At 71.4% G+C, this 55,414-nt stretch carries 58 protein-coding genes (2 of these 58 cut by a window edge); 29 read left to right on the top strand and 29 right to left on the bottom strand.

Features of this window, described 5'->3' with window-relative positions; all coding sequences use genetic code 11:
- Positions 1-463 carry the final stretch of an ATP-binding cassette domain-containing protein gene (locus tag FA582_RS01320; protein WP_147899716.1) on the top strand. The gene continues 551 nt to the left of window position 1, outside the view, so the window shows 463 of its 1,014 coding nt (coding positions 552-1,014); its start codon lies beyond the left edge, outside the window; it ends in the stop codon at positions 461-463.
- Positions 464-473: 10 nt separating this feature from the next.
- Complete coding sequence (locus FA582_RS01315) at positions 474-812, top strand: hypothetical protein (RefSeq protein WP_147899715.1); 339 nt, start codon at positions 474-476, stop codon at positions 810-812.
- Positions 813-832: 20 nt separating this feature from the next.
- On the opposite strand, the gene FA582_RS01310 is transcribed toward FA582_RS01315, so the two are convergent.
- Together FA582_RS01310 and FA582_RS01305 are read right to left on the bottom strand one after the other, a co-directional pair.
- Complete coding sequence (locus FA582_RS01310) at positions 833-1,441, bottom strand: hypothetical protein (protein ID WP_010147392.1); 609 nt, start codon at positions 1,439-1,441, stop codon at positions 833-835.
- A complete protein-coding gene (locus FA582_RS01305; protein WP_010147393.1) occupies positions 1,438-1,728 on the bottom strand; it encodes a hypothetical protein in 291 nt (96 codons plus the stop codon). The genes FA582_RS01310 and FA582_RS01305 overlap by 4 nt, the downstream gene beginning before the upstream one ends.
- Before the next feature lie 113 nt (positions 1,729-1,841).
- Between FA582_RS01305 and purB the strand changes: the two genes are divergently transcribed.
- The 9 genes from purB to FA582_RS01260 all read left to right on the top strand — a co-directional run bounded on the left by purB (position 1,842) and on the right by FA582_RS01260 (position 10,704).
- Positions 1,842-3,320 (top strand): adenylosuccinate lyase, encoded by a 1,479-nt coding sequence (gene purB, locus FA582_RS01300; RefSeq protein WP_010147394.1) that lies wholly within the window; start codon positions 1,842-1,844, stop codon positions 3,318-3,320.
- Positions 3,317-3,697 carry a barstar family protein gene (locus FA582_RS01295; RefSeq protein ID WP_010147395.1) on the top strand — a complete coding sequence of 127 codons (381 nt, stop codon included), beginning with the start codon at positions 3,317-3,319 and terminating at the stop codon, positions 3,695-3,697. The genes purB and FA582_RS01295 overlap by 4 nt, the downstream gene beginning before the upstream one ends.
- Entirely contained in the window at positions 3,694-4,299 is a 606-nt protein-coding gene (locus tag FA582_RS01290; protein ID WP_010147396.1) for a guanyl-specific ribonuclease, read from the top strand. The genes FA582_RS01295 and FA582_RS01290 overlap by 4 nt, the downstream gene beginning before the upstream one ends.
- A 265-nt stretch (positions 4,300-4,564) precedes the next feature.
- Positions 4,565-5,188, top strand: a complete 624-nt coding sequence (locus FA582_RS01285) for a 2'-5' RNA ligase family protein (protein ID WP_010147397.1) — start codon at positions 4,565-4,567, stop codon at positions 5,186-5,188.
- Between the two features lie 80 nt (positions 5,189-5,268).
- The gene (locus FA582_RS01280) at positions 5,269-5,496 is read left to right on the top strand and encodes a FitA-like ribbon-helix-helix domain-containing protein (protein ID WP_147899714.1); all 228 of its coding nucleotides are present in this window, start codon (positions 5,269-5,271) and stop codon (positions 5,494-5,496) included.
- Positions 5,493-5,885, top strand: a complete 393-nt coding sequence (locus tag FA582_RS01275; protein WP_010147399.1) for a type II toxin-antitoxin system VapC family toxin — start codon at positions 5,493-5,495, stop codon at positions 5,883-5,885. Before FA582_RS01280 ends, FA582_RS01275 begins: the two co-directional genes overlap by 4 nt.
- 100 nt (positions 5,886-5,985) lie before the next feature.
- Positions 5,986-7,398 carry a 3' terminal RNA ribose 2'-O-methyltransferase Hen1 gene (locus tag FA582_RS01270; protein ID WP_010147400.1) on the top strand — a complete coding sequence of 471 codons (1,413 nt, stop codon included), beginning with the start codon at positions 5,986-5,988 and terminating at the stop codon, positions 7,396-7,398.
- The gene (locus FA582_RS01265) at positions 7,391-9,913 is read left to right on the top strand and encodes a polynucleotide kinase-phosphatase (protein ID WP_010147401.1); all 2,523 of its coding nucleotides are present in this window, start codon (positions 7,391-7,393) and stop codon (positions 9,911-9,913) included. The genes FA582_RS01270 and FA582_RS01265 overlap by 8 nt, the downstream gene beginning before the upstream one ends.
- A 35-nt stretch (positions 9,914-9,948) precedes the next feature.
- Positions 9,949-10,704 (top strand): DinB family protein, encoded by a 756-nt coding sequence (locus FA582_RS01260; protein WP_029540740.1) that lies wholly within the window; start codon positions 9,949-9,951, stop codon positions 10,702-10,704.
- Between the two features lie 18 nt (positions 10,705-10,722).
- Here FA582_RS01260 and FA582_RS01255 read toward each other — a convergent pair whose 3' ends face one another.
- The gene (locus tag FA582_RS01255) at positions 10,723-11,070 is read right to left on the bottom strand and encodes a type II toxin-antitoxin system PemK/MazF family toxin (RefSeq protein WP_010147404.1); all 348 of its coding nucleotides are present in this window, start codon (positions 11,068-11,070) and stop codon (positions 10,723-10,725) included.
- Complete coding sequence (locus FA582_RS01250; protein ID WP_010147405.1) at positions 11,057-11,287, bottom strand: ribbon-helix-helix domain-containing protein; 231 nt, start codon at positions 11,285-11,287, stop codon at positions 11,057-11,059. Before FA582_RS01250 ends, FA582_RS01255 begins: the two co-directional genes overlap by 14 nt.
- 133 nt (positions 11,288-11,420) lie before the next feature.
- Here FA582_RS01250 and FA582_RS17355 point away from each other — a divergent pair, with 133 nt between their 5' ends.
- Positions 11,421-12,365 carry a cold-shock protein gene (locus tag FA582_RS17355; RefSeq protein WP_010147406.1) on the top strand — a complete coding sequence of 315 codons (945 nt, stop codon included), beginning with the start codon at positions 11,421-11,423 and terminating at the stop codon, positions 12,363-12,365.
- Positions 12,366-12,410: 45 nt separating this feature from the next.
- Here FA582_RS17355 and FA582_RS01240 read toward each other — a convergent pair whose 3' ends face one another.
- Positions 12,411-12,926: a pyridoxamine 5'-phosphate oxidase family protein gene (locus FA582_RS01240; RefSeq protein ID WP_010147408.1), complete on the bottom strand. Its 516-nt coding sequence runs from the start codon at positions 12,924-12,926 to the stop codon at positions 12,411-12,413.
- Between the two features lie 154 nt (positions 12,927-13,080).
- Between FA582_RS01240 and FA582_RS01235 the strand changes: the two genes are divergently transcribed.
- From FA582_RS01235 to FA582_RS01215, 5 genes are all read left to right on the top strand, one after another.
- Positions 13,081-13,974 carry a macrolide 2'-phosphotransferase gene (locus FA582_RS01235; RefSeq protein ID WP_010147410.1) on the top strand — a complete coding sequence of 298 codons (894 nt, stop codon included), beginning with the start codon at positions 13,081-13,083 and terminating at the stop codon, positions 13,972-13,974.
- Between the two features lie 66 nt (positions 13,975-14,040).
- A complete protein-coding gene (locus FA582_RS01230; protein ID WP_010147411.1) occupies positions 14,041-14,514 on the top strand; it encodes an SRPBCC family protein in 474 nt (157 codons plus the stop codon).
- Between the two features lie 330 nt (positions 14,515-14,844).
- Positions 14,845-15,126, top strand: a complete 282-nt coding sequence (locus tag FA582_RS01225; RefSeq protein ID WP_010147412.1) for a metal-sensitive transcriptional regulator — start codon at positions 14,845-14,847, stop codon at positions 15,124-15,126.
- A gap of 79 nt (positions 15,127-15,205) precedes the next feature.
- Complete coding sequence (locus tag FA582_RS01220; protein WP_010147413.1) at positions 15,206-15,445, top strand: heavy-metal-associated domain-containing protein; 240 nt, start codon at positions 15,206-15,208, stop codon at positions 15,443-15,445.
- 28 nt (positions 15,446-15,473) lie between these two features.
- On the top strand, positions 15,474-17,678 hold the full coding sequence (locus FA582_RS01215; protein WP_010147414.1) for a heavy metal translocating P-type ATPase: 2,205 nt from the start codon (positions 15,474-15,476) through the stop codon (positions 17,676-17,678).
- Positions 17,679-17,841: 163 nt separating this feature from the next.
- On the opposite strand, the gene FA582_RS01210 is transcribed toward FA582_RS01215, so the two are convergent.
- From FA582_RS01210 to serS, 8 genes are all read right to left on the bottom strand, one after another.
- Positions 17,842-18,489 (bottom strand): VOC family protein, encoded by a 648-nt coding sequence (locus FA582_RS01210; RefSeq protein WP_010147415.1) that lies wholly within the window; start codon positions 18,487-18,489, stop codon positions 17,842-17,844.
- A 44-nt stretch (positions 18,490-18,533) separates the two neighbouring features.
- Positions 18,534-19,325 (bottom strand): TrmH family RNA methyltransferase, encoded by a 792-nt coding sequence (locus tag FA582_RS01205; protein ID WP_010147416.1) that lies wholly within the window; start codon positions 19,323-19,325, stop codon positions 18,534-18,536.
- Positions 19,326-19,327: 2 nt separating this feature from the next.
- The gene (locus tag FA582_RS01200) at positions 19,328-20,179 is read right to left on the bottom strand and encodes an HAD family hydrolase (protein ID WP_010147417.1); all 852 of its coding nucleotides are present in this window, start codon (positions 20,177-20,179) and stop codon (positions 19,328-19,330) included.
- Between the two features lie 37 nt (positions 20,180-20,216).
- Entirely contained in the window at positions 20,217-21,398 is a 1,182-nt protein-coding gene (locus FA582_RS01195; RefSeq protein WP_010147418.1) for an ABC transporter permease, read from the bottom strand.
- Positions 21,395-22,276, bottom strand: a complete 882-nt coding sequence (locus FA582_RS01190) for an ABC transporter ATP-binding protein (protein ID WP_010147419.1) — start codon at positions 22,274-22,276, stop codon at positions 21,395-21,397. Before FA582_RS01190 ends, FA582_RS01195 begins: the two co-directional genes overlap by 4 nt.
- Positions 22,277-22,385: 109 nt before the next feature.
- Positions 22,386-23,081 (bottom strand): response regulator transcription factor, encoded by a 696-nt coding sequence (locus FA582_RS01185; RefSeq protein WP_010147420.1) that lies wholly within the window; start codon positions 23,079-23,081, stop codon positions 22,386-22,388.
- Positions 23,082-23,136: 55 nt separating this feature from the next.
- Positions 23,137-24,573 carry a sensor histidine kinase gene (locus tag FA582_RS01180; RefSeq protein ID WP_010147421.1) on the bottom strand — a complete coding sequence of 479 codons (1,437 nt, stop codon included), beginning with the start codon at positions 24,571-24,573 and terminating at the stop codon, positions 23,137-23,139.
- A 167-nt stretch (positions 24,574-24,740) separates the two neighbouring features.
- A complete protein-coding gene (gene serS, locus FA582_RS01175) occupies positions 24,741-26,021 on the bottom strand; it encodes a serine--tRNA ligase (protein WP_010147422.1) in 1,281 nt (426 codons plus the stop codon).
- 36 nt (positions 26,022-26,057) lie between these two features.
- Here serS and FA582_RS01170 point away from each other — a divergent pair, with 36 nt between their 5' ends.
- Positions 26,058-27,122 (top strand): diacylglycerol/lipid kinase family protein, encoded by a 1,065-nt coding sequence (locus tag FA582_RS01170; protein ID WP_237707502.1) that lies wholly within the window; start codon positions 26,058-26,060, stop codon positions 27,120-27,122.
- Between the two features lie 74 nt (positions 27,123-27,196).
- Here FA582_RS01170 and FA582_RS01165 read toward each other — a convergent pair whose 3' ends face one another.
- The gene (locus tag FA582_RS01165) at positions 27,197-27,652 is read right to left on the bottom strand and encodes a DUF4446 family protein (RefSeq protein ID WP_010147424.1); all 456 of its coding nucleotides are present in this window, start codon (positions 27,650-27,652) and stop codon (positions 27,197-27,199) included.
- Between the two features lie 251 nt (positions 27,653-27,903).
- Here FA582_RS01165 and FA582_RS01160 point away from each other — a divergent pair, with 251 nt between their 5' ends.
- Complete coding sequence (locus FA582_RS01160) at positions 27,904-30,084, top strand: hypothetical protein (RefSeq protein WP_141567588.1); 2,181 nt, start codon at positions 27,904-27,906, stop codon at positions 30,082-30,084.
- A gap of 592 nt (positions 30,085-30,676) precedes the next feature.
- Here FA582_RS01160 and FA582_RS01155 read toward each other — a convergent pair.
- Entirely contained in the window at positions 30,677-31,606 is a 930-nt protein-coding gene (locus tag FA582_RS01155; RefSeq protein ID WP_010147426.1) for a glycosyltransferase, read from the bottom strand.
- Between the two features lie 5 nt (positions 31,607-31,611).
- Entirely contained in the window at positions 31,612-32,520 is a 909-nt protein-coding gene (locus FA582_RS01150; protein WP_010147427.1) for a DUF5926 family protein, read from the bottom strand.
- Positions 32,521-32,558: 38 nt separating this feature from the next.
- Between FA582_RS01150 and FA582_RS01145 the strand changes: the two genes are divergently transcribed.
- Together FA582_RS01145 and lgt are read left to right on the top strand one after the other, a co-directional pair.
- A complete protein-coding gene (locus FA582_RS01145; RefSeq protein WP_010147428.1) occupies positions 32,559-33,620 on the top strand; it encodes an enoyl-CoA hydratase/isomerase family protein in 1,062 nt (353 codons plus the stop codon).
- Positions 33,621-33,664: 44 nt separating this feature from the next.
- Positions 33,665-34,657, top strand: a complete 993-nt coding sequence (gene lgt / locus FA582_RS01140) for a prolipoprotein diacylglyceryl transferase (protein ID WP_010147429.1) — start codon at positions 33,665-33,667, stop codon at positions 34,655-34,657.
- Here the strand turns inward: lgt and FA582_RS01135 are convergent.
- The 6 genes from FA582_RS01135 to FA582_RS01110 all read right to left on the bottom strand — a co-directional run bounded on the left by FA582_RS01135 (position 34,654) and on the right by FA582_RS01110 (position 43,056).
- Complete coding sequence (locus FA582_RS01135; RefSeq protein ID WP_010147430.1) at positions 34,654-36,156, bottom strand: UDP-N-acetylmuramoyl-L-alanyl-D-glutamate--2,6-diaminopimelate ligase; 1,503 nt, start codon at positions 36,154-36,156, stop codon at positions 34,654-34,656. The two genes, lgt and FA582_RS01135, sit on opposite strands and share 4 nt — an antisense overlap.
- 377 nt (positions 36,157-36,533) lie before the next feature.
- On the bottom strand, positions 36,534-38,525 hold the full coding sequence (locus FA582_RS01130; protein ID WP_033228851.1) for an alpha-amylase family protein: 1,992 nt from the start codon (positions 38,523-38,525) through the stop codon (positions 36,534-36,536).
- Between the two features lie 343 nt (positions 38,526-38,868).
- The gene (locus tag FA582_RS01125; protein ID WP_010145896.1) at positions 38,869-39,777 is read right to left on the bottom strand and encodes a carbohydrate ABC transporter permease; all 909 of its coding nucleotides are present in this window, start codon (positions 39,775-39,777) and stop codon (positions 38,869-38,871) included.
- Positions 39,774-40,976, bottom strand: a complete 1,203-nt coding sequence (locus FA582_RS01120; protein WP_010145897.1) for a carbohydrate ABC transporter permease — start codon at positions 40,974-40,976, stop codon at positions 39,774-39,776. Before FA582_RS01120 ends, FA582_RS01125 begins: the two co-directional genes overlap by 4 nt.
- Complete coding sequence (locus tag FA582_RS01115) at positions 40,976-42,361, bottom strand: ABC transporter substrate-binding protein (RefSeq protein ID WP_010145898.1); 1,386 nt, start codon at positions 42,359-42,361, stop codon at positions 40,976-40,978. Before FA582_RS01115 ends, FA582_RS01120 begins: the two co-directional genes overlap by 1 nt.
- Positions 42,362-42,534: 173 nt before the next feature.
- The gene (locus FA582_RS01110) at positions 42,535-43,056 is read right to left on the bottom strand and encodes a SprT-like domain-containing protein (RefSeq protein WP_010145900.1); all 522 of its coding nucleotides are present in this window, start codon (positions 43,054-43,056) and stop codon (positions 42,535-42,537) included.
- Between the two features lie 54 nt (positions 43,057-43,110).
- Between FA582_RS01110 and FA582_RS01105 the strand changes: the two genes are divergently transcribed.
- Positions 43,111-43,497 carry a DUF6394 family protein gene (locus FA582_RS01105; protein ID WP_010145901.1) on the top strand — a complete coding sequence of 129 codons (387 nt, stop codon included), beginning with the start codon at positions 43,111-43,113 and terminating at the stop codon, positions 43,495-43,497.
- 18 nt (positions 43,498-43,515) lie between these two features.
- The gene (locus FA582_RS01100) at positions 43,516-45,309 is read left to right on the top strand and encodes a potassium channel protein (protein ID WP_010145902.1); all 1,794 of its coding nucleotides are present in this window, start codon (positions 43,516-43,518) and stop codon (positions 45,307-45,309) included.
- Positions 45,310-45,322: 13 nt separating this feature from the next.
- On the opposite strand, the gene FA582_RS01095 is transcribed toward FA582_RS01100, so the two are convergent.
- A complete protein-coding gene (locus tag FA582_RS01095; protein ID WP_010145903.1) occupies positions 45,323-45,850 on the bottom strand; it encodes a DUF3806 domain-containing protein in 528 nt (175 codons plus the stop codon).
- 66 nt (positions 45,851-45,916) lie between these two features.
- Here FA582_RS01095 and FA582_RS01090 point away from each other — a divergent pair, with 66 nt between their 5' ends.
- From FA582_RS01090 to FA582_RS01080, 3 genes are all read left to right on the top strand, one after another.
- Positions 45,917-47,923 carry an acyltransferase family protein gene (locus FA582_RS01090; RefSeq protein WP_010145904.1) on the top strand — a complete coding sequence of 669 codons (2,007 nt, stop codon included), beginning with the start codon at positions 45,917-45,919 and terminating at the stop codon, positions 47,921-47,923.
- A gap of 48 nt (positions 47,924-47,971) precedes the next feature.
- Positions 47,972-48,475 (top strand): DUF427 domain-containing protein, encoded by a 504-nt coding sequence (locus FA582_RS01085; protein ID WP_010145905.1) that lies wholly within the window; start codon positions 47,972-47,974, stop codon positions 48,473-48,475.
- 151 nt (positions 48,476-48,626) lie between these two features.
- Positions 48,627-49,118 (top strand): hypothetical protein, encoded by a 492-nt coding sequence (locus FA582_RS01080; protein WP_010145906.1) that lies wholly within the window; start codon positions 48,627-48,629, stop codon positions 49,116-49,118.
- A gap of 114 nt (positions 49,119-49,232) precedes the next feature.
- Here FA582_RS01080 and FA582_RS17350 read toward each other — a convergent pair whose 3' ends face one another.
- The 6 genes from FA582_RS17350 to FA582_RS01055 form a co-directional block, all read right to left on the bottom strand.
- On the bottom strand, positions 49,233-50,072 hold the full coding sequence (locus FA582_RS17350; protein WP_010145907.1) for a LysM peptidoglycan-binding domain-containing protein: 840 nt from the start codon (positions 50,070-50,072) through the stop codon (positions 49,233-49,235).
- Positions 50,073-50,268: 196 nt separating this feature from the next.
- Positions 50,269-51,003: a phosphotransferase gene (locus tag FA582_RS01070; RefSeq protein ID WP_010145908.1), complete on the bottom strand. Its 735-nt coding sequence runs from the start codon at positions 51,001-51,003 to the stop codon at positions 50,269-50,271.
- A 14-nt stretch (positions 51,004-51,017) separates the two neighbouring features.
- Positions 51,018-51,707, bottom strand: coding sequence for a Type 1 glutamine amidotransferase-like domain-containing protein (locus FA582_RS01065; protein ID WP_010145910.1), 690 nt, complete (start codon positions 51,705-51,707; stop codon positions 51,018-51,020).
- An 86-nt stretch (positions 51,708-51,793) separates the two neighbouring features.
- Positions 51,794-51,955 (bottom strand): hypothetical protein, encoded by a 162-nt coding sequence (locus tag FA582_RS16860; protein WP_170264306.1) that lies wholly within the window; start codon positions 51,953-51,955, stop codon positions 51,794-51,796.
- Positions 51,942-52,412, bottom strand: coding sequence for a hypothetical protein (locus FA582_RS16855; protein ID WP_238705456.1), 471 nt, complete (start codon positions 52,410-52,412; stop codon positions 51,942-51,944). The genes FA582_RS16860 and FA582_RS16855 overlap by 14 nt, the downstream gene beginning before the upstream one ends.
- A gap of 86 nt (positions 52,413-52,498) precedes the next feature.
- On the bottom strand, positions 52,499-53,431 hold the full coding sequence (locus FA582_RS01055; protein ID WP_010145912.1) for an aminoglycoside phosphotransferase family protein: 933 nt from the start codon (positions 53,429-53,431) through the stop codon (positions 52,499-52,501).
- A gap of 391 nt (positions 53,432-53,822) precedes the next feature.
- Between FA582_RS01055 and FA582_RS01050 the strand changes: the two genes are divergently transcribed.
- From FA582_RS01050 to FA582_RS16850, 3 genes are all read left to right on the top strand, one after another.
- Positions 53,823-54,200 (top strand): TIR domain-containing protein, encoded by a 378-nt coding sequence (locus FA582_RS01050; protein WP_010145913.1) that lies wholly within the window; start codon positions 53,823-53,825, stop codon positions 54,198-54,200.
- A 1-nt stretch (position 54,201) separates the two neighbouring features.
- Positions 54,202-55,182: a caspase family protein gene (locus FA582_RS01045; protein WP_010145914.1), complete on the top strand. Its 981-nt coding sequence runs from the start codon at positions 54,202-54,204 to the stop codon at positions 55,180-55,182.
- A gap of 206 nt (positions 55,183-55,388) precedes the next feature.
- Positions 55,389-55,414: the start of a hypothetical protein gene (locus tag FA582_RS16850; RefSeq protein ID WP_237707452.1), read on the top strand. The gene runs 235 nt beyond the window's last position; the window shows 26 of its 261 coding nt (coding positions 1-26); the start codon lies at positions 55,389-55,391; the stop codon falls past the right edge of the window.

Genomic DNA, 55,414 nt, shown 5'->3' with positions numbered 1-55,414 from the left:
GACCCGGCGCCTCATCGCCCTGGTCGACGACGAGCCGCACGCCTTCGCCGGGTCTGTGCGCGCCAACCTGCTGCTGGCGGCCGACGGCGAGGCGACCGATGCCGAGCTGCTCGCGGCGCTGCGGGCGGTCGACCTGGACTCGTGGTTCGCCACTCTGCCGGACGGGCTCGACACTCCCCTGACCGGGCTCTCCGGCGGCGAGCGCAGCCGCCTCTCCCTCGCGCGGGCCCTCGTGTCGCGGCGGCCGGTCGTGCTCCTCGACGAGCCGACCGCCCACCTCGACGACGCGACGGCCCAGCGGGCCCTCGGCGGCCTGCTCCGACACCTCGACGCTCGCGCCTCGCTCGTCCTCGTGAGTCACACGACCCCACCTGCGGGCCGGTGGGACGAGGTCGTTGTGGCAGCGCCGACGGGCTCCGGTCGGACGTCGTCACACCGTGCGGCCCCCCTGGCGATCGGCTAGGTTGCGGGGCATGGACCAAACCACCATCGTCTGGATCGTCGTCATCGCGGTCGTCGTCATCGCAGCGCTGACCGCGTGGGCGATGATCGCCCGCAAGAAGCGGCTCGACGCCGCCCGCCAGGAGGCGGCCGGGCTTCGGGAGAAGGCGCAGTCCGGGGAGTCGTATGCCGAGACGGCCGAGGACCGTGCCCGCGAGCTGCAGGGCAAGGCCCGGGAGGCGCAGGTCCGCGCGGACAAGCTGCACACCGAGGCCGAGGAGGCCACCCGCATCGCGCGTGAGCACCGCGACCGCGTCACCGGTGACTACGTCAACGCCGACGAGATCGACCCGGACGCCAAGAGGCGCTGACCCCGACCGCCTCCTGACCCTCAGCCGGCGTCGGCTTCCTCCACCGGTATGCCGGTGTCCCGCACGAGGTAGAGCCACGGGAACGCGCGGGCACCGATCTGCCACCCATCGGTGAGGTAGCTCGAGGTGAGCCGACTCCACACCACCCTGCAATGCTCCCAGCGGGTCGCCGTCCGGACCATCCGGTGCCGGAACATCCCGGCCTCGACGGTGTGCCAGCCCAGCTGCCCGGCCAGCTCCAGCTCGCCGAGCTCGTCGAAGGCGGTCACCGGCCCGAGCCAACGCTCCTCGGCCTCCCCGGCGCCGATCCCCGCGGCGTCGCTGGCGGTGTCGCTGGCGGTGTCCTCGTCCTTGGCCGGTCGGCCCGAGCCGCCGAAACGCTGCTGGGCGCCCTGCCTGCTCAACCCCAGCTCCTGACCGAGGGTGGCCCAGCTCTGACCGCCGGACCGGGCTGCGGTCACCGCCTGCTGCAGCAGCTCACCGCTGACCTGATGAGCCAACGCGGCGCGGCGCACCAGGCGCAGGTGGTCGTCGTCGTCCAGCGTCCGATCGTCCGGACCGGGGCCCTCGTCGAGGATGATGTGCCCGATCTGGGCGGCGAGGTCACCCTCGGGGTGCACCTGGCTCACCGCGGGTCCCGGGTCTCGGGGCCGGTCGGGTCGGCGGCACCGTCACGGCTGGGCAGCCAGTGCTGGTCGTCCTCGGTCTGGCCGCGGCTACGCCGGTGCCACAGCGCTGCGCCGAACAGGTACGCGCCGCTGATCATCAGCGCCAGGGTGGCGCCCTGGAAGAAGCCGTGGACGAAGCCTGAGTCGACGACCCGGCTGAGCCAGAAGGTGACGAAGCCGAGGACGATCGCGACCCATCCGGCGCCGAGGCGGAAGCGGGACATGGCGTCAGCGGGCGTGGAGTTCATGTGTCAACAGTATGTTGACGTCCCGCATCTGTCAATAATTCGTTGACGCAGCCCCGTCGCGTGTCATGGCACATCGTTTCGGCGTCCTCAGCACGTCCTGCCAAGATGGGCGTATGCCGCTTCCCGCTGCCCGCACGCCCCTCGCCGAGATCGACCCCGCCCCCGCGCTGGGCGCCCTGGACGGGCGGTACCGCGGCGCGGTGGCTCCCCTGGTCGACCACCTCTCCGAGGCCGCGCTCAACCGGGCCCGCCTGCACGTCGAGGTCGAGTGGCTCATCCATCTGGTCACCGAGCAGGTCGTCCAGGGCGCACCGTCGCTGAGCGAGCCCGAGCAGGAAGCGCTGCGTGACCTGGTCGTCGACTTCGACGCCGCCACCATCGAGGAGCTCAGGGCGATCGAGGCCGAGACGGTCCACGACGTCAAGGCGATCGAGTACTTCCTGCGCCGCCGGCTCGCGGAGATCCTCGGAGCCGGCGAGAGCGACGGCAGCAGCGCTGGCACCGAGGGAGTCGCACCCGCCCGCACCGAGGCCCTGGCCGAGCTGGTCCACTTCGCCTGCACCAGCGAGGACGTCAACAACACCTCCTACGCCCTCATGGTCCAGGGCGCGATCACCCAGGTCTGGCTGCCGAAGGCCCAGGCCCTGGTCGACCAGCTGGCCGGTATGGCGCGCGACCTCGCCGAGATGCCGCTGCTCGCCCACACCCACGGCCAGCCGGCGACGCCGACGACCATGGGCAAGGAGCTCGCCGTCCTGACCCACCGCCTGACGCGGCAGCTGCGCAGGGTGGAGGGTGCGGCATACCTCGGCAAGCTCAACGGCGCGACCGGCACCTACGGCGCGCACGTCGAGGCGGTGCCGGGCGCGGACTGGGAGCGGGTGAGCCGCACCTTCGTCGAGCACCTCGGGCTGGAGTGGAACCCGCTCACCACGCAGATCGAGAGCCACGACTGGCAGGCCGAGCTGTATGCCGACGTCGCGCGGTTCAACCGGATCCTGCACAACCTGGCGACCGACATGTGGACCTACATCTCGATGGGCTACTTCGCGCAGGTGCGGGGCCAGGGGACGGTCGGCTCGAGCACGATGCCGCACAAGGTCAACCCCATCCGCTTCGAGAACGCCGAGGCCAACCTGGAGGTCAGCAACGCGCTGCTCGACGTGCTCGCCTCGACGCTGGTGACGAGCCGCCTGCAGCGCGACCTCACCGACTCCTCGATGCAGCGCAACATCGGCACCGCGCTGGGGCACAGCCTGCTGGCTCTCGACAACGTCAGCCGTGGCCTCGCCGGGCTGGATGCCGTGCCCGCCGCGATGGCAGCCGACCTCGACGCCAACTGGGAGGTGCTGGCCGAGCCGATCCAGTCTGTGATGCGGGCGCTCGCGGCCCGCGGCGTGGAGGGGATGACCAACCCCTACGAGCGGCTCAAGGAGCTCACCCGGGGGCGCCGGATCGGGCAGGCCGACCTGGTCGAGTTCGTCCGCGGCCTGGGGCTGCCGGAGCAGGAGGAGGAGCGGCTGGTCGCGCTCACCCCGGCGACCTACGTCGGCCTCGCGCCGCGGCTCGTCGAGCACCTGGGCGACGCGTGATCATCCTCGCCGCGGAGCGCTTCGAGGACGCGCAGGCGCACTTCGCTCGCTCGGGGTATGCCGTCACGGAGGTGACGACGCCGCGCGGCGGTGGTCTGCGGGAGACGCAGGCGCAGCTCGCCGAGGCGTTGCGGCTGCCCGCTCCGGCGGAGCGCAACCTCGATGCGATGGCCGACGCGCTGCGCGACCTGCGCGAGCTGTGGGAGGGGCGTGACGTCGCGCTGCTGTGGCGGGAGGCCGGGGCGCTCGCCGCCAGCGACGGGCGGGCCTGGTGGATCCTGTCGGAGATCCTCGACGACGCCGAGGCGCTGGCCGTCGTGGCGCTGGGACCGGAGGACGACCGGGGCGACCGGGGCGAGCAGGGCGAGCAGGGATGAGGCTCTCCCGGCCGGTCTCGATCGGGGCGCTGGTCCTGCTGGCCGCGCTCGTCCTGTGGTTGATGCTCGGCCAGACGGGCCGGCAGACCGACCAGGGCAGCGAGGGCGGCGCCGAACCGAGCAGCACGGGCACGTTCGCGACGCTGGACGACGAGCCATCGGGTGACTCCAGTGCTGAAGAGCCGGCCGAGTCTGAGCACACGGGCGAAGCACAGCCGACCCCGTCGTCCGGGCCGGAGCCTTCGGATGCCGGACCGGCAGACGGCTCGGGTGACGGCCCGGTCGGGATCGACACCCGCGACTGGGACGCCATCGACGCCTGCACCGACGGCATCCTCCCCGTGGAGCTGGACCCGGTCGTCGACGACGTCGAGGCCGGCGGACCCTACGACTACCCAGGCAAGGACGGCTCGACCTTCCGCAACGACGAGGGCTACCTGCCGGATGAGTCCCGCGGCTACTACCAGGAGTTCACCGTCGAGACGCCCGGCCTGAACCACCGTGGCGCCAAGCGGGTCGTGACCGGCGGCGGCGAGGTGGACCCCGAGGTCTGGTACTACACCGACGACCACTACGAGAGCTTCTGCGAGTTCGCGCCCTGAGTGACCGGAGGTACCCGCTGAAGGAGACGATTCGTCGGCACGCTGGTCGTCCGCTCAGCACAGAAGTCACTGCGGAGCAGATTCGATCGTGGCACGTCCCAGGTGATCACCTGGGCGTTGACGGCGAGGTTGTCCTCGCTGGGGCTCTGAGTGTCAGCGAGATCCAGCGGCAAGTGCTCGGCCACACAGGACGCATACCGCAGCGGGCCGTGACCACGCCGAGTCACACGCTGGACCCATCCTCGAGCTGATCCATGATGGGTGGATGCAGATCGACATCGCCGAGGGTTTGACCACGATGCGTTCTCATTGGCACTGGCGTCCCGGCTGGGCAGTGGGGCGTCGCATGTACACCTTTCACCTCACCATGGAGCAAGCCCCGGCGATTCTCGATCTAGCAGAGGACACGCGCCCAGCGTTGGATGCTCTTCCGGCCCTTGACCCCGTGCCGCTGGAGGGGCTCCACCTCACCATGAATGGCGTCGGTTTCACCGACGAGGTCACGAAGGCAGAGCTCGACGAGGTGGCCGAGATCGTGTTCGAGACGTGGGTCGGGGCTGGCTCGAAGGAACTCCTCTTCGACAGGACTCTCGTCGTTGATGAGGGGTTCATGCTGACCGCAGCCACGCCGCCCTGGCTCGCTGAGCTGAACCGAACACAACGCCAAGCCGTCGATCGCACCCTGGGGCCTCGCAGATGGGGCAACTTTGCGCCTCACGTCACCCTGGCCTACTGCAACTCGGTCAGCGACCCACGCGATGTGGTGGACGCCCTCTCCCCGGTGCTGGCAGACAAAGGTGACACTCTTACTGCCACGCCCACTCTCACGCTCATGCGGCTTGGTCGCGACCGCCAGCTCTATGAATGGGACGTCATTCGCCAGTCGTGACCCAGGACAACGAGGCAACGCTGAGGAAGGGCTCGCCCACCTGCGCTCCAGCAACGCTTGCACATTGCTAGCATGGCCCCATGACGACGCTCTACGTCCGTGACGTGCCCGCTGACGTGGCAGAGACGCTGAAGGAGCGCGCTGCCGCCGAGGGCAAGTCGTTGTCCGCGTATGTCGTGGCTGAGCTCCGCCGCATCGCCTCCCGGCCCACGAACGCCGAAGTGGCCCGACGACTAGCCGATCTCGACCGCAGCGAGGGGCCCACCGGCGCAGACATCGTCCAGGCGCTCGGAGAGTCGCGTCGGTGATCGTCATCGACGCCTCGGCCATGGTCGAGGCCTTGGTGGGTCGCGATGTCGATGAGAAGCTGCTCGCCGCGTTGGCTGGCGAGGTCGCGGCGCCCCATATCTTGGACGTCGAAGTCCTCTCAGTTCTGCGCGGTCTCGTGCTGGGTCGCAAACTCGGCGAGCACGCGGCCGGCGCCGCTCTCGACGTCCACTTCGACTTCGTCATCGACAGACAGGCAGCGGCGCCGTTGGCCGAGCGGATCTGGAGCCTTCGGCATCAGTACACGAGCTACGACGCGGCCTACATCGCGACGGCCGAGGCGCTAGGGGCGCCGCTCCATACGTGCGACGCCAAGCTCGACAGCGGCGGTCATCACGCTGTCATCCACCTCCACGGTCAGACGCACTGAACGTCCGCAACCCTGGCTCGACCTCGTGGCCCAGCGGTGCCCTTCCCGCCGCCGCGTGGCCAGCCGCCCTGTGCGGCCGATTCTCGGGCAGACTGGCCACGTGCTCCTGACCGTGGCGACGACGCACCAGCCGGCAACCGATCTGGGATTCCTCCTGCACAAGCATCCTGACCGGGTGCAGCATTTCGAGCAGTCCTTCGGCACCGCCACGGTCTTCTATCCCGAGGCGAATGACCACAAGTGCACGGTCGCCCTCATGCTGGACGTCGACCCGGTCCGGTTGGCACGCTCCCGCGGCAAAGACTCTCCGGACTTCAGCCTCGCGCAGTACGTCAACGACCGCCCGTATGCGGCGTCCTCATTGCTCGCCGTCGCGTTGGCCAAGGTCTTCAGCACCGCCCGCAGCGGGCGAGGCGGCTCCCGACAGGAAGTTGCCGACCGCCCGATCCCGCTGGAGATCACCATCCCGGTGCTGCCGTGCCGCGGTGGGCCGCCCATCGCGCACCGCCTCTTCGAGCCCCTGGGGTGGACCGTGGAGGCGCTCCCCATACCGCTGGACGACGCATTCCCTGAGTGGGGAAGCTCGAGGTATGTCCGCCTGCGTCTCGTGGGCGACGTGCGTCTGGCCGACGCACTCAACCAGCTGCACGTCCTCCTTCCGGTCCTGGATGAGTCGAAGCACTACTGGCAGGGCCCGGACGAGGTCGACAAGCTCATGCACTCGGGCGAGGGCTGGCTGCCGACCCACCCCGAACGGGATCTCATCACCCGCCGCTACCTCGGCAGGGCCGGCGCCCTACGGCGGGTGGCCCTCGCCCGCCTGGCCGAGCTCGGGGACGACCTCGCCGAGGTGGTGGACCCGGTCGAGGACGAAGAGGTCCGGCAGCCGGAGGAGAAGCGCCTGCCGCTCAACGCGCAGCGGCACGCCGCCGTCCTCGAGGTCATGCTCGCCGCCGGTGCACAGTCGGTCATCGACCTGGGGTGCGGCTCCGGGCAGTTCCTGGACCGACTCATGAAGACCGGGGCCTTCACCCGGGTCGCCGGGTCGGACGTGTCGACACGGTCTCTGCACCATGCCGCCGCGCGTCTGCGACTGGAGCAGATGAGCGAGCGACAGGCCGAACGCATACAGGTGTTCCAGAGCGCCCTGACCTACGAGGACGACCGGTTCGCCGGGTTCGATGCGGCTGTCCTGATGGAGGTCGTCGAGCACGTCGACCCCTCGCGGCTGGGCGCGCTGGAACGTGTCGTGTGGGGCGCAGCACGGCCAGGCCTTGTCGTCGTGACGACCCCGAACAGCGACTACAACGTCCTCTACGAAGGGTTGGTGGGGATGCGGCACCCTGACCACCGGTTCGAGTGGAGCCGCTCGGAGTTCACCGACTGGTCCGAGCGCGTCGCCGAGACTCATGGCTACACGGTGGAGCGTCGCGGCATCGGAGAGGTCGACGAGACGCTCGGCGCCCCGACCCAGATGGCGATCTTCACCCGTCAGGAGAGTCGCGATGTCTGACCTCTCGGACGGGCACACCGTCACCGTCCCAGCCATGGGCCTCGTGGTGCTGATCGGCGTGTCAGGCAGTGGGAAGTCGACCTTCGCCCGGACCCACTTCGCGGCGACGGAGGTCCTCTCCAGCGACTTCTGCCGTGGCCTGGTCGCCAATGACGAGAACGACCAGTCGGCCACCCCCGATGCGTTCGACGTGCTGCACTACATCGTCGGCACCAGGCTGCGCCGAGGGCTGCTGACCGTGGTCGACGCCACCAACGTCCAGCGGGCCGCCCGTGCCTCGCTGGTCACGCTCGCCAAGAGCCACGACGTCCTCGTGGACGCCATCGTGCTGGACGTGCCCGAGTCGGCGGCGGTCGAACGCAACGCGGCCCGGCCGGACCGGGACTTCGGCCGACACGTCATCGCCCGTCAGCACCGGGACCTGCAGCGGTCCCTCGGCAAGCTGCGCAAGGAGGGGTTCCGGCGGGTCCACGTCCTGCGCGGCACCGAGGAGGTCGACGCGGTCCGGATCGTGCGGGAGCGTCCGTGGAACGACCGCACGGACCTGCACGGCCCCTTCGACATCGTCGGCGACGTCCACGGGTGCGCCTCGGAGCTGCGCAGCCTGCTCACCAGGCTGGGCTGGGACATCGCTGTGGACGAGGCCGGTGTCGCGGTCGGAGCCTCCCACCCGCAGGGCCGGCAGGCCATCTTCGTCGGAGACCTGGTCGACCGCGGGCCGGACACGGTCGGCGTGCTGCGACTGGTCATGGGCATGGTCGGCTCCGGCAACGCCCTGTGCGTCTCGGGCAACCACGAGGCCAAGCTGCTACGCGCCCTGCGTGGGTCGAAGGTGACCGTCTCCCACGGTCTGGCCGAGTCCCTCGCCCAGCTCGAGCAGGAGCCCGACGACTTCCGCGCCCGGACGATGAGCTTCCTGGACGGGCTGATCAGCCACTACGTCCTCGACGAGGGAAACCTCGTGGTCGCCCACGCCGGGCTGAAGGAGGCATACCACGGTCGGTCCTCGGGGCGAGTCCGCGCCTTCGCGCTCTACGGAGACACCACCGGGGAGACCGACGAGTACGGTCTGCCCGTGCGCTACCCGTGGGCGCAGGAGTACCGCGGGAAAGCCATGGTCGTCTACGGCCACACTCCCGTCCCTGAAGCGGAATGGGTCAACAACACCATCTGCCTCGACACCGGCGTCGTCTTCGGCGGCGCGCTCACCGCGCTGCGCTACCCCGAGCGGGAGATCGTCTCGGTGCCGGCCGAGCAGCAGTGGTACGAACCGGCCCGACCCCTCACATCCCCCGCCGGGGACCGCGAGCCCACGGTGCTGCGCATCGGCGACGTCGCCGGCACCCGCTGGCTGGAGACGACCCACGCCGGCAAGGTCAAGATTCCTGAGGAGAACGCCGCCGCCGCCCTGGAGGTGATGAGCCGGTTCGCCGTCGACCCCCGCTGGCTGATCTACCTACCCCCCACGATGTCGCCCGTCGCCACCTCCGCGGAGGAGGGATTCCTCGAGCACCCGGAGCAGGCGTTCGAGGAGTATGCCGGATGGGGCGTCACGCGCGTCGTGTGCGAGGAGAAGCACATGGGCTCGCGCGCCATCGCGGTCATCGCCAAGGACGGCCGGGCCGCCGAGCGGCGGTTCGGCACCAGCGACGGCACGACGGGCGCGTTGTACACCCGCACCGGGCGCCCCTTCTTCGCGGACACCACCGAGATCCTCGAACGGCTCCGCCTCTCGGCCCGACCGTTGTTCGAGTCGCTGGACACTGACTGGCTCGCTCTCGACTGCGAGCTTCTCCCCTGGTCGGCCAAGGCGCTCGACCTGATCAAGACGCAGTACGCCTCCGTCGGGGCGGCAGCCACCCACGCCCTGCCGGAGGCGCTCTCCGTCCTCGAGCAGGCCGCAGCCCGCGGCCTGGACGTCAGGGATCTCACGGATCAGGCGGAGCGCCGCCTCGCGAACGCCACGAAGTTCCGGGACGCCTACGCCGCCTACGTTCGGCCCACGCACGGCCTGGACGGCATCACGCTGGCGCCCTTCCAGATCCTGGCGGCAGAGGGACGCGCTCTGGCGCTGACCGAACCGCACGAGTGGCACCTCGCCGAGCTCGCCACGCTCGGCGGTGACCTCATCACCCCGACCCGCCACTGCTTCGTCGACCTCGCTTCCCGGGAGGAGCGCGACGCGGCCATCCAGTGGTGGCACGACCTGACTGCCGGCGGCGGAGAAGGAATGGTCGTGAAGCCGGCCCACCTCACCGACGCCTCGGTGCAACCGGGCATCAAGGTCCGCGGCCGCGAATACCTGCGCATCATCTACGGGCCCGACTACACCGACTCGCTCTCGCTCCTGCGCGAGCGGAATCTGGGAAAGAAGCGGCAGCTCGCCCGGCGCGAACACGGCCTCGGCCTCGATGCGCTCACCGCCTTCGTCGACCACGCCCCGCTGTGGAAGGTGCACCAAGCGGTCTTCGCCATCCTCGCTCTGGAATCCGAGCCGGTCGACCCACGACTCTGACCCCTCGCACGGGCGCGCTGTGGCAGGTTTGCCTCATGAGCGCCAGCGAACCGGAGAGCCTCCGGGACAGGACCTTCACCAACAGGAGCCTGCGGGGCTCGCGATTCGTGGGCTGCGTCCTGGGGGACGTCGTCGTCCGCGGCAGTGACGTCGCCGGGATGGAGATCGACTCCCCCTGGTTGCTGGAGGGCGACAGCAGCCTCCTCGTCAACGGCGTCGACGTCGTGCCGATGGTCGACGCCGAGCTCAACGCTCGCTTCCCGGGCAGGGAACTACGTACGGCCGAGGACCCCGAAGGCCTGCGCGCCGCCTGGGCCGCAGTCCAACGGACCTGGGCGGCGACCCTCGACCGCGCCACCTCGATGCCCGCCGACACCGTTGACGCCTCGGTCGACGGCGAGTGGTCGTTGGCCCAGACGCTCCGCCACCTCGTCATGGCGACCGACACCTGGCTCGGCAAGGCCGTCCTGGGGCATACCCAGCCCTATCACCCGGCCGGCCTGCCCAACGACGATCACGACAGCGACGCCTACGACACCACCGCCTTCTCCGATGAGACCCCGTCGTTCGCCGAGGTCATGGAGGCGCGCGAGAGCCGGCAGGCCATGGTGAGCGAGTTCCTCGCCACCACCACCTCCGAGATCCTCACCGAGCCTCGCAAGAATCCCCATTCCCCGGACCACGCGGAGACAGTCCTCTCCTGCATACGCACCATCCTGGAGGAGGAGTGGGAGCACCACCGGTATGCCGTGCGAGACCTGGACGTCCTCTCCACACCCGCTCGCAGCTGACCGCCGCCGCCCGCGCTGTCAGAGCTGCAGATGGAGCCGTAACGCCTCATCGAGGGCAGCCATCAGTCGAGACGGGACCCGGCCGATGGCGGGACCGATCCGTTCGACGGCGACCGAGCGGACCTGCTCAGCCTGGGCCTTGGAGTCCACGGGCAGCCCCGTCTCCTCCATCGGGAGCAGCACCTGGAAGGGGAAGATGCGCTCCACGTTGCTGGTGACGGGCACGACGGTGACCACGCCGCGACCGAGTCGCTGGGCGGTGGTGTTGGCGCGGTCGTTGCTCACGAGCACCGCCGGGCGGCGCTTGTTCGCCTCGCTTCCGCGCGCTGGCTCGAGGTCGACCAGGCAGATCTCACTGCGCAGCATCGGCGACGCCGTCTGCGGACGCAGCGGCCCACGCGTCCTCGTCCCCAGCAGCGACCCACTCCTCCCACGCGGCGGCATAGTCCGACTCCAGCAGTGGATCCTCCAACCGGCGGATGGCCTGCTGGACTGCCGCCGAACGCGACCCCAGACCAGCCTGTTCGACATACCGGTCCAGGGCAGCGAGGTCCTCTGCGGTCAGACTCACGCTCAGCTTCATGGATCGATGCTACCCGAGTAGGACCGTCACTACTACTGCGATAGCACCGCCCGCTCCCCCTGCGAGGCGCGCGCCACGCCCTCGTCAGGGACAATGGGCGGATGCCGACCGCACAAGCGACAAGGAGTCAGCCGTGACCGAGGGAACCGTTCGCTGGTTCGATGCCGACCGGGGCTTCGGCTTCATCGCCCTCGGCGAGGAGGCAGAGGACCTCTACGTGCACGCGTCAGAGATCATCAGTGACGACGCGATGAAGCTGCTCCGCGAGGGGCAGGTCGTCGAGTTCGAGATCGGCGAGGGGGACCGTGGCCCGCAGGCGCGCAGCGTCCGCGTCACGGCCGACCGGTCCGCCGACGCACCGCTGGGCGTGCTCGGCACCGTCTCCTGGTACGAGCCTGGCAAGGGGTATGGCTTCATCACGCCCGACGGTGGTGGTGACGAGATCTTCCTGCACAGCTCGGCCATCGTGGGCGACGGCGTCGTCTCGGAGGGCCAGCGGGTGGCCTTCCTCGTCGTCGACGGGGAGAAGGGACCGCAGGCCGACCACCTGCTCCCCCTGGGCGACCAGGCCGAGCAGCAGGCCGAGACGTCGGACGGGGCGGACGGCACCGTGTCGTGGTTCGACGAGGACAAGGGCTTCGGCTTCATCACGCCTGAGTCGGGCGGCCCCGACGTCTTCGTGCACGTCCGCGCGCTGGCCGACGGACTCCCCGTGCTGGATGAGGGAGACCGGGTGACGTATGACGTCGTCGAGGGCGAGAGGGGTCCGCAGGCTCGCGACGTGCGCCTGGTGCACGGCTCGGCACCCCGGGGCGGACCCGCGAGGTCGACGAGCCGAGGTCGATCGGGACCGCGGGAGTCCTCCGGCCCCCCGGCCCGCGGCGGCCAGGGCGTGGTCGTGCGCTACGACCCGGAGCGGGGCTTCGGCTTCATCACCCCGGACGCGGGCGGCGCTGACCTCTTCGTGCACGTGTCGGTGCTGCGCAACGAGGACGAGCTGTATGCCGGCGACCGCGTCCGCTACCAGGTGCGGCAGAGCGACCGAGGGCCGCAGGCCGACCGCGTCGAACGCATCTGAGCCGGGCGGACGATCCCGCCAGGAGCGGCCGCGGGCCGGCACGGGTCACTCGGGTCGCCACGTCTGCCGAGGCCGGTACCCGGTGCGCCTCAACCATTGCTCGGTGTAGAGGATGCGCGTGGGCGTGATGATGGTCAGCGGGTCCATGGGTGGCTCATCGACGGGCTTTCCCCGCTCGACATGGTCGGCCTGCCAGCGCACCGCGTCCCAGTAGGGCTCCACCTCGGGGTCGCCGCGTTCGAGTGTCCTCGCGGTGCCGAACAGCTGAGCGCCTCGGCTGCTGGCCTGCCCGACCAGCGGCGCGGCGATCCCTGCGGACACCCTCGGGTCACGACGAAGGTTGCCCGACTTCACCGAGGTGTTCCAGCTCGTGTAGAAGATCTCAAACCCCAGGCTGAAGTAGCGCACAGGCGTGGCCGCGGGGCTCCCATTCCGGTTGACGGTGGCGATGACAGCGAGGTTGTGGGTCGAGAGCAGGTTGAGGATGCGCTCCTCGAGCTGCTCGCGCGGGAGATCACGGTCGGGGCTTGGCCCCGCGAGCCACGGGTTGGTGATCGGCATACGAGAGGCTATCGCGACCGCCCGCAGGCCCTTGGTCAGACGTAGCTGTCCAGCGCCTCGCCGACGAGGGTGTGGGTGCTGAAGCGGACCGACACGAGCAGCGCCGGGCCACAAAGCGCTGGCCGGCGCCCCCGCTGAGTGAGAACGTGCCGACATGAGCATCACCGACACCGTCCTGACCCTCGCGGCGACCCACGGCCTCGAGCTGCAGGCCGAGGGCGCGACCCTGAGCGAGGCGGGCTTGGACTACCGCGTCGTGATGGCCCAGACGCCCACCGGCGAGCGCTGGGTCCTCCGCGTGCCCCGTCGCACCGATGTGTCGGAGGGCATGGCGGCCGAGAGCCGGATCCTCGGCCTCGTCGGCCCAGTCCTGGCGGCCCACCAGGTCGCCGTCCCGGACTGGCGGGTGTGTGCGGCCGACCTCATCGCCTACCCCGCTCTACCCGGAACACCCGGGCTGACGCTGACCCCGGACAAGCAACCCGTCTGGCACATGGACCCTGCCGACCGGGGGTATGCCGAGCATCTCGGTCGCCTGCTGGCGCGCCTGCACTCCATCACCGCGGAGCAGGCGGCGAGCGCCGGGGTGGAGGTGCGCACGCCGACTCAGGTCCGCGACTCCTGGGCGGCTGACATCGGGCGAGTGCGTGAGGAGTTCACCGTGGCACCCTCCCTGTCCGACACCTGGGACGCCTGGCTCGACGACGACTCCTGCTGGCCCGAGCGGACGGTGATGACGCACGGGGAGATCTACCCCGCACACGTCCTGCTCGACGACCACGGCACGATCACGGGGGTCCTGGACTGGACCACCGCCCGCGTCGACGACCCCGCGCGAGACCTGGCCGCGCAGTACGGCGCTGCCGGCGAGGAGATGGTGCAAGCCAGCATCGCCGCCTACGCGCAGGCTGGCGGGCAGGCATACCCCGGGATGGTCGCGCAGGCCAGGCACCTGTGGGACGCCTCACCGATCGGCTATGCGTTGTACGCCCTCACCACTCGGGCGGAGCCCGACCTCGCCGGGGCGGCGGCGAGGCTGAAGCCCTGACCGCCACTCCCGGCCCACGTGCGCACCGCCGACTCGGCCGTGACCCGAGCGCGTTACCGTCGTCCCATGGAGCTCACCCACCAGGAGACCGTCGCAGTCAACGCCCCCGTAGAGGCGGTATACCGGCTGGTCAGCGATGTCACCCGCACCGGAGAGTGGAGCCCGACCTGTCGGAGCTGCACGTGGGAGGACCCGCAGCAGCGCGGGGTCGGGGCGCGCTTCACCGGCGACAACGAGACGCCGGCCCGGCAGTGGAACACGACCTCGACCGTCGTCGCGGCGGAGCCCGGCGAGGAGTTCGCGTGGGAGGTCGGCCAGGGATTCGTGCGCTGGGGTTACCTGCTCGCCGAGCACGAGGTCGGCACGCGCATGACGCAGACGTGGGAGTTCACCGAGGCGGGGCAGGAGTTCTTCCAGAAGCAGTACGGCGACGACGCGCAGGCCCAGATCGCGCAGCGCACGGGCTCTGCCCGCGACGACATGCCCCGAACCCTGGCCGCCATCAAGGAGATCGCCGAGCGGGAGCACGCCGAGGGGTGAGCGACGTCGCCTCCGTCGCAGGCCCCGCAGTCCGGCTGAGCCCCCTCACCCCGGACGACCTCGTCGCCCACTCCCACCGCGGCGGTGGTGGCCGCGATGGAGCTCGCGCTGACGCAAGCCCCGGTCCTCCGGTTCCTCATCCGCTGCGACCCCGGCAACCACGCCTCAGCCGGCGTCGCCCGCCGTCTAGGGTTTCGGTATGTCGGCCGGGTCGCCGAGCCCGACGGCTGGGCTGGCGACCGCTACGTTCGAGAGGTGCCGCACCCCACCCCGACCGTTGATACGCGCACTTGCGGGAATACCCATAGGGGGTATGCTGTTGCCATGGCTGTGAACGGATACACCGGCTCCCAAGAGGACTACCTCAAGCGTCTGCGCCGCATCGAAGGTCAGGTGCGCGGGATCGCCCGGATGGTCGAGGACGACACCTACTGCATCGACGTCCTCACGCAGGTGAGCGCCGCCACCAAGGCGCTCCAGGCGGTGAGCCTCGGCCTGCTCGAGGACCACATCAGCCACTGCGTCGTCGACGCGGCCAAGGAGTCGGAGGAGGCCAAGGACGAGAAGGTCCGCGAAGCCTCCGCCGCCATCGCGCGGCTCGTCCGCAGCTGAGATCAGCCCCCACCCAGCCGCGCGTCCTAGCGTGCCTGAGCGCACGGCATACCCCATCACCCACACACAGGAGATCACCATGACCGACACCCCCCTGCAGAACCAGACCACCAAGATCGTCGTCTCCGGCATGACCTGCGGGCACTGTGTCTCCTCGGTCACCGAAGAGCTGACCGCGATCGACAACGTCCTCGAGGTGCGCGTCGACGACCTCGTCAAGGGCGGCGACACCGAGGTCTTCGTCGTCTCCGACGGTCCGCTCGAGCTCTCCGCCGCGAGCGCCGCTGTCGAAGAGGCCGGCTACACCGCCACCGTCTGACCCACCCCACCCGCTCCAGGAGGAGCCGATGAGCACCACCGAGACCAGCACGCAGCACGTCGACCTCGCCATCACCGGCATGACGTGCGCCTCGTGCTCGGCCCGCATCGAGCGCAAGCTGAGCAAGCTGGACGGCGTCGAGGCCAGCGTCAACCTCGCCACCGAGAAGGCGAGCGTCACCTTCCCCTCCGCCCTCTCCGTCGCCGACATCGTCGGCGTGGTCGAGAAGACGGGGTATGGCGCCACGCCCCTCGACGACGCCACGGGGCCCGGGCGCACCCCGGCGATGACGCACGACGTCGTCGGGCACGACTCGCTGCGCCAGCGGATGGTCGTCGCGAGCGCGCTGGCTCTCATCGTCGCGGTGCTGCACATGGTGCCGCCGGTGCGGGAGTCGCTGGGCATGGTCGGGCACTGGGCGCAGTTCCTCCTGACGCTGCCGGTCTACCTCTGGGCGGCCTGGCCGTTCCACCGCGCCGCGGCGATCAACGCCCGGCACGGCGCGTCGACGATGGACACGCTCGTGTCGGTCGGCACGACCGCCGCCATGGGCTGGTCGGTCGTGGCGCTCTTCACCGGCTTCACCCACGACCTCTACTTCGAGGTCGTGGCGGTGGTCACCGCGTTCCTGCTCATCGGCCGCTACATCGAGGCGCGGGCCAAGGCGCAGGGGCGCTCCGCGCTCACCTCGCTCATGGAGCTCGGCGCCAAGGACGTCGCGGTGCTGCGCCAGGACGGCGGCGGGGCGATGGCGACCACCGAGCACCGGGTGCCGATCGAGGAGCTCGTCGTCGGCGACCGCTTCGTCGTCCGCCCGGGTGAGAAGGTCGCGACAGACGGCCTCATCCTCTCCGGCCGCTCGACCATCGACGCCTCGACGGTCACCGGTGAGTCGATGCCCGTCGAGGTCGGCCCACAGGACAACGTCACCGGCGCCACGGTCAACGGCCACGGCAGGCTCATCGTCCAGGCCAGCCGGGTCGGGGCCGAGACGACGCTGGCCCGGATCACCGAGCTGGTCGAGCAGGCCCAGACCGGCAAGGCTCCCGTGCAGCGGCTGGCCGACCGGATCTCCGCCGTCTTCGTGCCCGCCGTGCTCGTCATCGCCGGCCTCACGCTGCTGCTGTGGCTGGTGACCGGCAACCCCTTCACCCAGGCGCTGGCCGCCGCCGTCGCGGTGCTCATCATCGCCTGCCCCTGCGCCCTCGGGCTCGCGACGCCGACCGCGCTGCTCACGGGCACCGGCCGCGGCGCCCAGCTCGGCATCCTCATCAAGGGACCGCAGATCCTGGAGTCCACCCGCCGCGTCGACACCGTCGTGCTCGACAAGACCGGCACCCTGACCACCGGGCACCCGGTGCTCACCGACATCGTCACCGCCGGGTCCCTGCCGGCCGAGGCCGCGCTCAAGGCGGCCGCCAGCGTCGAGGCGGGCAGCGAGCACCCGGTGGCCCAGGCCATCGTGGCCGGTGCCAAGGCCCGCGGGGTCCAGCTCGCGCAGGTCGAGGACTTCGTCAACCTGCCCGGCGAGGGCGTGCGCGCCGACGTCAACGGCATGGTCGTGACCGTCGGTCGCCCCAGCCTCTTCGAGGTCGTCCCGGAGGTGCTCCGCGAGGCGGTCACCCGCGCCGACGGCACGATCGTCCTCGTCGGCTGGGAGGGCACCGCCCGGGCCGCCGTCACCGTCGCCGACACCGCGCGAGAGACCAGCGCCACCGCCGTCGAGCGGCTGCGCGAGCTCGGCCTCACGCCATACCTGCTGACGGGGGACAACGAGCGCACCGCCGCTGCCATCGCCGAGCAGGTCGGGATCGACCCGGCCAACGTCACGGCCAACGTGCTGCCGCAGGACAAGTTCGACCACGTCCGGGTGCTTCAGGAGCAGGGGCGGACCGTCGCCATGGTCGGTGACGGCGTCAACGACGCGGCGGCGCTGGCTCAGGCCGACCTGGGTATGGCGATGGGCTCGGGCACCGATGTGGCCGCCGAGTCCGCCGACATCGTGCTCATGCGCCCCGACGTCGAGACCGTGGCCGATGCGATCGGGCTCTCGCGGCGCACGCTGACGATCATCAAGCAGAACCTCGTGTGGGCCTTCGGCTACAACACCCTCGCGATCCCACTGGCCGCCTTCGGCATGCTCACCCCGATGATCGCCGGCGGGGCGATGGCGATGAGCTCGGTGCTCGTCGTGCTCAACAGCCTGCGGCTACGGGGCTACGGGCGAGGCTGACTCGGGCCCTCACGCTCGTGCACGAGCTCGTGGAGGGGGAACGAGCGCGACCATCTGCGGCGCCCGGTGGGGCCGAGAGCGACCATCTGCGGCGCCCGGTGAGGCTGAGCGCGACCATCTGCGGCGCTCGGTGGGGCTGAGCGCGACCATCTGCGGCGCTCGGTCAGATGGTGACGGCGCCCTGCGGCGTCTCGAAGGTGACCTCGGTGAGGCACGGGCAGTCGTCGTCCTCGAGGAAGCCGAACTCGATGGAGCTCTCGAAGCCGCCGGTCGGCTGCTCGCTGAGGCCCAGCCACTCGCGGACGTCCGGGAAGTCGCCACCGAGGGTGAGCCCGGTCAGTCGGGTGCTCGACTCCGCCAGGCGCGAGGGGTGGTGCTCGGCCGGGGACTCCCAGCGCACGAAGAAGGGCAGGTTGCCGTGGTCGATGACGTTCTTGATGCCGATCTGCCGCCACTGCAACTGGATGCCCTCGGGCGTGTGCCGGTGACCTTCGACGGAGGGCCGACCCAGCCGCTCCTCGACGGTCGAGAGGTCCTCGACGGCGACGACCCAGGCCATCCAGCCACCGCCGTTGCCGGAGCGCGCCCGGACGGCCTGCCCGAAGGGCGCCTTGTCGGAGGCGGGGTGGTCGAGCACCTCGACCACCTCGACGTACCGCGCGTCGGCGAGCGGGAGGACGATGTTGCGGGTACCGAAGCGAGGATGCACACCGCCGTCGTGCGGCCTGACCCCGAGCTGCTCCGCCAGGCGTTGTGCCGTGGCGTGCAGACCGTCGGGACCCGCCGCATAACTCACGTGGTCGATACGCATGTCGCTCATCGTGACATACCCGTGTTTCGGGCATGTCATCGACCTCACCCCCGCTGACGAACCGCCTCGTAGACGATGATCGCCGCCGATGTCGCGACGTTGAGCGAGTTGACCCGCCCGGCCATGGGGATCCGCACGCGGTGGGCGGCCCGCTCCAGGAGCGCCTCGGTGAGCCCGGTGCTCTCCGTCCCGACCGCGATGGCGACCGGGCCGCGGTAGTCGACGTCCGTGTGCACGGTGGCCGTGTCGGGCGTCGCCGCGACGAGGGGTATGCCGTGCCCATCCAGCCACGCGAGAGTCGCCTCGGCGCTGGCGGCGGCGACCGGCACGGAGAAGACGGTGCCCTTGGAGGCGCGCACGGTGTTGGGGTTGCCCCAGTCCGTCACCGGGTCGGCGGCGACCACGGCGTCCACCCCGGCGGCGTCGGCCGTGCGCAGCATCGCCCCGAGGTTGCCCGGCTTCTCGACCCCCTCGCAGACGAGCACGAGCGCGTCGTCGGGCAGGGTGAGCTCCTCGGGCCGGCGCTGCAGGGTCGGCACGACCGCGAGCACGCCGTCCGGTCCCTCGCGGTAGGCCGCCTTCTCGAAGGCCGCCCGCGACGCGTGCACCGTCTCGACCCCCAGGGCCTCGGCGCGCGCCAGCACGTCGGCGAGGACCCCGTCAGCCATGAGGTCGGGGCAGAGCAGCAGGAGCTCGGGCACGACGCCCGCGTCGAGGGCCAGCGCCAGCTCGTCGCGACCCTCCACGACGGTGCGGCGCTCCTGCTCACGGACCCGCCGGCGCCGCAGCCCGGCGATCGCCTTGACCCGCGGGTTGGCGGGCGAGGTGATGAGCATCCTCAGGCCAGCTCGGCGAGGACCTCGTCGAGGGCGTCCGCGAGCCCGTCCTCCTCGACCGACCCCGTGGTGCGGTCGGCGATCCGGAGCACCTCCTCGGGGGCCTGGCCCATGGCATACCCCACGGCGGCCCAGTGCAGCATCTCCAGGTCGTTGCGCTGGTCACCCACGGCGACCGTCCGGTGCGGCTCGATGCCGAGCCGGCGGCGCACGATCTCCAGCGCCGACGCCTTGGAGACGCCCTCGGGGGCGAGGTCGAGCCAGGCGCTGTAGCCGACGGCGTAGGACACGCCGTGCAGACCGATCCGCTCGACGAGCGCGGTGAAGTCCTCCGAGCTGAGCGTCGGCTCGCGGAAGGTCACCCGCGTCGCCGGCCGCGCCGTGAGCTCCTCGACCGGCACCACCCGCTCCTCGCCCCACAGCTCCCCGGGCGGGAAGGGCGTGCTCACCTTGAACCCGACGCCGACCTCCTCGACGGCGACCAGTGCCGTCGGCAGGTGGGTGTGGACCAGGGCGATGGCGGGCGCCGGGTCGAAGGTGACGAGGTCGACGACCTCGTAGCCCTCGCCCTGCCCCGGCGTCGCGGCGATCGTCACCGCGCCGTTGGAGCAGACGGCGGGGCGGCCCGTCGTGTCGAGGCCGAGCGCCTCCATCACCGGTCGCGTCGAGAGCACGGACCGGCCGGTCGCGATGACGACGGTGACGTGCGGCAGGTCGTCCAGGGCCCGCACCGCCCGGGCCACCCGCGCCGCCAGGTGGCCGTCGTGGTGCACGATCGTCCCGTCGACGTCGAGGGCCACGAGCAGCGGCGACGCGGTCGGGCTGGCGGGGTCGGTCTGCTCGGGCGTGCTCACCCCGCCAGCCTAGCGATCCGCGCGACCGCGGCGCCGGTCAGTCCTTGGCCAAGGTCATGGCCTTGCGCCAGGACAGGCTGCCCGAGGTATGCAGCAGCGCCCGCTCGTAGAGCCGCGCACCGAAGGCGATGGTCAGGGCGCAGAAGCCGACGACGAGGACCAGCGCGAGGATCGGCTCCCACAGCTCGGTGTCGCCCTCGAGGATCCGCATGGGCATGACCAGGGTCGAGGCGACGGGGATGAAGGAGAAGATCTGCCGTGCGGCGCCCTCCAGGTTGAGGCCGGCGATGAAGAGGATGACGAGGAACATCGTCAACGGCATCGTCGTCTGCTGCAGGTCCTCGGTGCGCGAGGCCAGCGACCCGGCGGCGGCCCACACGCAGGCCAGCGCGAGGAAGCCGAGGAGGAAGAACGGGAGATACCACCCGATCGCCCCCGCCAGCCCGGGCAGTGCGACGTCGAGATCGAGGAAGGTCAGCCCGATGAGGCTCACCGCGGCGATGAGGGCCAGCTGACCGAAGGCCAGCACGGTGTTGCCCAGGACCTTGCCCAGCAGCAACTGCCTCGTGGGGATCTTGGCGGCGAGGATCTCGATGATCCGCGACTGCTTCTCCTCGACCACGCTGTTGGCGATCTGCATCCCGAACATGATCGCGGCGAAGTAGAAGAACATCGCGAAGGCGAAGCCCATGGCGTAGGCGACGATCGGCGGCATACCCCCCTCCTCCTCCGCGACGTCCACGGTGGTGAGCTCGGTGCCGGCCGTCAGAGCCTCGACCGTCGTGCCGGCACTGGCGGCGTTGTCGGCCAGGGCGTCGGTGCGGACCTGCTCGGCCAGCGCCGAGCCGAGCCCGCCGGTGTCGGGCCCGTCGGAGAGCAGCTCCCACGAGTCCTCCCCCGCCACGAGCGCGGCGTCGACGTCGCCCTCCAGCACGGCGGTCTCCGCCGCGGCGCGGTCGGCGACCGTCACCGGCGTCGCCGAGGACTCGGCCGACTCCTCCTGCAGGGTGGTCTCCAGCTCCTCGACGAGGGCGGTGCCCTGCGCGTCGGTGACAGCCACCTCGTAGTTGGCGCCCGAGCCGCTGAAGAAGGTCGGGACGATCATCGCGGCCAGGAGCAGCAGGATGGTCAGCCCGGTGCCGATGAGGAAGTTCTTGTCGGTGAGCTTGACCTGGATCTCACGGCCGGCGACCAGGGTCCAGGGGGCGCGGGCACTCATGCTGCCACCTCTCGGTAGATCTCGGACAGGGTCGGGCGGATGCGGCTGAACTCGCGCACCCCGCCCCGGGCGACGGCATCGGTGAGCAGGCGTTCGGCGGCACCGTCGTCGTCGGGCTGCACGAGGACGCTGGGGCCGTCGAGATCGATGACCTGCACCCCGGCGGCGCCCCGGACCCAGCCGGTGTCGCCGGCCATGGTGAGCCGGTAGCGCAGCGGGGCGTTGGCCCGCAGCTCCTCGGAGGTGCCCTGCGCCACCACCCGGCCGCCGTGGAGCACGACGATCGAGTCGCAGAGGCGGTCGACGAGGTCGAGCTGGTGGGAGGAGAAGAGCACCGGGGTGCCGGAGGCGGTGTGCTCACGCAGCAACGCGCTCATCTGGTCGACGGCCGCCGGGTCCAGCCCGCTGAACGGCTCGTCGAGCACGAGCATCTTGGGCTGCCCGAGCACCGAGGCGATGATTTGCGCCCGCTGCTGGTTGCCGAGGGAGAGCGTCTCGACCTTGCTCTTGAGCCGCTCGCCGAGACCGAAGCGCACGAGCAGCTCCTCGGAGCGCTCACGCGCCTCGTTCTGCGACATCCCGTGCAGCTGGCCGAGATAGGTCAGCTGGCCGAGCACCGGCTGCTTGGGGTAGAGCCCCCGCTCCTCGGGCATGTAGCCGAAGCGCATCCGGTCGGCCCGCGTGACCGGGACCCCGTCCCAGTGCACCTCGCCGGCGCTGGGCGCGAGCACACCCATGATCATCCGCATCGTCGTGGTCTTGCCGGCCCCGTTGCCGCCGACGAAGCCCACCATCCGCGCATCGGAGACGGTGAAGCTCACCCCGTCCACGGCGAGGTGCTCGCCAAAGCTCCGGCTCAACTCGTGCAGCTCCAGCACTGCAGTCCCCTTTCGTCGTCCGCACCGCAGGGTGCGCGGGTATGCCGACGACGCTAGTCCGCGAGCCCGCGGCGGGGCATCGGTCGCACCGCCGATCCTCGCCTCCCCCTCACGACGGAGGGAGGCACCCGGGGCGGACGAGGCCGGCCTCGTAGGCCGCGATGACGGCCTGCACCCGGTCGCGGACGAGCAGCTTGGCCAGCACGTTGGAGACGTGGGTCTTGACCGTGGCCTCGCTGACGAAGGCCTCCGCCGCGATCTCGGCGTTGGACAGGCCCCGGGCCATCATCTGCAGCACCTCGCGCTCCCGCTCGGTGAGCTGGGGCAGGGCGGCCCGCGGGTCGATCGGCGGGTCGGCGTCGGCACCGCGGCCGCCCTGGGCCATCCGGCCGATGACCCGCATGGTGACCTCGGGAGCCAGGAGCGCGTGCCCGTCGGCCGCGGCCCGGATGGCCTCGACGAGGTCGTCGGCCTCGGCATTCTTGAGCAGGAAGCCGCTGGCCCCGGCGTCGAGGGCGTCGAAGAGATAGTCGTCGCGGTCGAAGGTCGTGAGGATGACGACCTTGACCTGCGGGTGCTCGGCGACGATGCGCCGGGTCGCCTCGATGCCGTCGAGCACGGGCATCTGGACGTCCATGAGCACAACGTCAGGGGCGTGGGTGGCCACCGCGGCGAGCGCCTCGTGGCCGTTGGCGGCCTGGGCGACCACCTCCACGTCGGGCTCGGTCGACAGGATCATCGCGAAACCCTGGAGCAGCAGCGGCTGGTCGTCGACGAGCAGGACCCGCAGCGGGGTGGCGGTCATCAGGTGGCCCTCCGGTCGGCGGCGGAAATCGGGTGGCGCTGCGGTATGCCGCGGCTCACGGGGCGACCTTCATCTGCGCGTCGGCGGCCTGGTCGGCGGCGGCGCGGCCCGGGCGCCGGCTGGGCCGGTGGCCGTCGAGGGGCAACCACACGCGCACCCGCCACCCCGCGCTCCCGGAGCGGGGACCCGCCTCGACCCCGCCGCCCAGGTGGGCGGCGCGCTCGCGCATACCCTGCAGCCCCAGACCGGTGCCGGAGGTGCCCACGCGCGGCGACCCGTCGTCGACGACCTCGACCTCGACCGTCCCGGCGGCCTCGTCGACGCGCACCGTGGCGCTCGCGTGCCGGGCGGTGGAGTGGCGGCGCACGTTGGCCAGTCCTTCCTGGACGATGCGGTAGGCCGACAGCTGCAGCGGCGGCGGGACCCGGTCGGCCGCACCCGGCGCGGACTCCACGAGGTGTCCGGTGACCTCGCACAGCGGTGTGCTGGCCTGCTCGATCAGCGCGGGCAGGGCCGCGAGGGTGGGCTGCGGCGCCCGGTCGCTCGACGGCGCCTGGCCGGGATCGGCGCCTCCGACCGCCGTCTCGTCGTCGGCCCCCTCCCCGGTCGCCCGGAGGGTGCCGAGGAGGTCACGCATCTGCCCCACCCCGTCGCGCGAGGCCTGCTCGATCGCGGTCAACGCCGTCCGGGCGGCGTCCGGGTCACGCTCCATGACCCGGCGGGCGGCCGCGGCCTGCACCCCCATGACCGACACGTGGTGGGCGACGACGTCGTGCAGCTCGCGGGCGATGCGCAGGCGCTCGGCCACGACCGCCTGGTCGGTGAGCTGGGCCGTCTGCGTGCGGATCGTCGCGGCCTGCTCCTCCACCTGCGCCTGCCGCATCGCGCCCCGCCAGGCGACCTGGCCCAGGCCGATGGCGAAGCCGAAGAAGATGACATTGCCGAGGATGGAGAAGATGACGACCGCCACGACCGGGGAGAACGGGCCGGCGTCCTCGGCCTCGCTCGTGTCGAAGGACTCGAGGATCTGCTCGACCCCCGAGCCGAGGGCATACGTCCAGGCGTAGAGCAGGACGAGCATGAGGACCACGGCGGTCACGGCATACATCACGGCGCGGCGGTTCCGGGCCCACGCCATCCCCGAGAAGATCAGCAGGAAGTAGGCCATCTGCGCCGGGAGCTGCGACATCGTCATCGGCATGACCAGCGACATGAGGATCATGTGCGTGCCCGCCGCGAGCGTCACGGCGACCGGGAAGCGGCGTCGCACCACGAGGAGGGCGCACAGCGAGACGATGCCGACGTACTGCCAGACGGGGCCCCAGGTCTCGTTCTCGAGCATCCCCACGGAGCGGGTGAGCTCGTGCGACAGGACGACCGTCAGCAGCGCCACGAGGGCCCAGCGCACGTCGGTACGCAGCTCGCGCGGAGGGGGCAGGGGTCGCTCCCAGCGCTCGTCGACGCCGAACCACCGCTCGACCGCCTCGATCATGCGGCACCTCCTCCGTCGATGCTCCTCACGCGTCACACCCTAGGCAGCGCGCACCCGCGCCGCCTCCGCCGCGCGACGGAGATCGGGCCGGTGCCTGGTCGGGTCGACCGCCGGGGCCAGGGGTATGCCGTGGGCTCAGCCCCCGGGGCGCTCAGCCCGCTGGGGCGTCAGCCCCCGGGGGTGAGCACCTCGCGACCGCCGAGGAAGGGCTGCAGCGCCGCCGGCACGCGCACCGAGCCGTCGGCCTGTTGGTGGTTCTCCAGCAAGGCCACGATCGGGCGGGTGCTCGTCGCGACGGTGCCGTTGAGCGTGGCGACCGCACGGGTGGCCGAGCCGTTCGGGTCGCGCTCGCGGGTGCCGAGACGGCGCGCCTGGAAGGTCGTGCAGTTCGAGGTCGAGGTGAGCTCGCGGTACTTGCCCTGCGTCGGCACCCACGCCTCGCAGTCGAACTTGCGCGCCGCCGGGCCACCGAGGTCGCCCGCGGCGACGTCGATGATCCGGTAGGGCAGCTCGAGGGCGTCCAGCAGACGGCGCTCGATGCGCAGGAGGTTCTGGTGCTCGGCCTCGGCGTCCTCGACGCGGCAGTAGACGAACATCTCGGTCTTGGTGAACTGGTGCACCCGGAAGATGCCCTTGGTGTCCTTGCCGTAGGACCCGGCCTCGCGCCGGTAGCAGGTGGAGGTCGCGACATACCGCCGCGGCCCGTCGGCGAGGTCGAGGATCTCGTCGGCGTGCAGTCCCGCGAGCGCCACCTCGGAGGTGCCGATGAGGTAGAGGTCGTCGGCCTCGAGGCGGTAGACCTCGTCCGCGTGGGCGTCGAGGTAGCCTGCTCCGCCCATGATCTCGGGGCGCACCAGGTTGGGGACGATCGCCGGGACGAAGCCCTCCTCCTGGGCGATCTGCTGCGCCAGGCCCATGAGCGCCTGCTCGAGGCGTGCGCCGTCGCCCAGCAGGTAGTAGAACCGGGCGCCGGAGACCTTGGCCCCGCGGGCCGTATCGATGGCCCCCAGGCCCTCGCCGAGGGCCAGGTGGTCCTGCGGCTCGAAGCCCTCGGCCGCGAAGTCACGGGGCGTGCCGACCTCCTCGAGGGTGACGAAGTCGTCCTCGCCGCCCACCGGGACGCCCTCGATGATGACGTTGCCGATGCGGCGCATGGCCTCGTCGCGGGTGGTGGCGGCCTCGGCGGCCTGGGCCTCCAGGGTCTTGACCCGCGCGGAGAGGTCCTTCACCTCCGCGAGGAGGGCCTGCTTCTCCTCGCCCTGGGCCTGGGCGACCTTCTTGCCGAAAGCCTTCTGCTCCGCCCGTGCCGCCTCGAACTCGGCCAGCGACCTCCGGTGCGTCTCATCCGCGGAGAGCACCTGGTCCACCACGGAGGGGTCCTCGCCCCGGGCCTGCTGGCTGGTGCGGACGCGGTCGGGGTCGGCGCGGAGCTCACGGAGGTCGATCATGCGGCAAGCCTACTGTCGGGTCGCTAGGGTCACGGCATGGATTCTGTGCGCCGTGCCGCAGTCATCGTCAACCCCACGAAGTTCGAGGACGTCGCTGCCGTACGGCGTCAGGTCGAGGCCGCCTGCGAGACGCACGGGTGGAGCGACCTGCTCTGGCTGGAGACGACCGCGGAGGACCCTGGGGTCGGTCAGACCCGGGAGGCCATCGCGGCCGGGGTCGACCTCGTCTGCCCGCTCGGTGGGGACGGCACGGTCCGCACGGTCGGTGCCGAGCTGGTGGGGACCGGCATACCCCTCGGTCTGCTGCCCGGCGGCACCGGCAACCTGCTCGCCCGCAACCTCGACCTGCCGATCGACTCGCTCGACAAGGCGCTCGAGGTCGCCCTGACCGGGACCGACACGGCGATCGACACGTGCCTGCTGGAGCTCATCCGGCCGACCTCGGCCCAGCTCGCCGACCGGCTCGCGGACGAGGACGACCCGTCGCGCAACATCGACTTCGACGACGCCGTGGACGACCGGGACGACGAGGACGTCCGGGAGGAGCACCGCTTCCTCGTCATGGCGGGCCTGGGCTTCGACGCCGAGGTCATGGCGTCGGTGCCGGAGAAGCTCAAGGCCCGGGTCGGCTGGCTGGCCTACCTCGTCGCCGGTCTGCGGCACCTCAAGGGCCCGCAGTTCACCGTCGACCTGCGGATCGACGGCGCGGAGTCGGTGCACCGCCGGGTGCGCTCGGTCATGGTCGGCAATGTCGGTGAGCTGCAGGGCGGCATGGCGCTGCTGCCCGACGCGGTGGCCGACGACGGGTCGATCGACACCGTCCTGCTGTCGCCGGAGGGGGTCATCGGGTGGGCCGCCACGATCGCCCAGCTGACCAGCCGCAAGCGCATCGGGCACCGCCGGGTGGAGCACTTCCAGGGCGCCGAGGTGCGCGTCCTGTCGGACAAGCCGGTCGAGCTGGAGATCGACGGCGACACGATCGGGTCGGCGCTCGCGATCCGGGTCCAGGTCGACCCGGGCAGCCTCGTCGTGCGGCTACCCGACGCCTCGGAGTCCGAGCTGCGGCGCGACATCGACGCCCTGAGCTCGAGGTCTTCCTGAGGCCCTGAGGTCCTGAGGAACGTGCGTGCCGCGCGGTCGTCGCGGGCCGCGCGGTCGTGCGCTGACCAGGTGGGTCAGTCGTCGCGACCGGTGCGGGCGGCGTCGAGCGCCTGCCGCTCCTCCGGGGTGAGCACGATCTCGGAGTCCCCTCCGACGATGCCCTTGGCATAGGTGCGGCTCTCGCCACGGGCGTGGATCGAGCTGATGACCATGCCGTCCCCGGTGTCGTCGACGACGGCGGCCGAGAAGCTCATCCGCCCACCCATGTCGCCGAACGCGTCATAACGCACCACCGCCACGTGCCGCAGCGCCTGCCCCAGATCGCCACGCAGCCGCCCGAGCTCACCCTCGAGCGCCTCGATCCGCTCGCGCTCCGGCGTCGTGGGGGCGCCGGCCTCGACGAGCTGGGTCAGGCGCCGGTCGACGACCCGCAGGCGCCGCCAGGCGACGGCCGCCAGGAGCAGCGCGACCACCGCGACCGCCCCGGCGATCCACGCCACCAGCTCGGGGTCAACGCTCGCAGGGTCCACGCGCTCAGGGTATGCCGTCCCCCACTCGCCCCCGGCGCGCCACCCGCTGCACTCCCCTGGCGCCGCGGCATACCCCGGGCTGCTCCGTAGCGCGCCCGCTCACGCCGTCGCCGGGCACGCTCGTGCAGAACCCTGTGACACACGGGTGCGCCTGGACACGTGGATGTCACGAGGAACTGCACGGGCAGATGCACGAGCGTGCGCGAGCCCACGTCCGGTCGGCCGTCTGGCTCTCGTGGGACCATGCAGCCATGGTGGACGCCGGCCGGCCGCAGCAGCAGCTCACGTGGGCGCTGGTGGCGGCGGTCCTCGGGTCCTGGTGCCTGGCCGCGGTGGCCGCTCTGCTGGGCGTCGCCCCGGCGCAGGCACCGCAGGCCCGGGCGCTGCCGACGTCGCAGGGGCCGGTGGTGCTCGTGGGCATACCCGGCCTGACCTGGGACCTCATCGACGAATCCACCCCCACCCTGCAGGGCCTGGCGGACACGGGCGGGAGCGCGGCCCTGGTCGTGCGCGGGCCCGACGAGGTGACGTGCGCGGCCGACGCGTGGCTGACGATGGGCGCGGGCTCCCGGACCGACCTCGAGCCGCTCGGGTGCGACCTCGAGGCCGACGCGCCCTGGGGTGCTCGAGGCGGCCCCGAGCCCGACCTCGCCGAGCTCACCGGCCCGGTGGAGGCCGAGGGAGGGTGCGTCGCGACCTACGGCCTCACCGCCTCGGCGGATGCGGCCGGCAGGCCCGTCCTCGACACGGAGCGGACCGGCCTGCTCTCCCGGCCGACCCTCGACCCCGGCTGCGAGCTCCACCTTGTCGCGTCGATCGCCCTCCTCGAGGGTGATCGCTCCGGGCGCCTCGCGGAGACCGACGCGGCGCTGGCCGACCTGATCGCGGACGCGCCGCCGGGGACCACCCTGCTGGTGAGCGGTATGGGCCACACCGCCGGGCGGGCCGACGCCCAGGTGCTGCTCGTCTCCGGTCAGGGCGGGGCCGGTGCCGCGCCGGGTGAGGCCGGCCAGGACGCGTCCCGGGCCATCGCGCGCACCTCAGGGTCCGAGGGGCCCGACCCCGAGCAGGGCCCCGCCGGTCAGGACACGTCCGAGGCCACGCTGCTCACGTCCGGCTCCACGCGGCAGAGCGGACTGGTGCAGCTCGTCGACCTGACGCCGACGCTGCTCTCGCTGACCGGCATACCCCCTGAAGACGACCTCCCCGGGGACCCGGTCGAGGCCGTGACCGACCCGACTCCGGCCGCCCCGTCCGACTCCGCCGCCGAGCTCGCCGAGGGCATCAGCCTGGCGAAGTCGCTGGCCCCGTGGGTCCTCGGAGCGCTGGCGGTGGTGCTCCTGCCCGCGCTGGTGGTCGCCGGTCTACTGGACCGATCTGCGCGGTCACGGCAGAGGGTCTCGACCGGCCGACGACGTCGATCCCTCCTGGGGTTCGTCGCGACGACGGTCATGGCGGCGCCTGCGGCGGCCTTCCTCGCCGGCGTGCTTCCGTGGTGGCAGGCCGGGCAGCCCTGGCCGGCGCTGGTCCTGACGATTCTCGTCATGGCGGTCGCGATCGTCGGGGTAGCCCGGCTGACCGCCCGAGGCCACGCGAGCCCGCTCCTGCCGCCCGCCGTCGTGGCGACGGTGACGCTGGTCGTGCTCGGCGTCGACACCCTCTGGTCCTCCCGCCTGGGGCTGGTCAGCGTGCTGGGACTGCAGCCGGTGACGGCGGGGCGGTTCTACGGTCAGGGCAACGTCGGCTTCGGCATCGTGCTCGGCGCCCTCCTGGTGCTGCTGGCCGCGGTGCTGAGCTGGCTGCCGCGCCGGGGTGCGGCGCTGGCGGTCGCCCTGCTCGGTGGGGGCACGCTCGTGCTGGGCGCCGCCCCGGCAGCGGGGGCCGACTTCGGCAGCGTGCCGGCGACGGCGGTGGTCACGGGTCTCGTGCTGCTGGCGGCGCTCGGAGTCCGCTGGACGTGGCGGTCGTTGCTGCTGGTCGCGGGGGCGGCGGCCGCGCTGGCGGTGCTGGCGATGGTGCTCGACTGGCTGCGTGGCCCGGAGCAGCGGACCCACCTCGGTGCCTTCGTGCAGGCGGTGCTCGACGGTGAGGCCCTGGGGATCGTCACCCGCAAGCTCGACCAGAGCCTCGGGATCCTCGTGAGCTACCCCCTGTCCTGGCTCGCTGTCGTCGTGCTCGCGGGCCTCGCCTGGGTGGTGGTGCGGCGGCCGGCGTGGGCCGAGAGGCTGTGGCGCGAGCCGGGAGTCGCCCCCGTGGCCTCTGCGGGAGTGGTGGGTATGGCGGTGGCCTGGCTCCTCAACGACTCCGGCATCGCCGCGGTCGCCCTCTGCCTGACCATCCTCCTCGCAGCCGGCATCGCCCTGTGGGCGAGCACGACCACGGTCGGCCGTGGCCCTGGACGCGCTGAGGCCACCGGAGGGCCCGGCGACTGAGACCGAGCGCACCGAGCCCGCCGGGCGGGGCTGACCGTGGTGGGTATGGGTCGCCCCAGCGACCCGCAGCCACCACGCACCGGCTCCACCGCAGACGGAGCAGGGAGGGCAAGGGCCTCGGCGGACGGACCGGCTGTGGCGGCGCACTGACCGTGGCCGACGGGGATGACCGTGGTGGGCGTGGGTCGCCCCAGCGACCCGCAGCCACCACGCACCGGCTCCACCGGAGACGGAGCAGCGATGGCAAGGGCCTTCGCGGGCTGACCGTGGTGGGCGTGGGTCGCCCCAGCGACCCGCAGCCACCAGACACAGGCTCCCGACGATGGCGCAGGACGGGAAGGGCCCAGATGGACTACCTGAGCAGGCAGGACGCCATGGGCCGGGCCGGGCGTGGCGGGGCTGAGCGTGGCGAGCGGTGACCGTGGTGGGTGTGGGTCGCCCCAGCGACCCGCAGCCACCACAGATATGCCGGTCAAGGGCGGCAGCGCCCTGATGGGACTGGGCCCGCCGAGCACGCCGAGCCTGCCGAGCAGGACTGGGCCCGCCGAGCGCGGCGGGCCTGCCGGTCTCGCCGAGCGCGCCGGGCGCGCCGTCAGGCGTCGGGGTGCTGCTTGCGGGCGCGGTCCTCGTAGGCGGCGCGGGCGCGGTCGAGCAGCGGGCGGCCGTGCCGCTGCACCTGCTCGTTGACCTGGCTGGCGGTCCGGCGGGCCAGGGGCACGCCCCGCTCGCGTGCGGTCTGGGCAAGCCTCGACCCCTGCTCGCGGGCGATCCGGCTGCCCTCGATCCCGCCCTCGCGCACCTTGTCGGGCACGCCGGAGCGTTCGGCGAGGGCCAGCGAGACGTCGGCGAGCTGGCGGGCCCGGTGGGTCTGGGAGGCGAGGTCGCGGCCGGTGGCGCGGTGCCGTACCTCGCACGGGATCTCCAGCACGCGCCCACCCGAGCGGATGACGTCGACCGTCAGGCCGACCTCGACCCCCCACCCGCGAGCCAACGGCATCGCGTCGAGCAACGCCTCCCGGGTGAGGCAGCGCTGGCCGGACAAGGGCTGGGTCGGCTCCCAGCCGGTGAGCTGCCGGATGCCGGCGGTCGCGGCCCGCACGACGAGCCCCAGACCTGCAGCGCCCTGCTGCGGCGGGAGCACGGCGATCGTCATCTCGGCCATCCCGACGAGCACGGGCGTGATGATCGGCCCTAGCTCGACGGCCGTCTCCTCGAGGTCGGCGTCGACGAAGAGCACCGGCGCGCCGGGCATGATCTCCTGCGCCCGGGCCACCCCCGTGGTCATGGCGGCGGCCTTGCCGCGGTTGCGTTCGTGCCGCACGACCTCGACCTGCCCGGCCCACTCGGCGACGTGCGCGGTCTGGTCGCTCGACCCGTCGTCGACGACCACGACAGCACCGACCTGCGGCAGCAGGCGCAGCGCCGCCAGGGTCGCGCCGATGCGCGCCTCCTCGTCCTTGGCCGGGACGACGGCGACGACGAGCTCCTGAGGGACGCCCTCCACCGGCTGCGACGCGGTCATGGCGGTCAGCGCAGCGTGACCTGGCGGGAGACCAGGGCGCTCTTGGCCCGGCGCTCCGGCTCGGTGAGCGGTGCGTCCTGGGCGAGGGCGGCGGCATACCTCTCCTGCAGCGCGGTCAGCGCCTCGGCGTGGTCCGCGGCGCCACTGTCGGCGGGCACCTCGAGGACGGGCACGAGCACGCCGCAGGCGCGGAAGGCGCCGATGAGGTCGGTGCCCTCGCCGAGCGTGTGCTCGCCCGCGGCCTGCAGGCGGGCGAGCGCCTGCACCGCGGTGTCCTCGTCCTCGGAGAGGATCCAGCGGATGTAGGACCGGCCCGACATGTGGCACCAGAAGGCGCTCGGCACGCCCTCGACGCGCGCCATCGGCACGGCCGTCTCGTTCATCTGCTCCAGCGCGGCGGTCATCTCCTCGCTCGCGTTCTCGCCCAGCCAGAAGCCGAAGTCCTCGTGCACCTCGAGCTCGAGCTCCTGGCCGTCGGCCAGCACGTCCTGCAGCCTCGGCGTCTCGCTCGTCGCGGGGCGGACCGAGTTGACCGACGTGCCGGGGTCGCTGGCCAGGGCCGTGAGGGTGGCCGCGACGATGTCGCGGGAGGCGTCGCCGCTGCTCGTGCGGGACTGCAGCGCGACGAGCACCTCGCCGTTGTCGCGGTGGATCGCCGGCATCGCGGCCGGCAGGACCGTGACGAGCGTGACCTGGTGCTCACCGGCAGGCACCTCGCGCCCGGCGACGGCCGTGCCCTCCGGCACGGTCACGGTGACCGGGGCGGTGGCGGCCGGCAGGATCTCCCGCATCGCCACCCACTCGCTCTCCCTGGCCAGACCCTCGAAGGGCCGGGAGACGAAGGGCGCCGGGCGCGCCGTGCTCTGCGCGTCCTTGGCGCCGGACTGCCGCTTCTTGCGTGATGCCTTACCCATAGCGGGCGAGTCTACGTGCGTCGTGAGAGCCTCGACGCATGCGCGACGACGCCTCCCTGACCTGGCATCCGGCTGAGGGCCACGGCGAGGAGGTGGTGTATGCCGTCGACGGGCCCCTCGGGCGGGTGCGGCTCAACCGCCCCCGCGCCATCAACGCCCTCGACCGGGCCAGCGTGGACTCCCTCCTGCACCAGCTGCGGCGCTGGGCCGACGACGACCGGATCGCGGCGGTCGTGCTCGACGGCGCCGGTGAGCGCGGGCTCTGCGCCGGCGGTGACGTCCGGGCGCTGCGCGAGGCGATCCTCGCCGGCCGGTCGCAGGAGGCGGTGGACTACTGGGAGGCGGAGTATGCCGTCGACGCGCTCGTCGCGGACTACCCCAAGCCCTACGTCGCCTGGATGGACGGCATCGTCATGGGCGGGGGTGTCGGCGTCTCGGCCCACGGGTCGGTGCGCCTCGTGACCGAGCGGACCCAGCTCGCGATGCCTGAGGTCATCATCGGCTTCTTCCCCGACGTGGCGGGGCTGCACCCGCTCTCCCGGGCCCCCGGCGAGACCGGCACCCACGTCGCGCTCACCGGCGCCCCGGTCGGGGGCGCGGACGCCCTGCTCGTGGGCATGGCCGACGCCCTCGTGCCGTCGACGGTCAAGGAGCAGGTCCTCGCCGCCCTGCGCGAGGACCCGACGCAGGACGCCCGGTCACTGGCCGCCCGGGTGGGCGGGGAGGAGGCTGAGACCTCCTGGCTGGAGCATCAGCGGCCGTGGATCGATGAGTGTTACCGCGGCGACGATCCTGCCGAGATCCTGCGCCGGCTGCGCGAGCACACTGCGCCCCAGGCGCACCAGGCGGCCGAGCTCATCAGCGCCCGCTCACCCCACTCGGTGGCGGTGGCCCTCGAGGCACTGCGCCGCGCGGCGAGGATGAGCATCCCCGAGGTGCTCGCCCAGGACCTGCGGCTGGGCCCCGTCTTCGCGGCCCACCCCGACTTCGCCGAGGGCGTCCGCGCCCAGCTCGTCGACAAGGACCGCCAGCCCCGCTGGCAGCACGCGTCGGTGGCCGACGTCCCCCGGGCCGCGGTGCTCGCGGCCTTCGGCACCTGACCGGAGCGGCGGCATACCCAGGAGCACCGACTATCGTCACGGGCGTGCCGCTCCTGACCGACCTGGCCCTGCTCGCCGCGAGTGCCGCTGGCGACGACTCGCCGCTGCGCTGGGAGGACCTCGGGCTCTCGCCGGGGATCGACCTGGGCTTCTTCACGCTGCGCTACTACGCGCTGGCCTACGTCCTCGGGATCCTGCTCGGCTACTGGCACTTCAACCGCATGGCCAAGGCCCCCGGCAGCCCCATCACGCCCACCCAGGTGGACGACCTCATCATCGGCCTGACCTTCGGCATCATCATCGGCGGCCGGCTCGGCTACGCCACCTTCTACAACCCCTCGCTCTGGACGTCGTGGGAGGTCCTGCAGCCCTGGAACGGCGGGATGAGCTTCCACGGAGGCCTCATCGGCGTGCTCGTGGCCATGGCGTGGTTCAGCTGGCGGCACAAGCTGGACCCCCTGCGCGTCACCGACTACATCGCCGTCAACGTGCCGATCGGCATGATGCTCGGCCGGATCGCCAACTTCATCAACGGCGAGCTGTGGGGCCGCCCCAGCGACGTCCCGTGGGCCATGGTCTTCCCCGGCGCCGGCGAGCAGGCGCGTCACCCCAGCCAGCTGTATGAAGCAGCGCTCGAGGGCGCGTTGCTCGTCATCGTCCTCTTCTGGCTCTTCTGGCGCACCCGGGCGCGCTGGCGTCCCGGCCTGCTCGCCGGCGTGTTCGCGATCGGCATCGGGCTGGCGCGGTTCATCGTCGAGTTCTTCCGGGAGCCGGACGCCCAGCTGTCGGACTTCGCCGAGGCGACCGGCCTCAACATGGGTCAGTGGCTGACCATCCCGCTGGTGCTGGCCGGGGTCGTGCTCGTCGTACGGGCGCTGCGGCGGCCCGAGGTCGAGGTGGCCGAGCCGGTCGAGGTGGCCGAGCCGGTCGAGGTGGCCGAGTCGGGCGAGCCGGTCGAGGAGGACCCGGCCGCCGGGACGCCCGCGGAGCCGACCGGCAGGGACGCCGACACCGACGGGACGAGCACTCCCCGCTAGCTGACGCCCCCGCGGCGGGCGGCGAGGGCGCGCCGAGCCTCCTCGATCTCGGCCCACGGCACGAGCTCGGTGCCGCGCTCCATCGTCTCCTCCGGCCCCTTGCCGGCGAGCACGACGGTGTCGCGCGGACCGGCCTCGTGGACGGCATACCGGATCGCCTCGGTGCGGTCGCCGATCGAGACGAAGTTGTCGCGCCCGGCCTCGCGGGCACCGCGCTCCATCTCCTCGAGGATCTCCTGCAGCGGAGTGGTGCGGTGGTCCTCCTCGGTGAGGACGACGTGGTCGGCGAACTCCGTCGCGACCCGCCCCAGCGGCGCCCGCTTGGAGGGGTCGCGCGGCCCGCCGGCCGACCCGAGGACGACCCAGAGCGCCCCCTCGGTGGTGACGCGCACGGTCTGCAGCGCCTTCTCCAGGCTCGGCGGGGTATGCGCGAAGTCGACGATGACGCGCGGGTCACCCTCGCCGCGCTCCACCATCTCCATGCGCCCGGCGACGCCGCCGAAGGTCGCGAGGGCCGGGACGAGCTCGGCGAGCGGCACCCCTGTCGCGGCGACCCCGGCCATCGCCGCGAGCGCGTTGGCGACGTTGAACCGCCCGATCATCGGCAGGCGCGCCGGCGCCGTGCCCTCCGGCGCGTGCACGGTGAAGGTGATCGCGTCGGCCCCCTCGACGACGTCGGTGGCCCGCCAGTCGGCCTCGCTGCCCTCGGCCGAGTAGGTGGTGACGGCGTGCCCGTCGGCGGTCGCCATCGGGAGCAGTCGCTCCGCCCACGGGGTGTCGTCGACGTTGAGGACGCTGTGCCGGGCGCGCTGCACGAGCCGGGCCTTGTCGGCGAAGTACTGCTCCATCGTCCCGTGGAAGTCGAGGTGCTCACCGGTGAGGTTGGTCCAGACGGCCACGTCGTAGTCGACGCCGCGCACCCGGTCCAGCGCGAGCGCGTGGCTGGAGCTCTCCACCACCGCGTCGGTCGCGCCGGCGTCGAGGAGGTCACACAGGATCTGCTGCACCTGGGGCGCCTCGGGGGTGGTGAAGTGCGAGGGGGGTTGGCGCAGCACGCCGTCGGGCAGCTGGTAGCCGATCGTCGACAGCAGCCCGGTGGCCCGGCCGCACTCCCTCAGCAGGTGCAGCGCCAGGCAGGAGGTGGTGGTCTTGCCGTCGGTCCCGGTGACGCCGATCACGCGCAGGTCGTCGCTGGGTCGGCCCGCGATCGCCGTGGCGGCGTCGGCGAGCGCGGGGCGCACGGCGTCCACGCGGAGGTAGGGCACGGGGCAGGGGGCGCCCTCGGGCAGGCCCTCGCCGATGACCGCGACGGCACCGCGGCCGACCGCGTCGTCGATGAAGGTATGCCCGTCGAAGCGGGCACCGCGGATGGCGACGAAGGCGTCGCCCGGGCGGATCCAGTCGGCCTGGTGGCTCACGCCGGAGACGGGTATGCCGGCGGCGTCGGGGCCCGCGTCGAGGCTGGCTCCGAGGGTCGCGGCGAGGTCGCTCAACTGCATGGCGACACCCTATGTCCGGCGCACGGGAGGGGGCGCCACCGGCAGCGTGGCGGGGTGCGCGAACACGTCGGCCGCCTCCGCAACAGGGGTCGTGCGAAGGCGGCCGACGCCGTTACCGCGCTGGGGACGCGGTCGTTCAGCGACCCATCAGCTTGGCGAAGAAACCCCCGCCGGGCCTCGCCGCGCTCTCGTGCCCACCACACCACTGCCCGGCCGGGACCCCGCGCCTGACCTGGTCGACGTGCTGTCCGCAGCCGGCCCAGGTGGTCTTGCCGCAGGTGCTGCAGGTGATGGCTCGGCACATGTGAGAACCCTCCTCGATCCTTCCGACGCCAGGTGGCGTCCGTGGAATTCTACGATACCCCCCTGGGTATCCGTCAAGGGCGCACGAGCCACACGGGCTGGTAGGTCGACAGGTAGACCGAGCCGTCCGCCGACAGGCTGGGCGGGTAGCCGTTGAGCGCGTCGATCGTCTGGTCCACCGGCAGGCCGAGCTCCCGGACCCACCACCCCGGCACCGTGCGCGGCGTCGCGGTGAGGTTGTAGAGCTGGACCATCGGGCCGACCGGGTGGCGGCGCACGACGACGAAGACCGCAGGGTCAGGGGCGGCGACGACCTCGGCCGCGACGCTCGCGTGCAGGTGCGGCAGGCCGGAGCGTGCCCGGGCGAGCTGCTGCATACCCCTGAGCACGCGTCCTGGCGCGGAGCCCGGGGCGGCCGCCGCCTCGGCGACCGCCTGGGCGTCGAGGCGTGGGCGGTGCACCCACCGGTTGTCCGCGGCGGTCTCCGGCGCCTGCGCCCACGCGTCGTCACCCAGGCTCGCGACCTCGTCGCCCGACCAGATCACCGGGATGCCGCCGAAGCCGTAGACGACGGCATAGCCGAGCAGCAGCCGGGCGACGGCCTCGTCGACGGCGCTCGCCGCCTCCTGCGCGCCCTGCTCGTCGATGGCGCGCTCGGTGAGCTCCAGCGCGCGCTCCAGGCCGGCCAGGCTGGCCGCCGACCCGGAGATCCGCTTGTCGCCGGTCGCCGGGTTGTGCTGGAAGACCAGACCGGTGGCCCAGGAGCCCGGGAACTCCCCGGAGTAGTAGTCGGAGAGGAAGGTGCGGTGCCCGTGGCCGTCGACCATGACCGAGCGCGCGTCGTCGTCGTCAATGGCCCAGCCGATGTCGTCGTGGCAGCGCAGATAGGTGATCCACGCGGTCGTGGCCGGCACGACGGGGAAGCGACCGAGCGCGTGCGTGGCCAACCGCGCGTCGGCGCTGGCGAGCATCGACCAGATCTGCACCATGAGGCTGTTGTGGTAGGCGAGGTCGGAGACCTTGCCGTGGTGCTGGCCCTGCCCGAGGTAGTGCACCACCTCGTTGGGCCCGACGATCGCCTCGGCCTTGAAGACGAGGGCCGGGGCGGTGATCCGGGCCAGAGCGCGCAGCGCCTGGGTCAGCTGGTGCACCTCGGGCTCGTTCTGGCACTGCGTGCCCATCCGCTTCCAGAGGAAGGCGATGGCGTCCAGCCGCAGGATCTCCACGCCCTGGTTGGCGAGGAAGAGGATGATGTCGGCGAGCTCGGCGAAGACGTCGGGGTTGTCCCACGCGAGGTCCCACTGGTAGTCGTTGAAGGTCGTCCAGACCCAGCCCTGGAGCTGCTCGTCCCAGGTGAAGTTGCCGGGGGCGAAGTCGGGGAAGACCTCGAGCAGGGTCCGCTCGTAGGCGTCCGGCAGCTCCCGGTCGGGGTAGACGTGGAAGTAGCGGCGGTAGTGCTCGTCACCCTCGCGGGCGGCGCGGGCCCACGCGTGCTCGCGGGCGACGTGGTTGAGCACGAGGTCGAGGCAGACGCTGATCCCCCGCTCCCGCAGGGTCGTCGTGAGGCCGCGCAGATCCTCCATCGTCCCGAGGTCGGAGCGCACCGAGCGGTAGTCCGCGACGGCATACCCCCCGTCGTTGGGCGCGGGCCGGGGCTGCAGCAGCGGCATGAGGTGGAGGTAGCGCACGCCGAGGTCACTCAGGTGGTCGCCCAGCCCGGCGACGGCCGCGAGGGTGCCCTCCTCGGTGAGCCGCTCGGCATACCCGGCGTAGCCGACGACGTCCGGGCGCTGGAACCAGTCCGGCTCCAGCGAGCGGCGCTCGTCGAGCAGGTGCAGGTCCTCGCCGCGGTCACGGTATGCCGCCGCCGCCAGCTCGAGGACGCGCGCGGCCAGGGCAGGGGGGTCGGGATAGGGAGTGAGCCCGGCGACGAGGTCGTCCCACCAGCGCGCGACGCGCAGGGCGAAGGTCCTGCGGCGGTGCTCGGCCAGCGGGGCGAGGACGGCTTCGACACGGGCACGGGCGTCCGCGGGGAGTGCCGCGGGCCAGGGGAGGGCGAGGGTCACGGTGTCAGCCAACCACACACGACGCTCGGTGGGGCCGGAGGTGACCATTCACGGCGCTCGGTGAGGGTGAGAGCGACCATCTGCGACGCTCGGTGAGGGTGAGAGCGACCATCTGCGACGCCCGGTGGGGGTGAGAGCAACCATCTGCGACGCCCGGTGAGGGTGAGAGCAACCATCTGCGACGCTCGGTGAGGGTAAGGGCGACCATCTACGACGCTCGGTGGGGAAGAAGGGTCGGGGAGGACGGGTCGGGGAGGACGGGTCGGGGAGGGCGGGTCGGGAGGAATGGGCGCGGGGACGCCGACGGCGACGCTGCGCAGGGCGCAGCGTCGCCGTCTGTGCGTCAGCCCTTGACCGCACCGCTCGTCATGCCACGCACCAGGAAGTTCTGGAGCGTGAAGAAGACGATCATCGGCAGCACCATGGAGATGAAGGCACCCGCGGTCAGGAGCTCGGCGCCCTGACCCTGCGTGCCCAGCAGCTGCTGGAGCTTGACGATGACGGTCGTGTTGTCGTTGGTCAGGAACAGCTTGGCGATGAGCAGGTCGTTCCAGACCCAGAGGAACTGCAGGGTGGCAAAGGCCGCGATGGCGGGGCTCGCCATCGGAGCGATGAGCTTCCAGAAGATCTGGAAGTTGGAGCACCCGTCGATGCGCGCCGACTCGACCACGCTGAACGGCAGCGAGGCCATGTAGTTGCGCAGGGTGTAGATCGCCAGCGGCATACCGAAACCGGTGTGCAGCAGCCACACCGCGAGGTACTGACCGGAGATGCCGATACCCCGCGGACCCAGCACGTCCAGCAGCGGCGCGAAGGCCACCTGGATCGGGATGACCATCACCGCGACGATGCTGATGAACAGGATGTCCTTGCCCTTGAAGTCCATGAACGTGAACGCATAGGCCGCGAAGGCCGCGAACATGATCGGGATGACCGTCGCCGGCACCGCCACGAGGATTCCGTTGAGGAAGGCACTGCCGAGGTCGAGCTGGGCGATGACCCGCTGGTAGTTCTCGGTGGTCCAGCCACCGACCCAGAGAGCCTCCCACCAGCCGGAGGTAGCGGCCACCTCGCGCTGGCGCAGGCTGGTGATGAGCAGGCCCAGGGTGGGCACCGTCCACAGGATCACCAGCAGCAGCATGACCACCATCGAGAAGGGGCTGCGCTGCCGCCCGTCCTTCATCCGGCCGGTCCCACGGACCTTCCGGGGCGCGGCGTGGGTGTCGCGCTCGCTCACTGTCGTGGCGCTCATCGCATGGCCTCCTGCTCGCGGAACTGCCGGACCTGGTAGATGAGGATCGGGATGACTGCCATGAGCAGGATCACCACGATCGCGCTGGCCAGACCCGCCTGACCGCGGGCGAACAGCTGGTTGAAGAACATGTTGGCCACGACGTCGGTCTCGTTGCGCCCGTTGGTGAGGACGTAGACGATGTCGAAGACCTTCATCACCAGGATTAGCACGGTGATGAAGACCGTGATGATCGTCGCCTTGATCTGCGGGATGACGACCTGCCAGAAGATCTGCCACTCCGAGGCGCCGTCGATGCGTGCGGCCTCGATGGTGTCCTCCGGGACGCCCTTGATGGCCGAGCTCAGCAGGACCATCGCGAAGCCGGTCTGCAGCCAGACGAGGATGACCATGAGGAGCAGGCTGTTGAGCCGGCCCGTCTCGATGGACAGCCAGTCCTTGGGCTCGCCACCGAACTGCTGGACGATGGCGTTGAGCATGCCGGTCTGCGGACGGCCCGGCGCCTGGTAGGCGTAGACCTGGGTCCGCCAGATCGCCGAGGCTGCCACGAAGCTGATCGCCATGGGCAGGAAGATGAAGCTCTTGGCCCACTTCTCGCTCTGGGCGGACAGCTTGTCGGCCAGCACCGCGACCACAACGCCGAGGGCGACGGTGACCGCGGGGACGACGGCGATCCACAGGACGTTGTTGAGGACGGCGGACCAGAAGGCACCGTCACCGAACAGCCGCGTGTAGTTGTCCCACGGCGGCTCGGCATAGGCCGTGCTGTCGCGGTTGGCGAAGCTGTAGTGGATGGTCTGGAGGGTGGGGTAGAGGAGCATCAACCCGATGAGGCTGTAGCCCGGCAGCAGGAAGGCGTAGGGGATCAGCCCGTGCTCCAGCCGCCGCGGCAGCGCCTCGACGGTGACATTGATGAACCAGAAGAGGGTGGCGGCGCCACCCACTCCCGCGATCAGACCGAGCACACCCATGAGGATCTTGCTGTCGAAGAACCAGTTGGGGTAGTAGGCGAAGGCGAGGAAGAGGTTGAGCATCAGCCACAGCGTCACGGCGACCCCGAGGACGCCGAAGAGCAGCTTGCCCGCCTGCAGACCCTGATCGCTCGGGACGGTCGCCTGCGGTGGAGCGTCGTCGGCCCGCGGGTCGGCCGCGACGACGGTGGTGTCGTCGCCGACCGGCGGGGTGGAGTGCGAGCTCATCAGCCGTCGCTCTCGGTGTCCTCGGACATGGCGTCGTCGGCGGACTCCGGCCAGCCCTGCTCGATGTCGTCGGCGACCTCCTGGGCGGACTTGCTGCCGTCCTGGAACTCGACCATGCCCTTCCAGAACGAGTCCGAGCCGACCTCCTTGGGCATGACGTCGGACCCGTCATAGCGGAAGACGTCGGCGTCGTAGCCGAACTCGGCGATCTGACGGGTCGTCTCGTCCGGGTAGAGCGAGGTGTCGAAGGTGGTGTGCGGGCTCAGCCAGCCACCGCCCTCGGCCCAGGGACCACCGAACTCGTCGGAGGTCATGAACTCCATGAGCGCGATGGTGTCGGTGTCGTAGGAGAAGGCCGCCGCGAGGTCACCGCCGCCCAGGATGGGCTGGCCGTCGAAACCGCCCTCGGCCGGCGGGAAGACGTAGATGCCGATCTCCTCGTCGAGGTTGGCCTGGACGTCCTCGGGGAAGAAGCCGGTGGCGAAGTTGCCCTGTCGCATGAGGTAGCAGCCGGGGTCGTCCTCGAAGGCCGGCAGCATCGCCTCGGCGAACGGGGTCGAGAGGATCCCGGTCGACCCGCCGAGGACGTTGCCCTCCTTGTTGGCCAGCTCGCCGTAGGCCTCGATGGCCGCCACGACGCGCTCGTCGTTGAAGGGGATGCGGTGGAAGATCCAGTCGTCGTAGACATCCGGGCCGTGCAGGCGGAGCATGTACTCCTCCACCCAGTCGGTGCCGACCCAGCCGGTCGCCTGGGCGCTCTCCCAGCCGATGCACCACGGGGCCGCGCCGGTGTCGGAGGCGATCTGGTCGGCCACCTCGCTCAGCTCACCGAGGTTGGCGGGCTCGGTGCTCCAGCCGCCCTCCTCGTAGGCCTTCTTGGGGTACCAGACGATCGACTTGACGGCCATCCGCATGGGGGCGGCGTAGACCCGGCCCTCGTAGCGGGCGGAGTCGAGGAAGCCGGTGACCAGCGAGGACTGGAGGGCGTCGTAGTCGAGGTAGCTGTCGATGGGGACGACCTTGCCGTCCGCGGCCATCTGCATCACGCCACCGGGCTGGGGGAAGAGGCCGACGTCGGGCGGGTCGCCCGAGTCCACCCGGATGAGGATGTTGGTCGTGAAGTCCTGGTCGGAGACGTACTGGACGTCGATGCCGGACTCCTCCTCGAAGGGCGCCAGCGAGGCGTTGAAGAGCTCCTCCTCGCCACCTCCGAAGGCACCCATGATGGTGACGACCCCGTCACCTTCCTCGGGCTCGGCGCCCGCGTCGAAACCCCCGGTCCCGGCCCCTTCGTCAGGATTCTGCAGACACCCGGCCAGGGTCAGCGCGACGGCTGCCGTCAGCGCCGGTGCCGTGGCACGTCGCCACCTCGTAGTCGCCACCATTGGCTCCCTTCTCCATCCGTTCCCATGGCCACCACCTCACGGAAGTGGGGGTGCATCGCATGGGCAACTCTCCGGAACCTAGCGCAGGTCGGGCCCGTTCGGACCCCCCAGCCAGGTCACACTTTGGTCACGGCCACCCCAAGACAACCACGCAGGGCCGCCCATACCTGCCGCTACGTCAACGCCTGGAGCTGTCGCAGTGTCTCCCTCACCCGCGGGCCGAGCTCGGCGTGATCGACCGGCCGCCCGTCGAGGCGCCAGCTGATGACCCGCTGCAGCGTCGGCAGACCACGGCAGCGCAGGCAGACGAGCACCCCTGTCGGCCGCCGGTGACGGTGCACCACGTGCCCGGCAGGGCACCGGCCCTGCCACCGCCCGGGCACGACCGGGCCGTCCGCACCCACGGTGTAGCACCGCTCGCCCGTCGCGCCGATCGACCTGGCGCGGGCACGCCATACCGCGTCGTGGCCGTGACCGTGCCCCACCAGTGCGTGCGCGATCTCGTGCAGCACCGTCTCGCGCACCTGCGCCTCGTCGTGCACGGCCGTGATCGCCCGGCTGAGCGTGATCGTGCGATCGGTGTAGTGGCACGCCCCCGCGCGCACCTTGGCCCGGTCGAAGGCGAAGCCCCACCCGGGCAGTCCGTGCTGGTCCATCAGCCCCCGGGCCAGCCCCCCTGCGTCGATCAGATCCATACGCCGCAGTGTAGAAAGCGGCGCTGACAGACCTGCGGCGTTATCGTCGTGGGTGTGAACCTAGAGAAAGTCGTCTTCGGCTTCTTCGTCCTGCTGGCGGCGACCCTGAACTTCGGCTACGTCCTCGGCGACATCGACAACCCCAAGCTGCACAACGTCTATGAGCTGTATGCCGCGGTCGTCGTCAACATCATCGCGACGATCCTCAAGTTCGGTGACCGCACGCAGATCGGCGCCGTCCACCTGGCCACCTCGCTGGTGGCGAGCATCCAGCTCATCGTGGCCGCGATGGTGTGGATCTGGGCCCGGCACGTCGACCCGGGCGGCCTCACGGGTCAGCACATGAGCAGTGTCGTCTCCATCGCCGCAGGCGCGCTGCTGGCCAACATCGTCTCCATCGTCCTGCTCGTGGTCGAGACGGTCTCCTACCGCCGCCGCTGAGCGGTCGCGACGCCGCCGATGGCCAACCTCCTCCAGCTCCTGGCACGCGGCAAGCCCGCCCGCCCGCGCCCCGACTCGCTCCGGCGCTACCGCGTCGACGTGCCCGCCGAGCTGCCGACGACCGACGCGGTCTTCATGGTGCTGCGTCGCATGCGCACCCCGCTGGTGGTCATCGTCAGCGTCTTCGCGGTCATGACGTTCGGGCTGAGCATGATGCCCGGCACGGAGGAGAACCCCGAGCACCTCACGGTCTTCGACAGCTTCTACGTCATCAGCTACACCGGCCTGACCATCGGCTACGGCGAGGTGCCGCACCCCTTCAGCTACGCCCAGCGCATGTGGGTGACGCTGACGATCTACGTCTCGGTCATCGCCTGGTCCTACAGCATCGGCGCCCTGCTCTCGCTCACCCAGGAGCAGACCTTCCGGCAGGCGATCCGGCTGCAGCGCTTCGGTCGCAAGGTGCGCGGCATCCAGACCCCCTTCGTCCTCGTCGTCGGCTACGGCCAGGCCGGGGAGGCCGTCTGCCGCGCGCTGGAGGACCAGGGTCGCGACTTCGTCGTGCTCGACGAGAATCCGGAACGCATCCAGCAGCTCGCCCTCGACGGCTTCTCCAGCGACCATCCCGGCTTCGCCGCGAGCGGCAGGGACCCCCGCATGCTCGGCCTCGCGGGGCTGGCGCACGACCACTGCGAGGCGGTCCTCGCGCTCACCGACAGCGACGAGACCAACCTGTCGGTCGTCATGACGGTCAACCTCCTGCGCCCCGAGCTCATGGTCATCGCGCGCTGCAGCGACCGCGAGCACGCGCAGCAGATGCACGACTTCGCCGCCGACGTCATCATCAACCCCTTCGACCGGTATGGCGCCTACCTCGTCATGGCGCTGCGGCGCCCCGCGGGCTTCCGGCTGGCCTCGTGGCTCATGAGCAAGCGCGGGTCGGTGCTGCCGCACCGGCTCTCCCACCTCACCGACGGCCAGTGGGTCGTCTGCGCGGACGGCACCTTCGGGTTCGAGGTGACGCGCGACCTCGAGAGCGCCGGTCTGGACGTCATCCTCGTGGACCCCGCGGACGGCCGACCCGACGTCTCCGAGGCCGTCGGCTTCATCGCGGGCGCCGAGTCCGACATCGTCAACATGGCCAACGCCGCGCACGCGCGGATCGAGAACGACCAGCTCTTCATCGCCGTGCGGCAGAACTCCGCGGTCAACGCCGCGCCGCTGCAGGCCTTCGACGCCGACTCGGTCTTCATCCCGACCGAGCTGCTGGCCCGCGAGGCGGTGGCGCGGATCACCTCCCCCAACTACTGGAGCTTCATCGACCACGTCCTGCACGAGGACGACGAGTGGGACCGGCGGGTCATGGACGAGATCGTCGCCGTGGTGGGCGACGAGACGCCCATCTCCACCCGGTTGGACCTCGACTTCACCAGCGCCCCCGCGGTGGTCCGCTGGCTGAGCGAGCACGAGCTGACCCTCGGGGACCTGGTGCGCGACCCCGACGAGCGGGACGTGCGCCTCGCGGTCTACCCGGCCGTGCTCGTCCGGGCGGGTCGACGCATCTTCACCCCGAGCATGGAGGAGACGCTGCGGGAGGGCGACACGCTGCTGCTGCTGGGGCGCGAGCTCGACCTCGGGGTGGTGCGCTCGACCGTCTTCCACGACTCGGCGGTGGAGTATGTCGCGACCGGCCGGGAGGTCGCCACCGCGTGGTTCTTCCGCTGGCTGCAACGGGTCACGGGGCGCCCCAAGGACCCGGCCTCGCGCGGACCGATCCCGCCGCCCGACGCCGAGGAGCCGGGCGCCGAGTAGTCGCGCCGAGTCGTCAGCGGCTGCGGACCTCGACGATGTGGCCGACGACCTTGGGGACCCAGCCCTGCTCGCGGCGCATCCAGCGGACGGCGACGAGGTTGGAGGGGACGACGACGAAGTCTCCGGCGCTCACCGCGAGGTCGGTGCCGAAGACGTCGGTCACGACCTCCCAGGCGAGGTCGGTGTGGCGGTGCAGGTGCTCGCCCACGGCGACGGCATACCGCTGCACGATCGCGTCGTGGTCGCCGGTGCGGTCGGCCAGCCACCCGGCCAGCGCCCGGTCGAGTCCGGCGCTGATCGAGGCCAGGTCGTCGAGGTCGACACCGTCCTGCTGGACCGCGGCGATGCCCGCCTCGATGCGCGCGCGCTCCTCGTCGCCGATCTTGCGCGACTCCGGTGTGAGCGGGAGGTCCTCGACGCTGCTCTCGCCGGGGTCGGGCAGCGCCCGCACCCGCGGCTCGTCGTCGGCCGACCGAGATCGACCCAGGAGGTTGCGGACCTTGCCCAGCCCGACTCCGACACGGCCTCCACGATCACTCATCCTGGCAGGGTAGCGCGCGGCGATACGATGCGCGCCGGACCAACGACAGGCAGAGGCACCGACGCGATGCGCGCAGATATCCAGGCCCTCCGGGCGCTCGCCGTCCTGCTGGTGCTGCTGTGGCACGCGGGGTTCGCGGGCCTGTCCGGTGGGTATGTCGGGGTCGACGTCTTCCTCGTCGTCTCGGGGTTCCTCATGACCCAGATCCTGCTCGCGGAGATCGCCGAGCAGGGGCGGCTGGACCTGCCGCGCTTCTACCTGCGCCGGGCGCGCCGTCTGCTGCCGGCCGCCGGTGCGACCGTGCTCGGGGTCGCCCTCCTCACCCTCACCCTGCTGCCGATCACCCGGTGGCGGGAGGTCGCGGGCGACATCGCGGCCAGCGCGGTCTACGTCGTCAACTGGCGCCTCGCCGAGCGCTCGGTGGACTACCTCGCCGCCGATGCGCCGCCCTCCCCGATGCAGCACTTCTGGTCGTTGGCGGTCGAGGAGCAGTTCTACCTCCTCTGGCCGGTCCTGCTCGGCCTGGCGGTGATGACCGCGGTGCGACGCGGGCGCGGGTCGGCCGCGGGCCGCGCCGCCGCGCTCGCCCTGGTCGTCGGTGCACTGTCACTCGCCTGGTCGGCGTGGTTGTCGCAGGTCGACCCAGGGCGTGCCTACTTCGTCACGACCACCCGCGTCTGGGAGCTGGCGCTGGGGGCAGCCCTCGGGGCGCTCTGGCCGCGCTGGGCCGCCGCTCGCCCCGGTCCGCGGCTCGCCACCGCGCTCGTGCTCACCGGCCTGGCGGCGATCCTGCTCTCTGCGGTGGTCCTGGACACCGCAACCGCCTTCCCGGGGACCGCGGCCCTGACCCCCACGCTCGGTGCCGTCGCCGTGCTGCTCGGCGGCCCCTTCGTGCGACCGGCGGGCGTCGTCCACGGGGCGCTGGCGCTGCGCCCGGTGCAGTGGCTCGGCGACATCTCCTACTCGCTCTACCTCTGGCACTGGCCGCTGCTCGTCGCCGCGGCCGCGGTCGTCGGGAGCGATCCGCTGCCGTGGGGCACCGGCGCGCTCGTGCTGGCGCTCACCCTCCCGGTCGCCTGGCTGTCCTACCGCTACGTCGAGATGCCCTTCCGCGGTCGCCTCTCCCCCGCGCCCCTGCGGGAGAGCGCGCGACGCCTGGCGCGCTGGGTGCTGGGGTATGCCCTCGCCTGCGTCGCGGGCGTCGGTGCGGTCCTCGTGGCGCTGGCGACGCTGGCGCCGGGCGGGCTGCTGTCGACCGCGCCGCCCCAGGCGCAGCAGATCCGGCCCGCCCCGGAGGTCGCCCGCCAGGACGTCTACACCCCGTTCTACGACGGGTGCGACCCGCTGCCCGGCGCCCGGCTCGCGACGGTGTGCGTCGGCGGCGACACCACCAGCGACACCCGCGTGGTGCTGCTGGGGGACTCGCACGCCGTGATGTGGATGCCCGCCCTCGCCGCCGCCGGCGAGCGACGCGGGTGGCGCGTGGAGCTCATGGCCAGGCCGTCGTGCCCGGTGGCCGACGTCATACCGATGCTCGGCGATGACCCCAAGGAGGACTGCTCGCCGTGGCTGGCGGAGGTGACCGAGGCGGTGACGCAGGACCCGCCGGCGGCCGTCGTCACGGCGCAGGTGCCGATCCCCCGGCTCTGGGTCGAGGGCGAGGTGGTCCGCTCCGCGGACGGCCACGAGCTCATGGCGCAGGGCCTGGCCCGCGCGTGGGACGGGTTGCGGGCTGCGGGGGTCCCGGTCGCGACGATCGGCCCGACGCCGCGGTTCGAGGACGACCCGCCGACCTGCGTCGCGGAGCACCTCGAGGATCTCGGCGCCTGCGGGCAGGCACTGACCTCGGCCCTCGCGCCCACCGCGCCGCCGGTGCGGATGGCCCTCGACCAGGCGCCTCAGGTCGAGCTGGTCGACCTCGTCGACGAGCTGTGCCCACAAGGCTGGTGCCCCGCCGTGCAGGGCAGCACCCTGGTGTGGACCGACGACAACCACCTGAGCCGGACCCGCTCGCGCGAGCTCGCCGGGCCGCTCGGTAAGGCGCTCGCGGAGGTGCTCCCCGACCGCCGCTGAGGGCCGATCAGTTGGTCACGACGGCCCACCCGCCCCTATGGTCAGGGTATGTCTGCACAGACCGAGTCCGTCTGGGACTATCCCCGTCCCCCAGCGGTCGACACCAGCGGGGGCGAGCACGTCGTCGTCCGCGTGGCGGGGCAGACGGTGGCCGAGACGGTCGCGGCGATCCGCGTGCTGGAGACCTCGCACCCGCCGACCTACTACCTGCCCCTGGGGTCCTTCGTCACCGGCGCGCTGCAGCCTGCCCGCGACAACCGACGCACGACGTGCGAGTTCAAGGGGTCGGCGACCTATTTCGACCTCGTCGTCGGGGGCACGAGGCTGAGCCGGGCGGCGTGGACCTACCCCGACCCGACCGCGGACTTCCAGGCGATCGCCGACTACGCCGCGGTCATGCCCAGCGTCATCGACGGGGCGACCGACCCCGAGGACGGGTGCTACGTCGACGGCGAGCGGGTCGTGGCCCAGGAGGGCGACTTCTACGGCGGCTGGATCACCTCCCGGGTCAGCGGGCCGTTCAAGGGCGCCGAGGGCACGCACGGCTGGTAACCCGCAGGTCACCCCGCTTGCACGGCGCCTCGACGGGTGGGAGAAGATGAGGGTCGCCCGAACGGGCCGGCCCTGGGGGAGGGTTCGGCTCCGGGCGGACCACGCCGTCCATGGTGGACGGCATACACCCACCCATGAGGAGTGATTCTTGATGCGACGTGCCCTGACCATGGCCACCGTGATGAGCCTGGCGGTCCTCACCGCCGCGTGCTCGGCCGAGGACGAGGGAGCGAGCAACGACACCGCCGCGCAGGAGGAGTCCGGCGAGAGCGCCGCCGCCTCCGGCGAGGAGGGCATGGCCGTGACGGACGACCCCGTCTGCCAGGGCTTCTTCGTCGGCCAGGGGACCCCGCTCAGCGAGCGCGCGGTCACCCAGCGCGAGGTCGTCAGCGCCGGCGACGACCTCGACCCGGTCTCGCTCTCGGAGGTGACCCTGCTCTCCGGGCGCCTCACGGCGCTCGCCGAGGAGGCCGACGAGGAGCAGACCGCCCTGCTGGAGCGCATCAACGCGCCGTTCCAGGAGGTCAACGACGCGGTCGTCGAGGAGGGCACCCGGACCGAGGACGTCATCGCGATCCCCGAGGTCGACGTGGCCGACGCCGAGGCCGCCCAGGGCGAGCTCGAGCAGGCCTGCGCCGCCTGACCCCGCACCCCTGAGGTATGCCGGTGGCCCGGCCCCGGGCCGAAGCGCGTGAGCGCATCGACCGTGGGACCGGGCCACCGGTGCGTCCCCTGGTCGGGGACGGTGAGGGTCTGATCAGCCGATCGAGAGGGTCTGGCCCTCGATGATCAGGTTGGGGTCGTCGAGGCCGTTGGCCTCGACCAGCGCGTTGACGTGCACGCCGTGCTCGGCCGCGATCTCGGCGAGGGTGTCGCCGCGCTGCACGGTGTAGCTGCCCTGGGCCTCGCCGGTCGCCGGGACGAGCATGACGTCGCCCGCGAAGATCAGGGCGCCGCCCTGGGCCAGGTCGTTGAGGCCGACGAGGTCGGACACCGTGGTGCCGTGGTCGCTGGCGATCGTCGCCGTGGTCTCACCGCTCACGATGACGTGCTCGGACAGGTCCGCGGCGGGCGCGGCCGGGGCGGCCTGCTGCTGCGGAGCGGGCTGCTGGGCCGGCTCCGGCTGGACGGGCTGCTGCGGCTCAGGCTGCGCGGGGGCAGGCTCGACCGGCGCGGGCTCCGCCGGGGCGGGCTCGGCGGGCGCCGGCTCGGCCGGGGCGGGCTCGGCCGGGGCCGGGCCACCGGCGGTGAGGCCGGCCTCGACGGAGCAGACGGGCCACGCGCCGGGGCCCTGTCCGGCGAGGACGTTCTCGGCGATGGCGATCTGCTGGTCACGGCTCGCGAGGTCGGCGCGCGCGGCATACTGCGTGCCACCGAAGCCCTCCCAGGTGCTCTGGGCGAACTGCAGGCCGCCGTAGTAGCCGTTGCCGGTGTTGATGCTCCAGTTGCCGCCGGACTCGCACTCGGCGACGGCGTCCCAGGTGGCGCCGCTGGCGGCCTGGGCGGATCCGGCCGAGACGGTGCCGGCGAGCGCGGCGAGGCCGGTCGCGGCAGCGAGCACGCCGAGACGGCGGGTGCGGGTTGCACGGTGCTTCATGGTGAAAACCTCACGGGGTCGAGTACAGGGGAAACGGCCACAGGCTCCCCCGCGACCACTCTCCACCGTGGGGGCGAAGTCTGGGTATGCCACTCACGTTGCGGTCAGACTCCGTTCAGGGAACCCGCACGCACCTCGCTGACCAGCGGCGATCCGCGCCGGGGTGAGTCTGCTCACACCGCCGTCCTGGCCCGTCTCAGGGGGTGAGCGCGTCCACCCAGGCCCGGCGATGCTGCGCGATGAAGTCCGTTGTGGCGCTCCAGTAGTCGCCGTGGCCGTCGGCATACATCGTGCCCCAGGGTTCGCGTCCCTCCAGGTGCGAGCTGTGCAGCAGCTCCCACATCGCCTGCGCGCGCTGCACCATGAGGTCGGGGAGGGCGGTGCGAAGGTCCGGGTCGGCGCCGTAACCGTCGACGAAGGCGGTGAGCCTCCGGACGCAGGCCTCCGCCTCCGCTCCCGGGACGAGGTGGGCGAAGGTGAGGGCCGAGTAGGCGAGGTCCCAGGAGCGGCTGCTCGGGCCGGCGGCGTCCCAGTCGATGAAGACGAGGCGGTCGCCGTCGACGACGAGGTTCCACGTGGCGAGGTCGTGGTGGCACAGGAGCTCGGTGTAGGGGGCGGGGAAGACCACCGCCTGCCAATCCTCGGGCACCGGGAGCCGGGCGCTGGCGTCGTGGATGCGCCGGACGAGGGCACCCACCCGGGTCAGGGTGTCGAGCGGCAACGGGGCGAGGTCGATGGCCATCGTCCCGGGGACGAACTCGAGGACGAGGCGCCCTTGCTCGTCGGCGCCGTAGGTGCGGGGCACGTCGATGCCGGCCTCGCGCAGGGCGTCCATGAACTCCACCACCCGTGCGGTGGAGGGTTGCCAGGGCTTGCGCACGGTGTCGCCGACCCGCACGACCGCACCGGAGGCGTTGCCGCCGTGCAGCACCTCCTCGTCCGCGCTCAGGGCCCGGCCCCGGGTCCGGGGTCGTCCACGCCGACGACCGGCAGGTGGCGCCAGACACCCTCGGAGACCACTGTCACCTCGCCGTCGACGACCTGGAGCGCGGTCTGGTCGTCCAGGGCGTAGGCGGGCACGCCCAGCGGCGCGGCCCACCGGTCGGCGCCCTCCATGGGGTTCATGCCGACGTGCGGATAGATCGAGAAGTCGACGAGGCCGAGCGTCTCGTCGCTCCAGCCCTCCGGCCGCCAGGTGACGAAGGGCTCGCCGATGCGCGGGGTGAGCACCATGCTGCCGGCGCTCAGCCCCACCCAGACCGTGTCTGACAGCTCCGGCAGGAGGTCGGCGAGGCCGGACTCACGCATCCAGTGGGCGAGGTAGGTGGCGTCCCCGCCGTCCACGAGGAGCACGTCGGCCTGCTCGACCCAGGGCACCCAGCGCTCACGGGGCACGCTGGGGAGCGCCGTGAGCTCCAGCAGACCGACGGATCGCCACCCGAGGCCGCACATCGGCGCCGAGGATGCGCCGGTGACGAAGCGCCAGGCCGACTCCGGGCCGCACATCGGGTGACCGTAGGCGGCGGTGGGGATCGCCAGCGCGGTGCACTCGGCGACGGGCTTGCCGAGGAGATCCACGAGGGCCCTCTCGATGCTGGGGTTGGTGACACCACCCGACGTGAGCAGGATCTTCATACCCCTCCCTTCCTCGGTCGTGCCCTCTCGACGATGACGCCCGCGCGACACCGGCGAGTGTGCCAGAGGCGACCGACAGGCCCGCCTCACCCGCGCACCGCCTCGACGCGCTGGATCCGGCCGACGAGGTTGGCGTTGAGCTCGGCCAGATCCACGGCGGGGATCCGGTACCCACGGATCCTCCGCCCGCCGACCTGCGTGACGGCATACCGGCTCATGAACCCGGCCTCGACCTCACACCGGGTCACCCAGCCCGTGCCGGGGTCCGGGCCGCTCCCCTGCTGCCCGAGGGCGTGCGCATCCTCGCGCCGGAGCACGGTGATGAGCCTCGGCTGGTCTGCGGGGGCGCGGCGGCCACTCGCGCCACCCGCTCTCCTCGACGAGGCCCAGCTCCTCGGGCCCGACCGGCCGCCACAGCTGGACCGGCGCACCCTCACCCAGGGCGAGGTCCAGCCTCGCCTCCCAGCCCGAGGTGGCGAGGTCGACGGCGGTCGCCTGCGTGTTCATGAGGACGTCGCGCCAGTCGAGGTCGGCGAGGCGGAGCGCCTGCCGGACCCGCTCGGCGTCACCGCCCGCCCCGATCACGGAGGCGGCCTGCACCCGCTCCGCATACGGCGCGTCCTGAAGGAGACGCACGAGGTCGTCGGCGGCGGCGCCGAAGTCCCGGCGCACACGTCGTTCGAGACGAGCAGAGGTCCTGGTCATGGCGACCAGTGTGGTGCCCCGACACGGGTCGGGGTATGCCCGGCCATCTGCGGACTCCCGGGTGCGCCTCGACCTCGAGCCCTGGCTCACCGGAGCCGCACCCCGACCTCGCCGGCGACAGCCTCGACCATGCGGGTGAGGCGCTCGGTCCGGGTGGGCATGGAGGTGCGGTAGTGGTGCAGCGTGAGCAGGCCCGGGCCGACGAAGGCCCAGGCGCGCGCTCGACACCAGGTCGCGTCGTCCGCCCCCGCGGACGCGCGGAAGAGGTCCCGCGCCGGGGGGTCGAACATGCTCCAGGCATAGAGGAGGTCCACGGACGGGTCGCCCACTCCGGCGCCACCGAAGTCGATGAGCCCTGCCAGGCGACCGTCGGGGCTGGTCAGGACGTTCTCCGACGAGACGTCGGTATGCACCAGGCCGGGTGGTCGCGTCGCGGCAGGGACCTCCCGCAGGCGCCGCCACGCCTCGCGCACCGCTCCGGGATCGAAGAGGTCTGCCAGCGCGGCCGCAGCCTGGTCGGCCCACCCGTCGATCGTCCCGGTGACCGGCTCGCCGCAGCGATAGCCCCAGTGCTCCGCACCGGCCGGGGCTCCGTCGGTCTCGATCGCGTGGAGGCTCTGGAGAGCCGCTCCGAGGGTCAGGGCGAGCTGTCGCTGCTGCGCCTCGTCGAGCTCGAGCGGGAGATCCCCCTCCACCCACGAGACGACGCTCCAAGGGCGAGGAAAGAATGGCGTGGGCTGCCCGACCGCCACGACGGTCGGCACCGGGACCGGCAACCCGCATGCCACATGCGGCAGCCACCGCAGCTCGTTGCGCAGGTCCGCGGCATACCCGTCCGTGCGCGGCATCCGCACAGCCATCGTGTCCCCCAGGCGGAAGACCCAGTTGCTGCTCCCGGAGGTGTCACTCGCGGCCACGGGGAGGTGTGCCAGCCCGGCGACCTGCTCCCGCAGCAGGCGGGTGACCAGGCCGGCGTCAGGCGCCGCCGGGCGCGGTGCAGGGAAGGCTGGATCCACCATCCCCATCATGGTCCTCACCTGCCAGCAGGCAACTACATTTCGGTCGTGGTCGTGACATCGCCCTCATGCCGATGTCCGGATGCTTGCTCTGGCGCGGCGACGGACCGCCGGACACGCCAAATATGGGTTGTAGGCCGACGTCTCACATCACGCCGTGGAAGACGTTTCTAGGGGTTCTGGAGCCACCTGAGCATCCGGTCAGAACCCGCAAGTTGGTCTCTGACGAAGCAACGTTCGTTTCTCGTCGCCGGAAGGCTGACGGCGAGGTCCGGAGGCGTGGTGATCCCTCGGGCCGAACCAGCTTGCTCGACGAACCTCTCATGAGATCGACCACCCCGTCGGCACGGAGTGGTATACAAGGGGTCATCATCACCTGCAGGAGGGAACGACCATGGCTGACAAGATTGTCTTTATCGCCTTCGCTAAGGAGGACGAGAGGACTCGAGACCTGTTCGTTGGGCAGCGAAAGTTGGGCACAACGCCCTATGACTGGACCGACATGAGCGTCAAGAAGCCCTACGATGAGGAGTGGAAGGAGCGCGTTCGCACTCGCATCCGCCGCTCCAATGGCGTGATCGCACTCATTAGCAGCAGCACGCCGCAGGCAACCGGGGAGCTGTGGGAAATCGAGTGCGCCCGCGAGGAGGGCAAGCCACTGCTTGGCATCTGGATCGAGAAGGGCTACAGGACCAAGCCTACTGCGATGGGTTCAGCCCCCTGTAAAGAATGGACTTGGGAGAACGTCGGCAATTTCATCGACGGACTGTGACGTGCTGCGCCGCGCCCTCGTTGTTGGTATAGATAACTACTTGAGATTCAAGAACCTTGGCGGGTGCGTCAACGATGCCCATGCCCTAACACCGTTGCTGGCCCGAAACGAGGACGACTCTCCAAACTTTGACGTACGGACTCTAACCGCATCCGTTGGTGGCGCGGAGCTCGTGGGCCGAGACGCGCTTCTCGATGCGCTCGACACGTTGTTTGGCCCAGGCGTAGACATGTCGCTTCTGTACTTCGCAGGCCATGGAGCGCCAATCCGCGACAATGGGGATGTGACCCTGGTCACTTCTGACGGAACGAACGGCACGCCGGGTGTTCGCTTCAGTGAAGTCTTGGAACTGGTTAACGGCTGCGCTCAAGAAGTCACTGTGGTCCTGGACTGCTGCTTCGCAGGTGCCGCGGGCAGCCTTCCTGCTGCAATGAGTCCTGCTGCTGTTCTGCGCCAGGGCGTCTCCCTCCTGACCGCCAGCCGGGCAGACCAAACCTCAGCGGAGACACTGGATGGGCGGGGACAGTTCTCCGCCTACCTCGAGGGAGCCTTGGAGGGCGGAGCGGCCGACGTGTTGGGTCACGTAACTGTTGCCGGCCTCTACGCGTACCTTTCAGAGGCGTTTGGGGCATGGGACCAACGACCCATGTTCAAAGCCAACGTAGACCGGCTTCAGGACATCCGGCGGTGCGATCCATCTGTCCCATTAGCTACGCTACGAAAACTGTCAGAGTGGTTTCCTGGTCCTGAAGACATCTTTCCACTGGACCCGAGTTACGAGCCAGACAAGAGTCAGTCCGGACTGCCTCCGCACCTGGACAATGAAACGGTCTTCAAACAACTGCAAAGGTGTGCCTCGTCGAAATTGGTCGAACCTGTAGGGGCTGAGCACATGTACTTCGCGGCTATGCAGAGCGAAGGGTGTCGCCTGACGCCACTGGGTCGGCACTACCGCCATTTAGCCGAAGGGGGTCGCTTTTGATCGTTTACGGGATCACGGGACATCAAAAGGCGCCCGCTGAGACCTGGACGCTTCTATCCATACGCCTTGGTGATCTGCTTAGCGGCCAATCCGTCACGGGCGTTTCAAGTCTTGCCGTTGGGGCGGACCAGCGCTTTGCCCAAGCCGTGCTCAGCCTAGGTGGAGAGTTGCATGTGGTCCTACCCAGCATGAACTACGAGTCATCCATGCAGACTGATGAGGACAGACATCG

Origin of the sequence: Serinicoccus profundi (assembly GCF_008001015.1) — a bacterium.
Taxonomy (GTDB): Bacteria; Actinomycetota; Actinomycetes; order Actinomycetales; family Dermatophilaceae; genus Ornithinicoccus; species Ornithinicoccus profundi.
The sequence above is the reverse complement of the archived record's forward strand: the minus strand, read 5'-3'. Positions and strand labels throughout refer to the sequence as shown.

What these genes read in the sequence shown, in the direction of transcription:
- FA582_RS01230 (WP_010147411.1), top strand. Translation starts at nt 14,041, where the DNA reads ATGGAGCTCACCCACCAGGAGACCGTCGCAGTCAACGCCCCCGTAGAG.
- FA582_RS01170 (WP_237707502.1), top strand. Translation starts at nt 26,058, where the DNA reads ATGGATTCTGTGCGCCGTGCCGCAGTCATCGTCAACCCCACGAAGTTC.
- FA582_RS01315 (WP_147899715.1), top strand. Translation starts at nt 474, where the DNA reads ATGGACCAAACCACCATCGTCTGGATCGTCGTCATCGCGGTCGTCGTC.
- FA582_RS01065 (WP_010145910.1), bottom strand. Translation starts at nt 51,707, where the DNA reads ATGAAGATCCTGCTCACGTCGGGTGGTGTCACCAACCCCAGCATCGAG.
- FA582_RS01135 (WP_010147430.1), bottom strand. Translation starts at nt 36,156, where the DNA reads ATGCAGTTGAGCGACCTCGCCGCGACCCTCGGAGCCAGCCTCGACGCG.
- FA582_RS01255 (WP_010147404.1), bottom strand. Translation starts at nt 11,070, where the DNA reads ATGCTGCGCAGTGAGATCTGCCTGGTCGACCTCGAGCCAGCGCGCGGA.
- FA582_RS01290 (WP_010147396.1), top strand. Translation starts at nt 3,694, where the DNA reads ATGAGGCTCTCCCGGCCGGTCTCGATCGGGGCGCTGGTCCTGCTGGCC.
- FA582_RS01095 (WP_010145903.1), bottom strand. Translation starts at nt 45,850, where the DNA reads ATGAGTGATCGTGGAGGCCGTGTCGGAGTCGGGCTGGGCAAGGTCCGC.
- FA582_RS01110 (WP_010145900.1), bottom strand. Translation starts at nt 43,056, where the DNA reads ATGGATCTGATCGACGCAGGGGGGCTGGCCCGGGGGCTGATGGACCAG.
- FA582_RS01305 (WP_010147393.1), bottom strand. Translation starts at nt 1,728, where the DNA reads ATGAACTCCACGCCCGCTGACGCCATGTCCCGCTTCCGCCTCGGCGCC.
- FA582_RS01280 (WP_147899714.1), top strand. Translation starts at nt 5,269, where the DNA reads ATGACGACGCTCTACGTCCGTGACGTGCCCGCTGACGTGGCAGAGACG.
- FA582_RS01285 (WP_010147397.1), top strand. Translation starts at nt 4,565, where the DNA reads ATGCAGATCGACATCGCCGAGGGTTTGACCACGATGCGTTCTCATTGG.
- FA582_RS01240 (WP_010147408.1), bottom strand. Translation starts at nt 12,926, where the DNA reads ATGCCGATCACCAACCCGTGGCTCGCGGGGCCAAGCCCCGACCGTGAT.
- FA582_RS01085 (WP_010145905.1), top strand. Translation starts at nt 47,972, where the DNA reads ATGTCTGCACAGACCGAGTCCGTCTGGGACTATCCCCGTCCCCCAGCG.
- FA582_RS01160 (WP_141567588.1), top strand. Translation starts at nt 27,904, where the DNA reads ATGGTGGACGCCGGCCGGCCGCAGCAGCAGCTCACGTGGGCGCTGGTG.
- FA582_RS01090 (WP_010145904.1), top strand. Translation starts at nt 45,917, where the DNA reads ATGCGCGCAGATATCCAGGCCCTCCGGGCGCTCGCCGTCCTGCTGGTG.
- FA582_RS01220 (WP_010147413.1), top strand. Translation starts at nt 15,206, where the DNA reads ATGACCGACACCCCCCTGCAGAACCAGACCACCAAGATCGTCGTCTCC.
- FA582_RS01055 (WP_010145912.1), bottom strand. Translation starts at nt 53,431, where the DNA reads ATGGTGGATCCAGCCTTCCCTGCACCGCGCCCGGCGGCGCCTGACGCC.
- FA582_RS01100 (WP_010145902.1), top strand. Translation starts at nt 43,516, where the DNA reads ATGGCCAACCTCCTCCAGCTCCTGGCACGCGGCAAGCCCGCCCGCCCG.
- FA582_RS01155 (WP_010147426.1), bottom strand. Translation starts at nt 31,606, where the DNA reads ATGACCGCGTCGCAGCCGGTGGAGGGCGTCCCTCAGGAGCTCGTCGTC.
- FA582_RS01210 (WP_010147415.1), bottom strand. Translation starts at nt 18,489, where the DNA reads ATGCGTATCGACCACGTGAGTTATGCGGCGGGTCCCGACGGTCTGCAC.
- FA582_RS01180 (WP_010147421.1), bottom strand. Translation starts at nt 24,573, where the DNA reads ATGATCGAGGCGGTCGAGCGGTGGTTCGGCGTCGACGAGCGCTGGGAG.
- FA582_RS01250 (WP_010147405.1), bottom strand. Translation starts at nt 11,287, where the DNA reads ATGAAGCTGAGCGTGAGTCTGACCGCAGAGGACCTCGCTGCCCTGGAC.
- FA582_RS01120 (WP_010145897.1), bottom strand. Translation starts at nt 40,976, where the DNA reads ATGAGCTCGCACTCCACCCCGCCGGTCGGCGACGACACCACCGTCGTC.
- FA582_RS01080 (WP_010145906.1), top strand. Translation starts at nt 48,627, where the DNA reads ATGCGACGTGCCCTGACCATGGCCACCGTGATGAGCCTGGCGGTCCTC.
- FA582_RS17350 (WP_010145907.1), bottom strand. Translation starts at nt 50,072, where the DNA reads ATGAAGCACCGTGCAACCCGCACCCGCCGTCTCGGCGTGCTCGCTGCC.
- FA582_RS01215 (WP_010147414.1), top strand. Translation starts at nt 15,474, where the DNA reads ATGAGCACCACCGAGACCAGCACGCAGCACGTCGACCTCGCCATCACC.
- serS (WP_010147422.1), bottom strand. Translation starts at nt 26,021, where the DNA reads ATGATCGACCTCCGTGAGCTCCGCGCCGACCCCGACCGCGTCCGCACC.
- FA582_RS01265 (WP_010147401.1), top strand. Translation starts at nt 7,391, where the DNA reads ATGTCTGACCTCTCGGACGGGCACACCGTCACCGTCCCAGCCATGGGC.
- FA582_RS01125 (WP_010145896.1), bottom strand. Translation starts at nt 39,777, where the DNA reads ATGAGCGCCACGACAGTGAGCGAGCGCGACACCCACGCCGCGCCCCGG.
- FA582_RS01150 (WP_010147427.1), bottom strand. Translation starts at nt 32,520, where the DNA reads ATGGGTAAGGCATCACGCAAGAAGCGGCAGTCCGGCGCCAAGGACGCG.
- FA582_RS01185 (WP_010147420.1), bottom strand. Translation starts at nt 23,081, where the DNA reads ATGACCGCCACCCCGCTGCGGGTCCTGCTCGTCGACGACCAGCCGCTG.
- FA582_RS01050 (WP_010145913.1), top strand. Translation starts at nt 53,823, where the DNA reads ATGGCTGACAAGATTGTCTTTATCGCCTTCGCTAAGGAGGACGAGAGG.
- FA582_RS01115 (WP_010145898.1), bottom strand. Translation starts at nt 42,361, where the DNA reads ATGGTGGCGACTACGAGGTGGCGACGTGCCACGGCACCGGCGCTGACG.
- FA582_RS01260 (WP_029540740.1), top strand. Translation starts at nt 9,949, where the DNA reads ATGAGCGCCAGCGAACCGGAGAGCCTCCGGGACAGGACCTTCACCAAC.
- FA582_RS16855 (WP_238705456.1), bottom strand. Translation starts at nt 52,412, where the DNA reads ATGACCAGGACCTCTGCTCGTCTCGAACGACGTGTGCGCCGGGACTTC.
- FA582_RS01205 (WP_010147416.1), bottom strand. Translation starts at nt 19,325, where the DNA reads ATGCTCATCACCTCGCCCGCCAACCCGCGGGTCAAGGCGATCGCCGGG.
- FA582_RS01145 (WP_010147428.1), top strand. Translation starts at nt 32,559, where the DNA reads ATGCGCGACGACGCCTCCCTGACCTGGCATCCGGCTGAGGGCCACGGC.
- purB (WP_010147394.1), top strand. Translation starts at nt 1,842, where the DNA reads ATGCCGCTTCCCGCTGCCCGCACGCCCCTCGCCGAGATCGACCCCGCC.
- FA582_RS01235 (WP_010147410.1), top strand. Translation starts at nt 13,081, where the DNA reads ATGAGCATCACCGACACCGTCCTGACCCTCGCGGCGACCCACGGCCTC.
- FA582_RS01195 (WP_010147418.1), bottom strand. Translation starts at nt 21,398, where the DNA reads ATGAGTGCCCGCGCCCCCTGGACCCTGGTCGCCGGCCGTGAGATCCAG.